This window comes from Levilactobacillus cerevisiae (genome assembly GCF_003946245.1).
GTDB lineage: Bacteria > Bacillota > Bacilli > Lactobacillales > Lactobacillaceae > Levilactobacillus > Levilactobacillus cerevisiae.
In genome coordinates this window covers 1-45,551 of record NZ_RHNN01000029.1, presented here as the reverse complement: position 1 = coordinate 45,551, position 45,551 = coordinate 1, and the positions used below count along the sequence as shown (strand labels likewise).

Annotated in this window: 46 protein-coding genes, 1 pseudogene and 1 riboswitch; of the genes and pseudogenes, 34 read left to right on the top strand and 13 right to left on the bottom strand. The window is 48.6% G+C overall.

The window, feature by feature from the left end:
- Positions 1-308: 308 nt before the first annotated feature.
- Positions 309-2,015: an NFACT RNA binding domain-containing protein gene (locus tag EKM99_RS12710; RefSeq protein WP_125583786.1), complete on the bottom strand. Its 1,707-nt coding sequence runs from the start codon at positions 2,013-2,015 to the stop codon at positions 309-311.
- A 421-nt stretch (positions 2,016-2,436) separates the two neighbouring features.
- On the opposite strand from EKM99_RS12710, the gene EKM99_RS12705 reads away from it, so the two are divergent.
- The 7 genes from EKM99_RS12705 to EKM99_RS16165 all read left to right on the top strand — a co-directional run bounded on the left by EKM99_RS12705 (position 2,437) and on the right by EKM99_RS16165 (position 8,318).
- Positions 2,437-2,865 carry a MarR family winged helix-turn-helix transcriptional regulator gene (locus EKM99_RS12705; protein ID WP_125583785.1) on the top strand — a complete coding sequence of 143 codons (429 nt, stop codon included), beginning with the start codon at positions 2,437-2,439 and terminating at the stop codon, positions 2,863-2,865.
- Between the two features lie 10 nt (positions 2,866-2,875).
- Positions 2,876-4,186 (top strand): alkaline phosphatase family protein, encoded by a 1,311-nt coding sequence (locus EKM99_RS12700; protein WP_225419870.1) that lies wholly within the window; start codon positions 2,876-2,878, stop codon positions 4,184-4,186.
- Positions 4,170-5,423 (top strand): MFS transporter, encoded by a 1,254-nt coding sequence (locus EKM99_RS12695; protein ID WP_125583784.1) that lies wholly within the window; start codon positions 4,170-4,172, stop codon positions 5,421-5,423. Before EKM99_RS12700 ends, EKM99_RS12695 begins: the two co-directional genes overlap by 17 nt.
- A gap of 221 nt (positions 5,424-5,644) precedes the next feature.
- Positions 5,645-6,511: a DegV family protein gene (locus tag EKM99_RS12690; RefSeq protein ID WP_125583783.1), complete on the top strand. Its 867-nt coding sequence runs from the start codon at positions 5,645-5,647 to the stop codon at positions 6,509-6,511.
- Between the two features lie 50 nt (positions 6,512-6,561).
- Positions 6,562-6,659: riboswitch (THF riboswitch) on the top strand.
- A 24-nt stretch (positions 6,660-6,683) separates the two neighbouring features.
- Positions 6,684-7,226, top strand: coding sequence for a folate family ECF transporter S component (locus EKM99_RS12685; protein WP_125583782.1), 543 nt, complete (start codon positions 6,684-6,686; stop codon positions 7,224-7,226).
- A gap of 276 nt (positions 7,227-7,502) precedes the next feature.
- A complete protein-coding gene (locus tag EKM99_RS12680; protein ID WP_125583781.1) occupies positions 7,503-7,943 on the top strand; it encodes a GtrA family protein in 441 nt (146 codons plus the stop codon).
- Between the two features lie 153 nt (positions 7,944-8,096).
- Positions 8,097-8,318 (top strand): AbrB/MazE/SpoVT family DNA-binding domain-containing protein, encoded by a 222-nt coding sequence (locus EKM99_RS16165; RefSeq protein ID WP_225419868.1) that lies wholly within the window; start codon positions 8,097-8,099, stop codon positions 8,316-8,318.
- Positions 8,319-8,385: 67 nt separating this feature from the next.
- On the opposite strand, the gene EKM99_RS12670 is transcribed toward EKM99_RS16165, so the two are convergent.
- From EKM99_RS12670 to EKM99_RS12660, 4 genes are all read right to left on the bottom strand, one after another.
- On the bottom strand, positions 8,386-8,898 hold the full coding sequence (locus tag EKM99_RS12670) for a VanZ family protein (protein ID WP_125583779.1): 513 nt from the start codon (positions 8,896-8,898) through the stop codon (positions 8,386-8,388).
- Between the two features lie 215 nt (positions 8,899-9,113).
- Positions 9,114-10,244 (bottom strand): DHA2 family efflux MFS transporter permease subunit, encoded by a 1,131-nt coding sequence (locus EKM99_RS12665; protein WP_263853875.1) that lies wholly within the window; start codon positions 10,242-10,244, stop codon positions 9,114-9,116.
- A complete protein-coding gene (locus EKM99_RS16015; protein ID WP_225419867.1) occupies positions 10,222-10,521 on the bottom strand; it encodes a hypothetical protein in 300 nt (99 codons plus the stop codon). Before EKM99_RS16015 ends, EKM99_RS12665 begins: the two co-directional genes overlap by 23 nt.
- Positions 10,522-10,604: 83 nt before the next feature.
- Complete coding sequence (locus EKM99_RS12660; RefSeq protein WP_125583778.1) at positions 10,605-11,057, bottom strand: MarR family winged helix-turn-helix transcriptional regulator; 453 nt, start codon at positions 11,055-11,057, stop codon at positions 10,605-10,607.
- Positions 11,058-11,260: 203 nt separating this feature from the next.
- Between EKM99_RS12660 and EKM99_RS12655 the strand changes: the two genes are divergently transcribed.
- From EKM99_RS12655 to EKM99_RS12600, 12 genes are all read left to right on the top strand, one after another.
- A complete protein-coding gene (locus EKM99_RS12655; RefSeq protein ID WP_125583777.1) occupies positions 11,261-12,481 on the top strand; it encodes an RNA-guided endonuclease TnpB family protein in 1,221 nt (406 codons plus the stop codon).
- 178 nt (positions 12,482-12,659) lie between these two features.
- Positions 12,660-13,223, top strand: a complete 564-nt coding sequence (locus EKM99_RS12650; RefSeq protein WP_125583776.1) for a TetR family transcriptional regulator — start codon at positions 12,660-12,662, stop codon at positions 13,221-13,223.
- Between the two features lie 44 nt (positions 13,224-13,267).
- Positions 13,268-13,555 carry an ArsR/SmtB family transcription factor gene (locus EKM99_RS12645; protein WP_125583775.1) on the top strand — a complete coding sequence of 96 codons (288 nt, stop codon included), beginning with the start codon at positions 13,268-13,270 and terminating at the stop codon, positions 13,553-13,555.
- 124 nt (positions 13,556-13,679) lie between these two features.
- Complete coding sequence (locus EKM99_RS12640; RefSeq protein ID WP_125583774.1) at positions 13,680-15,095, top strand: MFS transporter; 1,416 nt, start codon at positions 13,680-13,682, stop codon at positions 15,093-15,095.
- Positions 15,096-15,165: 70 nt separating this feature from the next.
- Positions 15,166-15,816 carry an endonuclease III domain-containing protein gene (locus EKM99_RS12635; protein ID WP_125583773.1) on the top strand — a complete coding sequence of 217 codons (651 nt, stop codon included), beginning with the start codon at positions 15,166-15,168 and terminating at the stop codon, positions 15,814-15,816.
- A 240-nt stretch (positions 15,817-16,056) separates the two neighbouring features.
- The gene (locus EKM99_RS12630; protein ID WP_125583772.1) at positions 16,057-16,386 is read left to right on the top strand and encodes a hypothetical protein; all 330 of its coding nucleotides are present in this window, start codon (positions 16,057-16,059) and stop codon (positions 16,384-16,386) included.
- 30 nt (positions 16,387-16,416) lie between these two features.
- Positions 16,417-17,124, top strand: a complete 708-nt coding sequence (locus EKM99_RS12625) for a response regulator transcription factor (protein ID WP_125583771.1) — start codon at positions 16,417-16,419, stop codon at positions 17,122-17,124.
- Positions 17,114-18,469, top strand: a complete 1,356-nt coding sequence (locus EKM99_RS12620; protein ID WP_125583770.1) for a sensor histidine kinase — start codon at positions 17,114-17,116, stop codon at positions 18,467-18,469. Before EKM99_RS12625 ends, EKM99_RS12620 begins: the two co-directional genes overlap by 11 nt.
- Positions 18,470-18,586: 117 nt before the next feature.
- Positions 18,587-19,429 carry a COG4705 family protein gene (locus EKM99_RS12615; protein WP_191983318.1) on the top strand — a complete coding sequence of 281 codons (843 nt, stop codon included), beginning with the start codon at positions 18,587-18,589 and terminating at the stop codon, positions 19,427-19,429.
- 796 nt (positions 19,430-20,225) lie between these two features.
- Positions 20,226-20,762, top strand: coding sequence for a MarR family winged helix-turn-helix transcriptional regulator (locus EKM99_RS12610; RefSeq protein ID WP_225419866.1), 537 nt, complete (start codon positions 20,226-20,228; stop codon positions 20,760-20,762).
- Entirely contained in the window at positions 20,752-21,114 is a 363-nt protein-coding gene (locus EKM99_RS12605; RefSeq protein ID WP_125583767.1) for a rhodanese-like domain-containing protein, read from the top strand. Before EKM99_RS12610 ends, EKM99_RS12605 begins: the two co-directional genes overlap by 11 nt.
- A 466-nt stretch (positions 21,115-21,580) precedes the next feature.
- Positions 21,581-23,101, top strand: coding sequence for an endonuclease MutS2 (locus tag EKM99_RS12600; RefSeq protein ID WP_125583766.1), 1,521 nt, complete (start codon positions 21,581-21,583; stop codon positions 23,099-23,101).
- Positions 23,102-23,230: 129 nt separating this feature from the next.
- Here the strand turns inward: EKM99_RS12600 and EKM99_RS15870 are convergent, their stop codons facing one another.
- The 3 genes from EKM99_RS15870 to EKM99_RS12590 are packed head-to-tail and all read right to left on the bottom strand — an operon-like array spanning position 23,231 to position 24,737.
- The gene (locus tag EKM99_RS15870) at positions 23,231-23,368 is read right to left on the bottom strand and encodes a hypothetical protein (protein WP_164511604.1); all 138 of its coding nucleotides are present in this window, start codon (positions 23,366-23,368) and stop codon (positions 23,231-23,233) included.
- The gene (locus tag EKM99_RS12595; RefSeq protein ID WP_125583765.1) at positions 23,368-24,303 is read right to left on the bottom strand and encodes a zinc-binding dehydrogenase; all 936 of its coding nucleotides are present in this window, start codon (positions 24,301-24,303) and stop codon (positions 23,368-23,370) included. The genes EKM99_RS15870 and EKM99_RS12595 overlap by 1 nt, the downstream gene beginning before the upstream one ends.
- Positions 24,303-24,737: an SRPBCC family protein gene (locus EKM99_RS12590; RefSeq protein ID WP_125583764.1), complete on the bottom strand. Its 435-nt coding sequence runs from the start codon at positions 24,735-24,737 to the stop codon at positions 24,303-24,305. Before EKM99_RS12590 ends, EKM99_RS12595 begins: the two co-directional genes overlap by 1 nt.
- 481 nt (positions 24,738-25,218) lie before the next feature.
- Here EKM99_RS12590 and EKM99_RS12585 point away from each other — a divergent pair, with 481 nt between their 5' ends.
- The 8 genes from EKM99_RS12585 (at position 25,219) to EKM99_RS12550 (ending at position 35,072) form a co-directional block, all read left to right on the top strand.
- Positions 25,219-25,668 (top strand): PTS sugar transporter subunit IIA, encoded by a 450-nt coding sequence (locus EKM99_RS12585; protein ID WP_164511603.1) that lies wholly within the window; start codon positions 25,219-25,221, stop codon positions 25,666-25,668.
- Positions 25,668-25,967, top strand: a complete 300-nt coding sequence (locus tag EKM99_RS12580; RefSeq protein WP_125583762.1) for a PTS sugar transporter subunit IIB — start codon at positions 25,668-25,670, stop codon at positions 25,965-25,967. The genes EKM99_RS12585 and EKM99_RS12580 overlap by 1 nt, the downstream gene beginning before the upstream one ends.
- 32 nt (positions 25,968-25,999) lie before the next feature.
- Entirely contained in the window at positions 26,000-27,373 is a 1,374-nt protein-coding gene (locus tag EKM99_RS12575; protein WP_125583761.1) for a PTS ascorbate transporter subunit IIC, read from the top strand.
- Positions 27,374-27,430: 57 nt separating this feature from the next.
- Positions 27,431-29,455: a transketolase gene (gene tkt / locus EKM99_RS12570; protein ID WP_125583760.1), complete on the top strand. Its 2,025-nt coding sequence runs from the start codon at positions 27,431-27,433 to the stop codon at positions 29,453-29,455.
- A 24-nt stretch (positions 29,456-29,479) separates the two neighbouring features.
- Positions 29,480-31,219 (top strand): phosphoenolpyruvate--protein phosphotransferase, encoded by a 1,740-nt coding sequence (gene ptsP / locus EKM99_RS12565; RefSeq protein WP_125583759.1) that lies wholly within the window; start codon positions 29,480-29,482, stop codon positions 31,217-31,219.
- Between the two features lie 195 nt (positions 31,220-31,414).
- The gene (locus EKM99_RS12560; RefSeq protein ID WP_125583758.1) at positions 31,415-33,469 is read left to right on the top strand and encodes a BglG family transcription antiterminator; all 2,055 of its coding nucleotides are present in this window, start codon (positions 31,415-31,417) and stop codon (positions 33,467-33,469) included.
- Positions 33,470-33,674: 205 nt separating this feature from the next.
- Positions 33,675-34,484 carry a metallophosphoesterase gene (locus EKM99_RS12555; protein ID WP_125583757.1) on the top strand — a complete coding sequence of 270 codons (810 nt, stop codon included), beginning with the start codon at positions 33,675-33,677 and terminating at the stop codon, positions 34,482-34,484.
- Between the two features lie 90 nt (positions 34,485-34,574).
- Positions 34,575-35,072, top strand: coding sequence for a cysteine hydrolase family protein (locus tag EKM99_RS12550; RefSeq protein ID WP_125583756.1), 498 nt, complete (start codon positions 34,575-34,577; stop codon positions 35,070-35,072).
- Positions 35,073-35,267: 195 nt separating this feature from the next.
- On the opposite strand, the gene EKM99_RS12545 is transcribed toward EKM99_RS12550, so the two are convergent.
- The gene (locus EKM99_RS12545) at positions 35,268-35,837 is read right to left on the bottom strand and encodes an MFS transporter (protein ID WP_125583755.1); all 570 of its coding nucleotides are present in this window, start codon (positions 35,835-35,837) and stop codon (positions 35,268-35,270) included.
- Between the two features lie 405 nt (positions 35,838-36,242).
- Here EKM99_RS12545 and EKM99_RS12540 point away from each other — a divergent pair, with 405 nt between their 5' ends.
- Positions 36,243-37,097: an alpha/beta hydrolase gene (locus EKM99_RS12540; RefSeq protein ID WP_125583754.1), complete on the top strand. Its 855-nt coding sequence runs from the start codon at positions 36,243-36,245 to the stop codon at positions 37,095-37,097.
- 144 nt (positions 37,098-37,241) lie between these two features.
- Here EKM99_RS12540 and EKM99_RS12535 read toward each other — a convergent pair whose 3' ends face one another.
- Positions 37,242-37,832: a TetR/AcrR family transcriptional regulator gene (locus tag EKM99_RS12535; protein WP_125583753.1), complete on the bottom strand. Its 591-nt coding sequence runs from the start codon at positions 37,830-37,832 to the stop codon at positions 37,242-37,244.
- 152 nt (positions 37,833-37,984) lie between these two features.
- Here EKM99_RS12535 and EKM99_RS16085 point away from each other — a divergent pair, with 152 nt between their 5' ends.
- Positions 37,985-38,266 (top strand): SDR family NAD(P)-dependent oxidoreductase, encoded by a 282-nt coding sequence (locus EKM99_RS16085; protein WP_263853874.1) that lies wholly within the window; start codon positions 37,985-37,987, stop codon positions 38,264-38,266.
- Complete coding sequence (locus EKM99_RS12530) at positions 38,226-38,858, top strand: SDR family NAD(P)-dependent oxidoreductase (protein ID WP_263853873.1); 633 nt, start codon at positions 38,226-38,228, stop codon at positions 38,856-38,858. Before EKM99_RS16085 ends, EKM99_RS12530 begins: the two co-directional genes overlap by 41 nt.
- A gap of 383 nt (positions 38,859-39,241) precedes the next feature.
- On the opposite strand, the gene EKM99_RS12525 is transcribed toward EKM99_RS12530, so the two are convergent.
- Both EKM99_RS12525 and EKM99_RS12520 read right to left on the bottom strand, forming a co-directional pair.
- Positions 39,242-39,460 carry an AbrB/MazE/SpoVT family DNA-binding domain-containing protein gene (locus EKM99_RS12525; protein WP_125583752.1) on the bottom strand — a complete coding sequence of 73 codons (219 nt, stop codon included), beginning with the start codon at positions 39,458-39,460 and terminating at the stop codon, positions 39,242-39,244.
- Positions 39,461-39,517: 57 nt separating this feature from the next.
- A complete protein-coding gene (locus EKM99_RS12520; protein WP_125583751.1) occupies positions 39,518-40,060 on the bottom strand; it encodes a TetR/AcrR family transcriptional regulator in 543 nt (180 codons plus the stop codon).
- Between the two features lie 94 nt (positions 40,061-40,154).
- On the opposite strand from EKM99_RS12520, the gene EKM99_RS12515 reads away from it, so the two are divergent.
- Positions 40,155-41,855, top strand: a complete 1,701-nt coding sequence (locus EKM99_RS12515) for an MFS transporter (RefSeq protein ID WP_191983319.1) — start codon at positions 40,155-40,157, stop codon at positions 41,853-41,855.
- A gap of 466 nt (positions 41,856-42,321) precedes the next feature.
- On the opposite strand, the pseudogene EKM99_RS12510 reads toward EKM99_RS12515, so the two are convergent.
- A pseudogene (locus EKM99_RS12510) lies at positions 42,322-42,970 on the bottom strand (SAP domain-containing protein).
- Between the two features lie 167 nt (positions 42,971-43,137).
- Between EKM99_RS12510 and EKM99_RS12505 the strand changes: the two are divergent.
- From EKM99_RS12505 to EKM99_RS12495, 3 genes are all read left to right on the top strand, one after another.
- The gene (locus tag EKM99_RS12505) at positions 43,138-44,007 is read left to right on the top strand and encodes a hypothetical protein (protein WP_125583749.1); all 870 of its coding nucleotides are present in this window, start codon (positions 43,138-43,140) and stop codon (positions 44,005-44,007) included.
- Positions 44,008-44,419: 412 nt separating this feature from the next.
- Complete coding sequence (locus EKM99_RS12500) at positions 44,420-44,767, top strand: MmcQ/YjbR family DNA-binding protein (RefSeq protein WP_125583748.1); 348 nt, start codon at positions 44,420-44,422, stop codon at positions 44,765-44,767.
- 197 nt (positions 44,768-44,964) lie between these two features.
- Entirely contained in the window at positions 44,965-45,417 is a 453-nt protein-coding gene (locus EKM99_RS12495; protein WP_125583747.1) for a hypothetical protein, read from the top strand.
- The last annotated feature ends 134 nt before the right edge of the window (positions 45,418-45,551 follow it).

The window sequence follows — 45,551 nt, the reverse complement described above, 5'->3', positions numbered from 1 at the left end:
TACCCATACAAAAAACTCCTCCCTAAGTAAACAAGCTTTGATTATTTGCTTGTCTACCTAAGTAGGAGTATAGCCATGACGCCTTTTTTGATGGAGAATTAGTTGGTATTAGCAATTGGTTTGTTAGCACGTCGATTCCGGCCCGAATTTCAGACTGGCTTCGGCTCGCTGTCATTCTATATTGCTGAAACGTGGGTCAAAGGGCAGCTGATTCCGCTTAACAGCGATAACCAAACAATCCAAGCCCGGGATTATTCGGTTATCACCGTTAATACTCGTCAGCTTAGCGCCCTTTGACCCACTCTTTTTTAATCCGCAAGCTTTTCAACCAGGTCGCTTTGGGGCGTGACGTAAACCGTCCGTTGCCCCGTGAAAATCACGTACCCAGGTTTGGCCCCATTGGGCTTGTGCAGGCGTTTAACGGGGAGATAGTCTACGGGCACGTTACTAGATTCACGGCCCTTAGAGAAGTAGGCAGCGAGGTTAGCCGCCTCCATAATGGTGGCATCCGTGGGGTTGTCCGCGTGGATAATCACGTGAGAGCCCGGCATGTCCTTTACGTGCAACCAGATATCCGTGCGTTTGGCCGTGTGCAGACTCAGTTGATCGTTTTGCAGGTTGTTCTTACCCACGGAAATCTTGGTGCCGTCGCTAGCTGTGAAGCGGTCTGGCTTGCTGACCTTTTGCCGTTTTTGCTTCTTGGCCTTCTTCTGGTGATCGTGGTCGCGGAGATAGCCGCCCTGTTGTAGTTCGAGGCGAATGTCGATCAGGTCTTTGGGGGCTGCCAGTTCAATCTGTGCCATGATGTTGGTGAAATAGTCCACGTCGGCCGCGGTGATCTTTAACTGTTCGTTCACGTAGATGACCGCGTTCTTAGCCTTTTGGTAGCGTTTGAAATACTTCTGGGCGTTCTGGTTCGGTGATAACTGATTGGATAACTGAATCTTCAAGTCGCGATTCTCATCGTAGAAGTTTGGCAAGGTCACTTCGGTTTCGCCACGGGTGACCTGGTTCAAGTAGGTGGTCAGGATCTCCCCCTTGATCCGGTACTCGTCGGCGTTTTCCGTTTCGGCGAGTGTTCGTTGGAGCTTCTTTAACTTGGTCCGGTTCTTCTTCAGTTCGTTACGAACGACCCGAATCAGGACACTCCCTTGTTGCTGGACGCGATCACGTTCGGCCTTGTCCTGATAATACGTGTCCAGGAGTTCACTCAGCGTTGACGCGGACTGTTGGGTCCCAGTGGTAGGGTACGGAAAGGCCGTGAAACTCGTCTTGTTCTTAGTTGAGATTTCTAGCGTCGGTTGGGGCGCATCAAAACCAGCGAAAAATTGGTGGAATTGGGCCGCGTGGTCGCCAGTCTCGTGGAGCTTGGCAGCCAGTGCAGCGGCCGTATCCTTACCCAGGCCCTGATATTGGTGTTGTAGCGTTTGGGCCAGGACTTCCTGGTTCGGGTAATCGCGGATAGTTTGGTCCAGATCGTCACGGCTACCCTTAAAGGGGTCCTCGAGGTCTTGCTTAGGTGGCATAATGTATTGCGCGCCTGGTAGGAGGAGCCGGTAACGGTTTTGGTCCGAACCCACGTGCTTAATGGCGTCTAGAATCTTCATGGAAGAACTGTCGACCAGAATCACGTTACTATGACGGGCCATGATTTCAATGATCAAAAGTAGTTCCTGCTGATCACCCAGTTCGTTACGGGAGGTGAAGTGCAGGTGAACGACGCGGTCATTTGCCGTTTGGCTGACCTCTTTTAAAATGGCCCCCTGCAGGTATTTACGAAGAATCATGGTAAAGTTTGTCGGAACAGCCGGGTTGACGTAGGGAATCTGAGTTTCTTGGATTCGGGCGTAAGTCGGGTTGGCCGACAAAAGGATGGGGTGGTTATGACTGTTTGCCCGAATCGTCAAAACGATTTCGTTGGCATAGGGTTGATTGATTTTACTGACCCGGCCGGTCGTGAGCGTCTGACTCAACTCGTGGACCATGGCGTGGGTGAATGAACCATCAAAAGACATTGCGGCACACACCTTTCTTTAACTTAATTTATTTGGGGATAATGGGTTCTGGTAAAGTTGGCAGAACCTGGATAGTTCGTGGCCCAGTTCCCATGAACCTTTCCACTGAAGCTAACTTGGGGAACCGGTGACTTTGAATCGTAAACGTATCGTTTCAAAGTGAACTGGTAGAGGACCACTTGGGTTGCTAGCGTCCTGCCCTGAACTTGGCGACCAGTTGACCGAGTAAGTTTCGGTAACATCGCAAAGCAGATTGATTGTAGGAAAAAACGGCACAATCTAAAGTATAACGGGCCGGACGCCGAAGTGCAAAGAAGATTGTCCGGAAATCAGGTTGTCCACTCATGAAAAAAGCCATGATTTATGCTTGTGGTCACCAAGCAAGCCGTTGTATAATACAACCAAAAGGAGTGAGGGCCTTATGAAATCAAGTCTGGCAGCGCTGATGGCAATCAATAAAGTACAACAAACGTTACTACAACGGATGACCAAGCAACATCACCTGACCGTTTCCGAGTGGCAATTGCTCGACCACATTGGTGGTGGCGAAAACACGCAGGAGATTTTGGCCCAGCAGACGAAGCTGGATACCTCAACACTCAGTCGCCAGCTCAAGGGGCTAGTGGCGAAAGACATGGTGACCAAGAAAGCAATTGGTCGCGACAAACGGCAATTGGTATATACAATAACTCAGCAGGGCACCGATACGGCTGAAGACATTAACAATGCATTTGAAAGTCTATCCGACCAGGTCTTTGAACATTGGTCGACGGATGAACGCAACTTATTGCAGATTTTATTGAACCGGCTCGACAAGAGTATGGATCGTCGGCGGACGGTAGAGGATTAAGGAGTGAGAGATTATTCAACAGAGACTAGTGGTTATTTCTTTGGACGCGATGGGTAGTCGCGACCTGGATGAGCATTTAGCAGAGCTACCCAATCTAAGACGGCTAGTGGTCACCGGCACCCGGGTCCGCCGCATACGCGGAATTTATCCGACGTTGACGTATCCGTCGCACACGACCATTATCACGGGACAGTATCCCAACGTCCACGGCGTCGTGAACAACACGAAGATGCAGCCGCAACGTCAGTCACCCGATTGGTACTGGTACCAGCGGGAGGTGCAAGTGCCGACCCTGTACGATTTGGTGCGGCAACATCACAAGAAGACGGCGGCCTTTCTGTGGCCAGTGACGGCTGGCAGTAAGATTACCTACAATTTGGCGGAAATTTTTCCCAACCGGATCTGGACCAATCAGGTGTTGGTCTCACTCAAGGCCAGTAGCCCAGCCTTCCTGTTGCGCATGAACCAGAAGTACGGTCATTTACGCCGTGGCATTCAGCAGCCCGAGCTCGACGACTTCATCACGGCTTGTGCGGTGGATACCTTGGAAAACAAGCGGCCGTGGCTCACCCTGATTCACTTGGTGGACATGGATAGCATGCGGCACCGCTACGGCGTACGCTCGCCGGAAGCGATGGCGGCGCTCAAACGGTTAGACGACCGGGTCGGCCAACTGATCGACGCGACGATTGCGGCGGGGACCTTTGCGGAAACCAACTTTGCCATCCTTGGCGATCACTATCAAATCAACGTGGACCACATGATTCATTTGAACCAGGCCTTTGCCCAGCGGGGGTGGTTAACCCCACTGCCTAATGGCACCGTTAAAAATGACTGGCACGTCTGGGCAAAGTCGTGTGACGGCAGTACATATGTCTATACCAGAAACTTTGCGGATACCCAGAATTTGCGGACACTCTTGAGTGCCACTGAGGGCGTGAGCGCAGTTATCGATGGGGATGCCGCTGCCAAACGGGGCGCGGATCCGCACTGTCGGTTTATGGTCGAGGCTGAGGCTGGCTACTACTTTACAGACGAAACGGGCCGTCCAGCCGTCGTCGAGGCGGTTGATCCGGCAACGTTAGGTCAACCAGACCGGTATCACGGCGTTCACGGTTACGATCCCGATAAGCCAGATTACTTCACGACGTTGGTTTTGAATGGACCTGCCGTCAAGGAGCACCAAACGATCGCTGATGCCCGGTTAATTGATGAGGCACCGACGTTTGCGCGGCTCTTAGGCGTCCAGTTCCCCGAAGACTTGCCCGGTCACGCGTTGACCGCGGCCTTTAAGGGGGAGCCGAATGGCGAAGCTAAATAAGGAACAGTGGAGCTGGGTCTTCTATGATTGGGCCAACTCCGGCTATGGCATTATCGTGACGACCGCCGTTCTGCCTATTTATTTTAAAGGAATCGCGGAGGCCAGTGGGGTTGCTGCGGCCAATGCCACGGCTTACTGGGGGTACGCCAATAGCGTGGGTACTCTGTTAGTGGCCGTGCTCGCTCCATTTCTGGGGGCGCTCGCGGATTACGAGGGATTTAAGAAACGCTTACTGACGGGATTTGCCTCGTTGGGGATGGTCATGACGGTGGGGTTGGCCCTCCTACCGGCGACGCAGTGGCAATGGTTACTGGTTGTGTACATCTTGTCCGTGCTCGGTTACTCTGGTGGGAATTTATTTTACGACAGTTTTCTGACCGATGTGAGTGATGACCGGCAAATGGACCGAATCTCCAGCGTCGGGTATGGTTTCGGCTATCTTGGTGGGGTGATTGCGTTCATCCTGTTCATGGTGTTGCAACTGACCCAAGGTTTTGGCCAGCTATCCAGTACGGCCGTTGCTCGCTGGGGGTTCGTCCTGGCCGCCGTCTGGTGGGTCATCTTCTTCATCCCGATTCAACGCAACGTGCAGCAACGTCACGCCTTGGCCGTCACGTCGGCCCCGCTGCGGCAGAGCTGGCAGCGCGTCTGGGTGACGTTGCGCCACATTCGCCAACACAAGTATCTGGCCTGGTTTCTGGTGGCCTACTTCTGCTACATCGACGGGGTTGATACGATTTTTACCATGGCGACGTCGATTGGTTTAGACATCGGTATCAGTAGCACCACGCTGATTGTCGTCTTACTGGTCGTTCAGCTGGTGGCCTTCCCGTTCTCCATCCTCTATGGGTGGTTGGCGGATAAGACCAGCACGCGCTTCGGTATTTTAGTTGCCATTATCATGTACCTGTTGATTTGTGTGGCGGCCTTGAATCTGAAGACGGTGGGGAGCTTCTGGTTGTTGGCGGTCCTGGTGGGAACCAGTCAGGGTGGCATTCAAGCCCTGTCTCGGTCCTACTTTGGCCGACTAGTCCCCAAGGACCGCTCGAGTGAATTCTTTGGCTTCTACAACATTCTCGGCAAGTTCTCGGCCGTCTTGGGGCCAGTCCTCGTTGGGGTGGTCACCCAATGGACCGGGCAATCCCGGATTGGGGCCGCGTCGTTGTCGATCCTGTTTATCTTGGGACTGATCATTTTCTTGACGATTCCCAAGTCGGCGGGACGCACTGAAAATTAAAGTTTTATGTCTTTAGACTGGTCAGAAGTGCTGTATTGGGCCTTGGCCAGTCTTTTCAAATGGCGGGGATGCCCGAACGAATCTCTGGTAAACCCGGCGTTGGCATGTTAAGGTATTTTTAAATTGGCGTATGAACGGGCTTTTTCGGAATCGCTGGTTTCCTTGGTTCCCGAAAAATGTTATTCTAGATAAACGAATGAAAAGATAAAGTAGGTGTAAAGATGAAGATTGCTGTGGTCACTGATAGTACCTGCTATTTGTCCGCAGAAGAGGTTGAGCGGTATCATCTCCACGTTGTCCCAATTCCGGTGATCATGGATGGTCGCTCCTACGACGAAGACGTTGATATTACCACAAGTGAATTCTACGAGCGGTTGCGCAATTCTAAATCATTCCCCAGCACGTCACAACCACCGCTGGGTGAAATGATCAATTTATATAATCAATTAGCCGATGAGGGATACGATGCCGTCATCAGCATTCACTTGGCCAGCACAATTTCTGGCTTCGTGAACCAACTCAAAAATATTGCGCCCACGATTGAAAATATCCGGGTGATTCCGTACGACTCCCAAATTACCGTCAAATTGATGGGTTATTTGGCCATTGAGGCGTCACGAATGGCAGACGCGGGTGCTGAGCCCGAAGACATCATCGCGCGCTTAGACGACTTGCGGTCGACGATTGGCGAATACTTCGTGGTCGATGATTTGCAAAACCTGGTGCGGGGCGGTCGGCTATCCAACGCCTCTGGCTTTATTGGCAGTGTCTTGCGGATTAAGCCCTTATTAACCTTTGACGACGAAACGCACGAGATTGTGGCCTTTGAAAAGGTCCGGTCCCGGAAAAAGGCGTTGGCACGGGTGGAAGACCTCTTCGTTGAAGCCCAAGCCCAAGTGGATTACCCGTTGCGGGCCTTGGTGATTAATGCCAACGATCCCGAGGGTGGCCAGAATTGGGCGAACAAAATTGCGACCCAGTATCCTGAAATTCCGGTGGAACAATCCTACTTTGGCCCCGTCATTGGAACCCATTTAGGGGAGAAGGCCTTGGCCTTGGCCTGGATCAAGGATTTTGAACGCGCATAAGTCGTGCAAGTCGGCAACGAGTATGGTATGCTATTTTCTGTAATTAAATTTACGGAGTAGGAAGTAAGGCGTCAAGTGCTGGTGGAACGCAATGTGAACACCGGACGAAGGGAATGTGTCCCGCGATCTTATTTCCGCATTGACCGCAGCAATGTGGCAACTCCCTTAGGAGATGTCTGAATTGAAGACGATGGCAAAAGCCCAGCAACCGAAGCTGGACACTTTGAGTTTGGTAACGATGGGACTATTGATGGCCCTGCAACTGGTGATCAGTCGCTTCTCAATTGGCAACACCTTCATCAAGGTGAGTTTCACCTTCTTGATTGTGGCGCTGTTGGCGAAGTGGTTTGGTCCCTGGTGGGGGATGATGACGGCGGCAGTAGTTGACGTCATCGGTACCCTGATGACTGGCGGCCCGTACTTTGTGGGCTTCACGTTATCAGCAATCCTCGGATCGCTGATTTACGCGTTGTTCCTGTATAAGCAGCCAGTGACGTGGGTCCGGATCATACTTGCATCCGTGATCATCGCAGTGGTGGTGAACGCCCTGCTGAACACGTTGTGGGTGACCATCATGTACCAGACGCCGTTCTGGAGTTTATTACCAGTCCGGGTGTTGAAGCAACTCATTGTGACCCCAATTCAGGTGGTCCTGGTGTACTTGTTGTTGAAGAGTCGCGTGATTCAAACGATTCAGGAGCGTTTAAATCGATAAATGAAACGAGCACCGTTCTGTCAATCCCAGGACGGTGTTTTTAAATGTCCTTTTAATAGGCGAATTAAACTAATTACTTTAACTTAGATTTATAAATCACGCGTCACGGCAACATAACACAAACCCATTTCATCAAAAGCCCAGTCACTAACGGTAAAATCAGCTCACCGACCCAACCCTTAATTTTTTCTATGAAATCGGGGTGAGTGCTTGCGTGCCCTAAGCTTTTCGACTATAACTGGGTAAGATGAGAACTGTTCAGGGAGGACGAGTAACGTGAAACAATTACGGCAACTTTATTTTAAATATCAGGACGTGTTGGCCTATTTGATCTTTGGGGGTCTGACCACGCTAGTCAACCTGGTCGTCTTCTACGTGACGGCAACACTGTGGGGCTGGAACTATCAGGTCGGCAACGTCTGGGCCTGGTTCTTATCCGTGCTCTTTGCATACGTGACCAACCGGGTGTGGGTCTTTCATTCCCATTACACCACGATGAAGGCCTTGATGAGCGAAATCATGTCGTTCTTCCTTGCGCGGGGAGCCACACTGATCATGGACATGGGGATCATGTGGATTGGGGTTTCCTTGCTACAGCAGAATGAAATGTTGACGAAACTGGTGGACCAAGTGGTCGTCGTTTTGGCGAACTACTTCTTCAGCAAGTGGTTTGTGTTCAAGAAGGGCAAGGCCTCTTCGGTGAATGAACAGGACTAATTTAATATTTGGAAAACATGGCGGCTAACAGGTGAATTAAAGATGTAAGCCGCCATTCGTGTCTTAAGAAACTGCCGGCAGGTGGCAAGACAAGAAAGGGTGGTCCAGTATGGCTAATTCTAAGGGAACTGATACGGTCACGGTGGACAAATTGTGATTCCGGCTGCTGTCCGCAAAGCGCTCAATATTTCGACAGGGGATCACTTGGGTTTTTCGGTGAATGATGGTCAGCTAGTGTTAGAGAAATTGCCAACGGCCTTAGAGTGGCGAAAACTGATGGCCAACATCCCCAGTGAAAAGGTAACCTTTGACGAGAATGGCCACTATGATCCCGAAAAGGCGCCGGAGTTTGACGAGTGGATGCGTGAAGATTGAGAGCCATTGGCCACAATGAAAACTGACTGCACACAAAAAATCACCCCGCGGGGTGATTTTTTTAGTCCTAAGCCGCCACTCTTCTCAAACGTTGGTGGCGCTTGGCTATGACGTAGTAGTACACGGCGACAACCGCGCCGCCAATCAAAACGCCCAATGCGTTGGCGAGAACGTCATTGATGTCGCTGCTCCGGTTGATCAGCCAGTGCTGCGAGAGAATGTACTGGAACGTTTCAACACTACTGCCGACGAAGAGCCCGAGGATACCAACGCCGAAGAGGGATAGCTTTGGCAGTGCCCATTTAATCAGAAATCCCAGGGGTAACATCAAGATGATATTTTCCAGGAAGCCTAAGTTGAAAACGTCTAAGTTCGTCAAGTTGACCCGGCCAATCCCGATGGGCATGATATAAACCGCTGTACCATCAAATGAGATCGGTGTGAAAAGAATCGTTGCTAAACCCGTTAAGTAGCCTAGCACTAAGAGGGCAAACCAGCGACGCTTGCCGCCAATTGTCACGATGAGTAGGCCGCTTAGTCCATCCATTAAGATAATGAGTAATAAGGGTTCCCAACGCATCGAACCACCTCCGTTGAATGTTTGTTGTCTGTCGTATCGGTTAACATGTTTATACATTACAACAGAAATGCAATCAGCGGGGATTTTTGGCGGGAGTTTTAAGGTTTCTTGGTTCCTTTAGGAAAACCATAAGGAGTTGGTCAAAGAAACATCACATTCTTTCGGGGACTCGTCGCCAGTCGCGCGTCTGAGGGTTGTCGAAGCAGTTGGGATTACTAGGCTGACGCCGCCGTCTTCGGTTTTAGTTTGAACGATAAACAGAAGCCGAGAAGCGCCATCAGAAAGGCAATTAAGAATGAGAACCAATACCCGTGATTCAGTCTGACAGCGGTCGACAGGTGTTCGCTGCTCCCTAACTGGGTGCCAAAGGAAACGACCATCATCAAAATGGCAGTTCCCAGCGACCCGGCAATCTGCCGGGCGGTTGAGGAAGCCGCGTTGCCGTGGATGGAGAGCTTGGCTGGTAAGGCATTGAGTCCTTCAGTAAAGGTTGGCATCATGACAGTTGCGACACCAACGATCCGAAAGGCATAGGCCCCAGCCACCAAAATGAGATTGGTGTGCGGTGTGAAGAAGAGCATTGACAGGGTCCCCAGGGCAATGATCCCAAAGCCAATCAACGAGATGGGCCGAATGCCAAAGCGGTCGTACAACTTACCGGAGATGGGACTAATCAATCCTTCTAGCAGTGCGCCCGGTAAGAGCATGAGGCCGGATTGAAAGGCAGAAAGGCCGTGTACCCGTTGGAGGTAGAGTGGCAAGACCAGTTCGACACCCAGGAGGGCAATATTGCTGAGGGCGCTCAAGGCAGTGGTCAGAGTGAACGTCTTATTCTTGAATACAGTCAGGTTTACCAAGGGATTGGTGAGGGACAATTGTCGTTTGCCAAAGAAGTAGAGGACGGCGATACCGAGAACCAGAGCAAGAACGCTAATCAGATCCAAACCGCCAGCGTTGCCAATGGCTGAGAAGCCGTACAGGATGGCCGCAAAACCGATAGAAGATTCTGCCAGCGATAGCCAATCCACTTGGGACTTTTGGGGAACCAGCACCGGACGTACGACGGCGATGGCAGCGAGCATTAACGCAATGACGAGTGGAATCAAGACGCCGGAAAGCCAATCTAGACCCAGATTGTCGATGATCCAGCCACCGACTGTGGGGCCAAGGGCGGGCCCAAAAGCGACGACCAACCCAATAATTCCCATCACGGTTCCCCGCTTGTTCTCGGGATAGAGCATGAGTACGACATTTTGAATCAGGGGAATCATTGATCCGGCAGCAACGGCCTGAATCAGCCGCCCCGCCAGTAGCCAGCCAAAATTAGTGGCAAAGAACCCACAGATACAGCCAATGAGAAAGATGGCCGCGAGTAGCAGGAACGTTTTTTTGCGTGTTGAAACGATGAAAGACCCAAGCTGAAATTGGAATCATGAGGCCGGCAACCAGTTGGTATCCGGTACTGACCCACTGCGCGGTCGCCTGCGTCACGTGGTAGGCTTGAATGATAGTGGGCAAAGCATTATTGAAAAATGTTTCGGTTAGTAACATGGTGAAGGCCCCAATCAATAGGACGGCCAACATGCTGTTTCGTTTTTTGCTGCTTGATTCAATGGTAATCATGGGCAAATCACTCCTTTATATAGCTAGCTACACTTTATGCTAAAAAATAAAAGCCTCGTTAAAGGCTAACGTTCTTCTGTTGGTCAATACATCGTGGTCAGTAACGTGGTTAATAGCCGCTGTAGCGTGGCTTGATCGGCTGCGGACAGCTTGCTAACCAACTTGTCTTCGGTTTGGGTCACTTGCGCCTGAATTTGGTCGGCATGATTCTTCATGAACCAGGTGCCGGCGGGGGTTAGCCGCAATTCGATTTGCCGCTGATCATCAGCGGCCGGGGTGGTTTGCAGGAGCCCGGTGGTAACCAACCGCTTGATGATACCGCGGGTCGTGGGGTGAGAGAGCTTTAGGGCAATTTCAACCTGTTTTTGGGTCAGCGGCTGATCCGTATTCAGATACAGTTGCATCAAAACGGCGACCTGTGTGCCCGTTAGTGAGATATCAAGGGCTTTTAGACCGTTGTTCATTTCCTTTTCAACGGCCAAGTTCAGCATCTTTAGTTGTTGGGCCAAGGTATCCTTGAAAAATGGTGTGGCCATGGCTAATCCCTCCTTTACGTTGTAATGTAGTATGCTACATAAAAATCGATTTGGCAAGTCTTTTCTTTATTAAAAACTAAGCAGAAAACCCGCGATTTTAATCGCCGGATGAATGCAAGAATTTAAGCCGTTCTTAAACATATGTTCCCCTATTAGACTGCCAGATATGGTATACTAAATCCAGCCTACAGGGGAGGTAGCCGATGGTTAAGCTAGGACGTACGATTAAGTTGCGACTCTATCTAGACACGATTCAAGCCGGTGAATTTCTAGCTATGACCCAAGAATACCAGCGATTAGCGAACATTGTCAGCCAGTGGGTCTTTGATCACGACTTTCCACTGAGTTGGTTGAAAATAAATAATCATCTGTATAAAAAGTTTAGACAAGAATCGGCGCTCAATAGTCAAATGGTGCAATCGGTCTTTCGCACGGTTGTCGCTCGTTACAAGACGGTTCAGGAACAAATGAAACAACATTTTTATCGCTACAAGGCAGCTGACAACAAGTGGATTCAAATCCCCCGAGGCTTGACGTGGCTGGAAAAACCGATTTATTTTCGCCGGCCTCAAGCCGATTTGGTTCGTCAGAGTAATTATTCCTTCATCAATGGCATGACCCAGATCTCCATCACCACCCTTGGAAAGCGAACGAAGCTAGCTTTTACCAACAAAGGTTTTGAGGACTACTTTCAGGGCGACTGGAAGCTAGGAACTGCCAAACTAATCCACAGTCAGGGAAAATGGTTCTTACACATTGGTATCACTAAGGATGTAGCTGACTTTGACAGAGAAGGTAGTCCCCAGATTGTCGGTATTGACCGTGGTTTACGCTTCTTGGCCACCGCCTACGACCATCTGGGAAAGACTACTTTTTTCGATGGCCAGAAGATCCTACTTCGGCGGAAAAAGTTCTTGGAGAATCGGCGTCGTCTTCAAAGCAAAGGGTCCAAGTCAGCCAAGAAGAAGCTGAAACAACTGGCCCAACGAGAGAACCGCTGGATGGCCGATGTGAATCATCGGTTGGCTAAGACACTCGTTGCGGCGTACGGCGCTCACACGCTTTTTGTGCTGGAGGATTTGACAAACGTGACCTTCAACACCGATGAATTACCGAAACCCTTGCGTAACAGTCATCGTTCTTGGGCCTTTTTCCAACTGGAAGTATTCCTAACGTATAAAGCGCAAGCGGTTCAGAGTACCGTCGTGAAGGTATCACCAGCATATACCTCACAACGCTGTCCAAAGTGTGGGCTGATTGAAAAGACTAATCGCCATCATGACACGCACGAGTATTGGTGTGCGCAGTGTCAATATCGTTGTAATGATGACCGCTTGGGAGCAATGAATATTGAGATGCTCGGAGAAGCCTGGTTGAACGGTGTCAAACGACCCAAGATTCAAAAGCTAACAATTACCGGGTAAACCTGGTAGTTAAACGGGTAGCCGTCAATTACCCGACGATGTTGCCACTATGCGTAGGAGTACCTAACAGGTATATTGGACTACTGTGTCGCAAGACACGTGAGCGACAAGCCTCTGAATTCATTCAGGGGCAATTGACAATGGGTCCAACTAAACAAACTGTTCAGGGAGGTGCACCATGGAAACGGACGCAAAGATGTTAGCAACCGAAGTCAAACTACAGCGCGCATTTGTCCAATTGATGACGACTGAGGGCTTTGACCGAATGACCGTCCAACGGCTGGGTCAGGCAGCACAAATCAATCGGGGAACGTTCTATTTGCACTACCTGGACAAGTACGATCTTCTGACGCATTTTGAAAATGAATTGGTTAGTCGCGTGCAAGATATTTTCCAACGTTATCCTAAGCCAGAGCCAACGGCAAGTGGGGTGCCGGATGCCTTCAGTCAGCTGTTCAAATATTTGTACCGACAACGCCAACTGGCCGTGGTGCTGCTAAACAGTCCGGCCTCACAACTGCGGTCACGGGTCAAAGCGTTGATCTTAACGGTCACGGGGCGGCCACAGTCGCCAGCGATTCCTGCCGAGTTGGCCCAAGAGTTGGTGGCCCAAGGCGTCCTAGATTTCATCACTGATTGGCTGGCGCAAACGCCGGTGCAGTCGCCACAAGCTGCATATGAATTGTTTACACAAACGCGGGAACTATCGCCGCAAGAATTATTACGGGGCAATCAAGGGTAAGCTGAAAACTTGCGTCTCTCAATTCTTCAGGTACAATAAAAGACATGACAACTCAAGGACAAAAAAGTGAACAGATGATGAAGGTCTTCAAGGCATTGGCAGATCCCATTCGGCTGACCATCATTCAATATCTCAATGGCCAGGATCATGAGGTCACCTGTGGCGAGGTCGATCAAGCAATCCACATTGGCAAAACCGCTGGCTCGTACCATTTCAAACTGCTGCAGGAAGCGGGACTCATTACGGCGCGCAAAGTGGCCCGCGAAAAATATGTTGCGCTAGACCGGTCAACGGTCGATCGGTATCTGGTCCATTTCTGGGACAATTTATAGTCTAGACCAATTTCAAGGGATCCCCAGGGGTCTCTTTTTTTGCTTGCCAAGAATAACTGTGGATGCTATGGTGAGATAGTTCAAAACATTTTGAACTATATTTTCAACATAGGGAGACGGGGAAATGACCAAACAAGTTAATTACAGGTGGGTGTTAACGTTGACGTCGTTAGGCTTCTTTATGTCCATGATGGACGCGATGATTGTCACCACAGCATCTACGGCTATTCGTTCGGAGTTTGAAATTTCAGTTGGGACGTTACAGTGGGCGCTCAATGCCTACAATATCACGATTGCCGCAATCCTACTGGTCGGGGTGGCCCTGGGTGAGCGGTTGGGGCGTCGGCGCATCTATCAGTGGGGGATTCTTATTTTCACGATTGGCTCAGCTCTCTGTGCACTGGCACCGAACATCAGTCTGTTGATTGGGGCACGCATCATTGCCGGCGTTGGGGCATCCGTCATGACACCCATGTCGATGGCGATTCTGACAAATGCGGTCCCAGGGAGTCAGCGCGGCCGGGCATTAGGTATTTGGAGTGGGATTGGCGGTCTGGCACTGATTGTTGGGCCTTCTTTAGGTGGTTTCATTGTCGCTAAGATTGCCTGGCAGTGGATATTTTGGATTAACGTGCCGGTGGGGATAGCGGGGATTGGCTTGGCACAACGGTACTTGCCCGAAAGTCGGGGTGCGCAGGAACCGATTCGCTTCGGTGACGCCAGTCTGATTGTGATTGCCATGGCGGGCCTCATTTGGACGCTATCGGCCACAACTGGGGGCACACTTGCAACTGATTGGTGGCCAATTTTACTGATAGGTCTGATTAGCGTTAGGTGTGGCCTCTGGTTTATTCGGCGACAAACAGTTGAAACCGCTCCCCTAATGCCAGTACGCTTTTTTAAGATCAGGGCATTTACGGGTGGCAATATCGCAACCGCTCTGCTCTACGCTTCCATGTACGGCGTTGTCTTTTTCCTGCCGCAATACTTACAAGTGAGTCAACGGGCGACCGCTCTGAGTGCGGGACTTGGCCTGTTGCCGTGGACCGGAACGTTGGTGATTGTCGCCCCGTTTGCCGGCCAGGCCGTGGACCGTTTTGGTGAGAAACGGGTGGCTACCTGGGGACTCTTTCTTCAGGGTACGGGATATGGTGCGATTGCTTGGTTTGTTCATTGGCAACGGCCTTATATCTGGTTAGTGATTCCATTAGGCTTAGCTGGTGTGGGGCTTTCGATGGCGGGACCTGCGTTGCAAAAAGCTGTGTTGGGTGCCGTGAATCGGACGGCAATCGGTAAGGCCGCGGGGGTATACAATGTTTTTCGCTTATTTGGGGGCGCAATTGGTACCACTGTGGCCGTCATCATTTTTTACAGCTGGGGTGGCAACACGGCCAGTGGCGCATTCGGCCGCGGGTTTCAGGCGGTGATGCTTGGTGCTGGGTTTATTTCATGGCTGGGCTTGCTGTGGTCTAGCCAATTGGGCGTACCCGTCAGTCGCATGCCTGATAAGCCGTCAGCTGACCCTTCGTCGGTAAAATAGGCAAAGCTATCGCTCACAAGCGCGGATTGCTGTATGATTGGTGATAGCAAACGATGAGGGGTTGAGAGTCATGTTAAAGGACGAACAGATTGTCTGGGCAATTCAGCAAATGGAAACGGACATTGGACCGGTGGAGCAGTCGCTGGATGCCAGAACGCCGTTTCAGTTCCTGGTGTCGGTGATCTTAAGTGCGCAGGCGACGGATGTGTCGGTGAACAAGGTGACACCAATTCTGTTTGAAAAGTATCCGACACCGAAAGACCTGATGATGGCAGACGTGGGGGACGTTGAGCAAATCATTAGGAGCGTTGGTTTATTTCACAACAAGGCCAGCAACATTATCAAGACGGCCAGAATCGTCCATGAAGAGATGAACGATAGAGTCCCCAATTATCGGAAGGGCATCATGGCGCTGCCCGGGGCTGGTCGTAAAACGGCCAACGTGGTGTTGAGCGACGCGTTTGGACTGCCGACATTTGCCGTGGATACCCACGTTTCTGCCATTTCAAAGCGCTTGCACTTCGTCCCACAAACCGCGACACCCCTGCAGGTGGAAAAGAAAATTGTCGGCGTGTTGGCACGAGAAGACTTACATCAGGCCCACCACACCATGATTGCGTACGGACGGAAATATTCGATGAAATTAGCGCCCGACAAGGAAGTTTGCCCGCTAATTAAGGCTTGCGACCGGCTCGAGGAAGAAAATGAAGCGGGCGTTTGAAGAAGTGCTGAAAAATTAGTCGAAAATTGCCACCTGCGGCTGCCAGAGATTCCGGCTGCTGTGGGGGAGCGCCTGCGGCATGAGGTGCGGTCCTCCGGCTCGGTTTGAAGCCTGTCTAAAACCGACAGTCTCCAAACGCGTCCCCCGCTGTAAGCTGGTTCCCAGCTAACTCCATTTCTGTCCTCCTCCGGTTACGATTGTTTTAGTCACGACATCGGCGTAAATCACCGATGCAATGTTATGCAACGCTTAGTCAATGATTTGCTCAATGTAGGTGTTCGTGTGTTAAATTTAGTTTTCCAGTTTAATGTGAATAACTTGAGCAATATTCTAGGGGTTCATTCGCCTATGCGCAAGGTTATGTCCATGCTTTGGCTTTCTGTAATCACCGTTCAAAGAAGCTCAAATAGACGATTTCATCCAATTGGTGAGGCCATCTGTCTGGGCTTTTTTGACATCCACCAGTTCCACCTATTAATTTTGAGCAAAGAAAGTTGTCAGCCGCGCCAGATACTAGTAATATCGCAGGTAAAGAAATGGCAGGTTGGCGGTAAAATTGGCCGGGCCTGACGTCAGCCTTAGTGAAGGAAGGGCATTGCTGTGACAGAAACGATATTGGTGGTTGAAGATGAGCTGGCCATTCAGACGTTATTGAAGCGTGAATTAGGCTTTGAAAATTATCAAGTCTACGTGGCAAGTACGGGGACGGAAGCGTTGGCTTTGTACGAGCAGTTGCAAGGCACGTTGGATTTGATTTTACTAGATTGGATGATTCCTGAAATTGATGGTTTGGGCGTTCTCCGGCGGATTCGGCGAACGGATTCACTGTTGCCAGTAATTTTCTTGACGGCGCATGATTTTTCTGGCGATAAAGTTGCGGGGCTGAATAGCGGTGCGGATGATTACATTACGAAACCGTTTGATATGGAAGAATTGCTGGCGCGGATTCGGGTCATCTTCCGTCATCAGGCGCAGTTGCATCAGACAACGCCCAGTTATCAGGTCAGCGGGCTCGTTCTGGACACCAAGGCCCATCAGGCCGCTTACAACGGACAACAGATTCAACTGACCCAACGAGAATATAGTCTGTTGCTGACCTTCATGCAGCACGTCGGCCAGCCGCTGACGCGTGATGAAATTCTCGATGATGTTTGGGGGACAGATTTTGTGGGCCAAATGAATATCGTCGACGTGTACGTGCGGCAGTTGCGGCAAAAATTACATGATATCCAGGAGTCCACGATTGTGATTGAAACGATCCGCGGCATCGGGTACGTCTTAAAGGAAGTCTCCGCAGATGAAAACTAAACCAACGACCAACCGGCGCTTGATTGTGCGGACGTATTTGCAGACGATCCTGATCACCACGGTGTTGAGTCTATTACTCACAACCGGCGTCATGTCCGCGTTATTGTTTAGCAACAGCACCACTTCAGCAAATAAAATGGTCCAGTCGCTAGAAAAAACGTTCGTTCACGTCACGCCCAACACGGATGCCTGGCAAGCGTCAAGTCAGCAGGGAGCCTCAACCACCTACGTTAAAATTCGGATCCTGCCAACGACGTCTACCAGTGCGCAAACATTTTATTCAACGGGGTCTAAAAACTTTACGCAACAGACCGTCCATCATCTCAGTTCAAATTTTCTGTGGGTGAAGGGCAAGGGCCTGTTCGTGTACCGTCAACAGGCAACGACTAAGGCTGTTTATCACGTTTGGCTGAGTCTGGACGAAACGTTACGGGAGTTGGGAACGGTTCTGATTGCCATCCTGTTGGTTTCACTGCTCAGTACGTCGTTGGGAATCATCCTGATTAATCTGTTGAGCCGGCGAATTACGAAACCACTGACGGACTTAACGGCGGCGGTGACGGCACAGACCAAACAATCGACCGCGCCGCAAACCCCGTTGCCCATCCCGGAATCGCCCGTGGAAGTCCAACAGCTGGCAACGCAATTCAACCACTTACTGGACCAGCTAAACGCCCAGATGCTGCGGGAACAACAATTTGTTTCGGACGCCTCCCACGAGCTGCGCACACCCTTAACCGCGATTCGCGGGTACGTCAGCCTCTTGCAACACCACGGCAAGGACCACCCAGAAGTTTTCGATGAATCGCTCCAATTCCTGGACAGTGAGTCGTTACGGCTTCAAGAGCTGGTGGAATCGTTACTCAGAGTGACGCGCAACGAGCGCTTGCAGGTGACGCTAAAACCAGTAAATATTTCTGAGCTGGTCACGCAACTCGTTCAGGACTATCAGGAACAGGTGCCGACCATTCAGTTGACGTGTCAACCGGGGGTCATGGCAAATGCGGATGAAAATAGTCTCAAGCAAATGATTCTGGCGCTGCTGGATAACGCGCGCAAATATTCTCCTGAGGCAGCGTTACTAACGGTCAACGTTAAGGCCACGGACCAACAGGCCACCATTCAGATCGGTGATCAAGGAATTGGCATCCCCGATGATCAGAAGGCCAAGATTTTCAATCGTTTTTACCGGGTCGACGCAGCTCGTTCAAGTAAAATTGCCGGGACGGGTCTGGGCCTCGCCATCGTGTCACAGTTGGCAGTCCTGAATCAGGCGACGGTGACCGTCACGGATAAAGTGCCACAAGGTAGTGTCTTCACAATTGCACTTCAACCGGCTGGATGACGCGTTTCTAAAGAACCTTCATTTTTCCTTCAGCAAACTTAGCTAGTGCCTCCGCGATAAACTCGGTATTCTAGGTTTATCGAATGACACAGATAAGTGTTGGATGGAGGAATGAACATGACAAAGAAAGACATGTTAAATAAAGTGCCGGCCATTACGCTCCTGTTTTGGCTGACCAAGTTGATTAGTACGGGCTTAGGTGAATCCGTATCGGATTATTCCAGTCAAATTTTTGGGCAACAGAATTCCGGGTTAGGTGAACTGTTTACCGTCGGCTGGTCGTTAGGACTCTTCGCAATTTTCCTGACCTTGCAGTTTCGTTCCGAACGTTACCGGCCAACGTTTTACTGGCTGTCGGTGGCACTCTTAGCCGTATTTGGGACGTTCTCAGCAGATACATTTAAGAGCCTGACGGGCCTCCATTACATGGAAACGACTGCCATCTTTGGGGCACTGATGTTGGTGAGCTTCGGGCTCTGGTACCGTGCGACCCATGACCTGTCGATTCACCACATCACGACACACACGAAGGAAGCTTACTACTGGTTAACCGTGGCGTTCTCCTTCATGCTGGGGACCGCGGCGGGGGATTGGCTCGCAACTGCCCGTTCTGGCGGGTACAACGTTGATCCTACTGGGCTGAACTTGGGCTTCCTGAATACCGGCCTGATCTTAGGTGCCGTCTTCTTGGGGCTGTTAGCTTACCGGGCTATCCGGCGGCCGGCAATGAATAGCGTGGGTGAAATCGTGACCTTCTGGTTGGCCTATATCTTAACCCGGCCGGTCGGTGCCAGCTTTGCGGATTACTTCGGTTACGATTTCCACAACGGGTTCCTGGGTAACCAGGGTATGTCACTGATTTGGTTGGCACTCTTCGCCGTTTGCCTGGGCGTCACGTTGGTGCACCAGTCCACGCCGACCATTCGGCAAGATGCCGTGAAGAAGGTTTCGACGAAGTAAGGCGTGAGGAGTCGTTCTGAGCGTTGATCAGGAAAATGTGTGCGGGTGACTTGGCAGCGATTGGTCGTTGCTGGGTCATCCGTTTTTTATTTGGGTGACTAAAGGTTGAAAGTCCCAAAGAACCTAAACGCCCCAACTAACGGAGACTCAATCCGCAAAATTAGTCGGAAATTGCCACCTGCGGCTGCCAGAGACTTCGGCTGCTATGGGGACCGCCTACGGCCTGAGGGACGGTCCTCCGGCTCGGTTTGAAGCCCGGTAAAACACCGGTCTCCAAACACGTCCCACGACGTAACCTGAGAAAATCACTCAGCTAACGTCGTCGACACAGCTACCTACGTCTCTGTCCTCCTCCGGTTATGACTGTTCTTCAACATGACATTGCCGTGACTATCGCTAGGCTGGCAACGTTTGTCTACCGTAATTGGTCACAGCCTAAGTAGGCGTGAGTGAGCCAAATTTAGGCTCAGCTGACAGACCGTTTTTCAGGCGTCAATTTTTACCCGCAACGGTCCAGCCTAAATTTGGCGAACAGTAAGCCGGCGGGCGTAGTCTGTGTTGCCAATATTTAGCGTTATAGCCCTTGTGTTTAGCGGATTACGCGGAAACTTTAAGTTTTAACCTTTAGTGGTGAAATTAAATGGTAGGTTACGGTAAGAAGCCACGCAGACTGGCGTTCTTCGTTGATGGTGTCGGTAAAACGAAAAATAAAAGGGGATTTCCCTTGCTTTCACCGGGGACACCTGCTATATTAGTCATTGTAGTTAGCCGGCTAACTACAAAAGGAGTGAGCCATTTGACAACGAATTATGATTTCAATGACCGGCCAGACGCGGCCCGTATTTCGCTGGTCGCTGGTTCGACCGGTGAGGCGGAAGTCGCCGAACTATTTTTGAACTTTCAATGGGCCTACCGGGAGATGCAACGCCAGTATGATCAGGTGTTGGCAAATTCTGGCTTGTCCGAATCGAAGTTTATTATTTTAATGTTTCTCGCACAGGCGCCGCAGCAACAGTTGGCTCCCTCAGTGATTGCGGATAAATTGGGGGCAACTCGGGCGACCGTCAGTAAGCTTCTCAAGGGTATGGTTGCCCAGGCCTGGGTCGCCCGCGTTGCTTCACCCACAGACAAGCGATCGACCCTGATTCAGCTAACCGCAGCGGGCCAGCAAACCGTCACGGCATTCTTACCCCACAACTTTGCGGCCGTCCAGACAATCATGGCCCCTTTATCGCCAGCAGAAATTGACCAACTCAACGGCTTATTGCAAAAAATCAATCAAGGCACCCACAACTTAAACTTAGAATTGGAGCGAAATCAACATGCAAAATGAAAAAATTAATTTCTTAAAGACTTACTTGAGCTTATACATCGACCACAACACGGTCCTGGCTGGCTTACAAGCGGCAGAACCGGCATACACGATTCTGGATGTCCGCAACGCACCAGCCGCCATTAAGAAAGACCAAATCAAAGGGGCAATCGCGTTACCAGCTAAGGACTTGAGCGACCGCCTGGATGAGTTGGATAAGACCAAGACCTACGTGGTGTACGACTGGACCGCCGGCACGACGTTGGGCAAGGTGGCGTTGTTAACGTTACTGTCCGCCGGTTTTCAGGCGTTTGAATTATCCTGCGCGTTGGAAGGCTGGAAGGGCATGCACTTGCCGATTGAAACGATTTAGGCGATTGGTGGTCATGTGATATGCGATTAGCTTTTGAATGAGAGATTGAATAAGAACATGCTGAAAGGTTCTTGGCTCGTTACTGAGTTGGGGGCCTTTTGGCTTCTTTGCGCTAATCTCAACATTGTCGCCATAGTAAGTTCTACCGCTGGATTCTCCCGGTTAAATTTGTTCTTTACTATGAAATTGATGTGACCATCGCTGACTTGGTAACGTTTGTTCACGAAAATTGGCCACTGTCTATGTAGGCGTGAGCGAGCTGGAAGACCGTTTCTCAGGCTTCCGGCGTCCTACCCACAGCGTTCCCGCTTAAATTTGGCGAAGGTAAGCCGGCAGGTATAGACAGACGCGAATTTGCTCCCGAGCCAAGCCTGTGGTACGGTTAAAGACAGTGAAAATAAGGCGATAACCCAACCATTTCAGACCTTAAGCGGTTGGCTAGGCGATTTGCGACAAGGAGAGAAACGTGAATTTAAAAGAAATTACCCAATTAGATCAAATTTTGGCGACGGTGGCGACCTACACCCACAGCACACGAGCGGCGGAGGCTTTACAAGGTGCGACTAATCAAACCGACCTGGCAACCGTGCGTAAGCAACTGACGTTAACGGCGGAGGCTCACCGATTATTGGCGAACAACGTCACCTTTACTTACTTTGACTTGGATCAGATGACAGCATTACAAACGAAACTCGACCAGGGCCTGATGTTAAACGCCCAACAGTTAGATCTCGTCAATCATTTTTTGATGAATCTACGCCGGTTAAAGTCGACGCTTCAGACGCACCAACAGCTGGCACCGCAACTGACTGCGTTAATGGTCGACACGTCACCATTGAGCGGCCTGCAACAACGGCTGGAACAGATCATTGTTCATGGCCAGGTTGCGGACAACGCCACTCCTGAGTTGGCTGAGATTCGGCAGAAGATTGTCAAACAGCGCCAACAGGTTCAGACGGCACTGACCCAGTTCGTCCAGAAGCATCCCCATTCCGTGCAGAGTAAGCGGCTAATTACCCGTAACGACCGGGTCTGTGTCCAATTGAAGGCCGGCGAGAAGAACAAGTTTAAAGGCCAAATTATTGATCAGTCATCTACCGGTTCGACCGTCTTCTTTGAGCCCGCAACGGTGGCGAAGAAGGGTGCCGTGCTCGCTGGCGTGATTGCTGACGAGAGCGCGGAAGTTTACCAGTTGCTGGTCACCTTAACGGGTGATGTGTTAGACAACTGGGACGCTTTGACTGAAAACCAGGCGCTACTCAGTCGGTTTGACCAAATCATGGCCCGGGGTCAGTATGGCTTGGAAACGGCTAGCCAACTGCCTGAACTCAACACGGAACAGCACATTAAAATCGTTGGTGGGCGACACCCGTTACTGACGGACGCCGTGCCACTCAACATTGAGCTCACACCGCAACAGGGCTTGATGATCACCGGGGCCAACTCTGGTGGGAAGACGGTGGTCTTAAAGACGATTGCCCTGTTTGCCCTGATGATTCAGTTTGGTCTGGAATTACCCGTTGAAGCCGGCACTCAGATGGCCGTCTTTAGCCAATTCTGGGTCGATATTGGGGATAACCAGAGTATTACCGCCCAGTTGAGTACCTTCGCTGCCGAAATGACGACGTTGGTGGATATGACTGATCATATCAGTGCCAACGCCTTGGTCCTGCTGGATGAAATTGGGAGCGGAACTGATCCTGAGGAAGGGTCGGCACTCAGCATTGCCATTATTGAATATCTCCGGCAACAGCACGCCACCATCATTGCCACGACCCACTTTAGCGCCATCAAGGAGTACGCTGTCGATTGTCCCACCTTCATGACGGCGACGATGGCTTTTGACCCCAAGACGCTGGAACCAACGTACCGGTTGTTGCTCAATCAGGTCGGGGCTAGTGAAGCTATTTGGTTAGCGGAACGGCTCGGCTTGGCGGATCCAATCATTGCGGCGGCCCGTCAACGACTAAGTGATGTGTCTGAATAGTCAATCACTGAATTGGAAAATAAATAAAACCCCGCAGAATTTTCTGCGGGGTTTCTGTTCGTCATCTTATCTAATTAGGTGGGAAAATTTGAATGGTACCCACAAGCGTCATGGTTAAGAGTCGTAAAATTACCGCGTGCGTTTGTAAAACCACAACAGGCCGCCGACAATCAAGCCAATCAGTAGTGCCCGAATGCCCCAGCCGACCAGCCACAGGGTCACGAGCTGAGGGAGCAGTTGGTTCCAATCAGTCGTTAAAAGTATCATTATGCAGTCACCTCCTGGTTGTAAGTCAGTAGAATCCGACCCGCTGCATGCGCCGTGGTCAAGCGGTGCTGGGCACGTTTGACGTCCGTAAATGGGTATTGTTCTTGGATCACCGCGGTGAGTTTTTTCGTGGCCAACTGTTGTAATAGCCACCGGTAATCAGCCGGCATAATGGCGCCGCTGGCAAAGGTGAAGCGTTGTTGTGGGTCTTGCGGGTGGTAATCGGTCAAGGCCAGGGAAAGAAGGCTAACGGGACCCAGCATGGCTGTGAGTTGATCCAGCAACGAGGCCGCACCAGCTAAGTCAATGACTTGCGTGACGGCTGATAAATCGGCGGTTTGCTCAGCCAACGGGCGGTCGTAAGCCAAAATCTGGTCGGCGCCCAACGCCTGCAGCAAGTCATGCCGGCTGGAATGGGCAATGGCAACGGTGTGGATGCCAAACAAGTGGAGAAGCTGTAACAAATACGTGCCGACACTGCCGCTGGCACCCGTGACCAGAACAGTTGCGCCGGCCTGAACGTGACTCTTCTTCAAGGCAAAGTAAGCGGCGTCCGCACCACCGATAACAGTTGTCGCGGCGGCTAAGGAGACGCCGTGAGGTACTGGAAGTAACAGTGGCGGCAGGGTGGAGAGAATTTGTTCCTGATGACTGCCGCTGAACTGCGCGCCAATTACGGGTTGGTTAACTAATTTTGACTGGCGCAGTCGCCCAACCTCACGCACGATGCCACCAAAGCCGTAACCGACGACCATGGGCAAGGTGACGGGCCGCAACTGCTGGAGTTGGCCGCTTTCCGTTAACAGGTCGTAGGGCATGACCGGCGTGTAGCGAGTCTCAATCCGAACGGCCAGTGGCGTTAATCGGGGAACGGGTCGCGTCCGCACGGTGAGCGCGTCAATCCCCTGGTACGAGTCTTGCACAATGGCTTGCATTAGGGGGTCACCTCCAGTGGTGATTCGGCGAGCGTGACCAGTGCCTGGAGATTTTGGGCAAAGGCTTGCTTGGCAATGGGCGCCAGCAAGCTAAGTGGTAAGGGTAAGCTATTGGCGGGAGGGACGATTAAGGTTTCGGTGATGGTCGTTTGTTTCGCCGCCGAGCTGAGGGTAAAGCTGAGCTGATAGGCTAACCGGCCACCCTGACTCTGATAGATGACCTGGTCCGCGGTCGTGGTCACCGTCACGTGTTCTTCGGTGTTGAGTGCCGGTGAATGTCGGAGGATGTGGAAACCACCGGCTTCAGGGACCACCTCGGCGATTTCGGCGTCCCACAGGGGAAGATTTTCCGGGTGGGAAAGGATGGCGCGGACTAGTTCACCGGGAACCCGGGCAAGCGCGACGTTTTGAAATAAGGGTGCTGCTTCTGACATGATAAAGACCTCCTTCGTTTGAATGGCCTTAGATTAGTCTAAATTTGGTGATTTTAGAAATCAGAATACTGATATTTCAAGAAATTTCGGAGGTGCTGGTTTGCGGAAGCAAGCTGACAAAAATCAAATTTTTGAGTGAGCCGGTGATCGATTTTTAAGGGAGTTAGTATAAGGCCTTCAAAGACTTCATTCGCAGTCACTAGGGTCGTAGCTTTAGTCCATTACTGTGAATGAAGTAGTAAAATCAACACTAATTAAAACCCACGACAATGTATCGTGCACTAGTAAACAAAAAATAAAGTAATCGCCTAATGACGAGCCTTCTCTTGCACAGAAGACTCGTCATTTGCTATATTTAATAATTGTGTTCAAGTGAAAGAGTGCACTTTTTGCACGTAAGGGGTGTGCACGAGTTGCACTTGGAAACGCTTACTTTACGGTTTAAAGTATGAGTTGTCTTAAGAAGCGGAGGTTAATTAGAATGTTAGAAAATTTATTGACACCCCGGACTGTCCAACTGAGACAAGCCGGAAATCTGAAATGGAACGAGGCGATTCAAGAGGCAGCGACTCCCTTGTTAACTGAAGGGAAGATTGAGCAGTCCTACATTGACGCGATGATCAGTGTCGTTGAGAAAAATGGTCCTTTTATTAATATTGGTCCCCACATTGCCTTAGCACATGCGCGGCCGGAAAATGGCGTGAATGAAATGGGAATGGCACTAATGAAGGTCGATCCTGCCATTGACTTGGTAAGCGAGGAGCATCCGATTACATTGTTTTTCGTCCTAGCTGCCAGTGATAATACCAAGCACTTGGAAGCTTTACAAGAATTAGCAACGAAGTTACAAGACGAAGACAGCTTTGCCAGAATAGAAAATGCGAGAACAGTTGAAGAATTGGTCAACGAATTCAAAGGAGTAAAAGAATAATGAAAATTGCAGCGGTTTGCCAATCAGGTTTAGGTTCAAGCTTCATGATTCAAATGAATATTGACAGCGTTTTCAAAGAAGAAAACGTTGATGCAGATAATATTGAAGTTACCCATTTCGATACTGGAAGTATGAATATCACCGCGGCTGACTACTTTTTCCTTGGTAGTGATTTAGCTGAACAAGCATCAGATATGCCACAAGATAAGGTGTTTGTTTTAAAGAGCATCATTGATAAGAACGAGTTAAAGGAAAAGATCAACGTTTTATTGGATAAGGAAGGCATCAAGCACGATTAGCTTTACAACGTTTGATTGGAGGAATAGCAATTATGCAAGCCACGATTAACTTTATTGTCTCTGTTGTTAGTACGCCTGCCATCCTAGTTGGTTTAATCGCGATGTTAGGATTGGCGCTTCAGAAAAAGCCAGGGACGAAGGTGCTAGAGGGAACCATCAAAACCTTCGTCGGATTCTTAGTTTTGACCGGGGGTGCAGGTATTCTACAAGCTTCCCTGACACCGTTCGCATCCATGTTCAAATTTGCACTGCACGTTCAAGGGGTCGTGCCTTCTAACGAAGCAGTTGTTGCCATTGCCTTACAACAATATGGGACGACAACAGCCTTGATTATGTTCGTCGGCATGATCGTCAACGTTCTCTTGGCCCGGTTCACAAAGTTTAAGTACATCTTCTTAACGGGTCAAGCGATGCTCTACGTTTCTTGCTTAACAGCCGTTATCCTAATCTCCACTGGGATGAAATCTGGCGTCACGACGATTCTTTTAGGCGGTTTGTTTGAAGGGACCTTATTAACGGTTACACCTGCGCTTTGCCAACCGTTCATGCGGAGAATCACTGGTGGCGATGAGGTCGCAATGGGGCATACAGGAAACATTGGTTATGCCACAGCAGGTTTAATGGGTAAGTGGTTCGGTAATGCTAAGAAGTCTACCGAAGACATTAACTTCCCTAAAGGCTTAAGTTTCTTACGTGACTCAACGGTTTCCATTACCTTGGTTATGGCCATTGTTTACTTAGTTTTGGCCATTGTATCCGGGCCACAATTCATTGAAACAAAATTAAGTTCTGGTACGAATTTCTTGGTTTACGCAATTACCCAAGCAGGGACTTTCGCTGCTGGATTCTACGTTGTCTTAGCTGGTGTTCGGATGATTTTAGGTGAAATTGTTCCTGCTTTCCAAGGAATCGCAACCAAGTTAGTTCCAAATGCCAAACCAGCTTTGGATGTGCCAATCATTTTCCCATATGCACAAAATGCTTTATTGATCGGCTTCTTCGTAAGCTTCATCGTTGGGACTTTAAGTATGTTTGCCATGATTGGCATGGGAACAACGGTTATTATTCCCGGTGTGGTTGGACACTTCTTCTGTGGTGGTGCCGCTGGAATCTACGGTAACTCAACTGGTGGGCGTCGCGGCGCAATCATTGGTTCAGCTGTCAATAGTTTGTTGATCAGTTGGTTGCCATTACTGATTCTACCCGTTCTAGGTGGGTTGAAGTTAGCCTCATCAACTTTTGCTGATACTGATTACTTGATTCCAGGAATCTTATTAGGAAATCTAGGTAACTACGGTCAAATGGCTGTGACGGTTGGTATTATTGCCTTTACTGTGATTGTTATTATCTGGTCCCTCTTCTTAAAAGGAGACAAGAAGGATAACACTGTCGAGGCCGAAGGATAAGTTACTTGTAAGCTAGTCGTTTTAAAATGTTGATTTGTGGATAAGGAGTAATCATTAATGATAAATGCAGGCACACGTGAGGTTCAAGTGACCTTCACAGAAAAAGATGAATTAGCCGTTAATGCTTTAAGAATGTTGAGCATAGATATGATTGAAAAGGCTAAGTCGGGTCATCCAGGTCTGTGCTTGGATGCGGCACCTATGGCCTACGTTTTATGGAACTATCATATGAAAACGGATCCAAAGCGGCCTAATTGGATTAATCGTGATCGTTTCGTTCTTTCAGCTGGTCATGGTTCTGCCTTGCTTTACAGCTTGCTTCATATGAGTGGCTACGCTGTCAAGATGGATGACTTAAAGCAATTTCGGCAAATGGGGTCATTGACGCCAGGACACCCTGAATTTGGTCACACGCCTGGCGTTGATGCCACAACTGGGCCACTGGGTCAGGGAATTGGAATGGCCGTGGGAATGGCTTTAGCTGAAAAGCATTTGGCAGCCAAGTATAACACTGAAGATTACGATTTAATTGATCACCGGACCTATTCACTGGTTGGTGATGGGGACTTGATGGAAGGCATTAGTCAAGAGGCCATTAACATTGCCGGCAAGGAAAAGCTGAATAAATTAATCGTGCTCTATGATTCGAATGACATTACGTTAGATGGGCCATTGGCTAATGGATCCGTTGAGACCCAGAGCTATCGCTTTAAGGGTGCTGGTTGGAACTATCTATTTGTTGAAGATGGTGAGGACTTGGCTGCCATTGATAACGCGATTAACGAGGCTAAGCAGGCAACACAACCAACAATCATTGAAATCAAAACGCAAATTGGTCATGGTTCACCCCAAGCTGGTACTAATAAGGTTCATGGTGCGGCTTTAGGAACTGAGAATATGAAACAGACCAAGGCGTTCTATCACTGGAGTCAAACACCTTTCTCTGTTTCTGAAGATGCTTACGCGCAGTTTAAGCAGGGCATTGAAGAACGGGGAATCGCCGCTCATCATAATTGGACACAACTCTACACGAATTATCAGCGGAATGAACCTAAGCTAGCCGCCGAATTCACGCCTGAGATTGGTCCCAAATTAGACATGAGTCAAGTTAAATTACCGGACGAAACGGTTGGCAAAGCCGTTGCAACTCGTGTGACCAATTCAGAAATTTTACAGCAAATTGCTAAGTTTAACCCGAACTTCTGGGGTGGTGCTGCCGATTTGTCTTCTAGTAATAAAACACAACTAAAAGATGAAGGGCGGTTTAATCCTTTAGATCCTGCTAATGACAATGTCTGGTTTGGCGTTCGTGAATTTGGTGAAGCAGCAGCCTTAAATGGCATGACGTTGCACGGTGGATCGCGTGTATTTGGAAGTACCTTCTTCACTTTCTCAGACTACATGAAGGCAGCGATTCGGTTAGCTGCCTTACAAGGGCTGCCAGTTACCTTTATTTTCACACATGACACAATCGCTGTTGGTGAAGATGGGCCGACCCATGAACCAGTTGAACAATTAGCAGGCTTAAGGGCCATTCCTAACCTGAATGTTATTCGACCAGCTGATGCTCATGAAACCTTAGGTGCCTGGAAAGCAATCGCCCAAATGACTGACAAGCCAACTGTATTGGTCCTTTCTCGTCAAGGCCTGCCACTCCTGGAACAAACCAATCCGGCAGACGTTGCTCGTGGGGGATATGTCGTGTCACCTGCAAAGAGTGAAGCCTCCGATGGGATCTTAATTGCGACTGGCTCCGAAGTGCAATTGGCCTTGAATGCGCAAGCCAAGTTACGAGAAAAGCAATACGATGTTTCCGTGGTGTCCATGCCTAGTTTTGAGCTTTTTGAGCAGCAAAGTGAGGCATACCAGAATTCTGTTTTACCACCACAAGTTGATAAGCGAATTTCCATTGAAATGGACAGTACATTTGGCTGGGGGAAATACACCGGTTTGAATGGGGAAACCATTGGCGTTGATACATTTGGCCTGAGTGGTAAGGGTCCTGAAATTGTTGCGAAATTTGGATTCAATACGGAAACAATCGTTAAGAAATACGAAGAACTATGGAAAAAGTCTGAATAAGCAGTTGATGAGGTGAATGAAAACATGTCAAAGAGAATTAGTGGTATTGCCGCTAGTGACGGTATTGGTATTGCCAAGGCTTACCGCTTAGTGAATCCAGATTTAAGCTTTGATAAGAAGTCAATTACGGACGTGAATGCCGAAATCCAGCGTCTTGGTCAAGCTATGAGTGATTCTAAAGCCGACTTGCAAGTTATTCGGGACAAGGCCGCCGAAACGCTTGGGGAAAGTGAAGCCGAAGTCTTTGACGCCCACATGGCGATTCTAGCCGATCCCGAAATGATTTCACAAATCGATGAGCTTATCAAGTCACAGAAGATTAACGCGGAAGAGGCATTGACAGAAATCACTGACCAATTCATTACGATTTTCGAGGGAATGACGGATAACAAGTACATGCAAGAGCGTGCGGCAGACGTCAAGGACGTTACCAAGAGAGTCTTGAGTCATTTGTTGGGGAAGTTACTTCCTAATCCAGCGCTGATCAATGAACCCGTTATTGTTATTGCTCATGACCTCACCCCTTCAGATACTGCCCAGATGGACACGAACTACGTCCAAGGGTTCTTAACGGACTTGGGCGGACGGACTAGCCACTCGGCGATTATGTCGCGAACCTTGGAAATTCCAGCCGTTGTTGGGTCGGAACAAGCAACGCAAGCGGTTAAAAATGGTGATTCGGTCGTCTTGAATGGCTTAGATGGTTTCGCAGTAGTATCACCTAGTGCAAATGAAGTTAAGCAATTTCAGGAACAAGCGGTACAATACGCTGCCGAAAAAGCTGAATGGCGAAAACTAAGGGATGCTGAATCAATCTCGAAAGACGGTAAGCATTTCGAAGTAGCTGCGAACATCGGCACACCTGACGATATTAAAGCAGTTACTGACGCTGGCGCAGAAGCGGTTGGCCTGTTTCGAACGGAATTCCTTTACATGAATAGTGACAAGCTGCCATCCGAAGATGAACAATTCAATGCCTATAAGCAGGTTGCTGAGGCCATGAAGGGGAAGCCAGTTGTTATTCGGACGATGGATATTGGTGGGGATAAGCACTTATCTTATTTACCACTGCCTGAAGAAATGAACCCGTTCTTGGGCTACCGTGCTATCCGGATTTCGTTAGATCGACAAGCAATCTTCAGGACACAGTTGCGGGCCCTGATTCGGGCTTCCAAGTACGGCGAGATTCGAATCATGTTCCCAATGATTGCGACGCTGGTAGAATTTCGGGCGGCGAAGAAAGTCTTTACTGAGGAAAAGAACAAGTTAGCCGCAGAGGGTGTTCCATTTGCCGATGATATTAAATTGGGCATGATGGTTGAGATTCCCGCTTCAGCAGTCTTTGCCGATCAATTTGCTAAGGAAGTCGACTTTTTCAGCATTGGGACGAATGACTTGATTCAATATACATTTGCTGCCGATAGAGGTAATGAACATGTTTCTTATCTCTACCAACCGTATAACCCAGCCTTACTCCGGCTGATTAAGAATGTTGTGACAGCTGCTCATCGTGAAGGCAAAATAGCCGCTATGTGTGGCGAAATGGCTGGTGACAAAATTGCCGTGCCATTGTTGATGGGCATGGGATTAGATGAATATTCCATGAGTGCCACCTCTATTTTGCGGGTGCGAAGTCAAATGAAAAAGATTGACACAACTGATTGGACAAAGGTGGTTGATGAAGCCATTAACACCTGTCAGACCCATGAAGAGGTTAAAGAATTGGTGGAAAAACATCTGCAACCTAGTCAGACAATAGAATAATGATTTGCTAAACAGCATGGTTGTCAGGTAGAACTGACGTCATGCATTTAGTATTTTCGGGCTACAGTCGGCTAAGTTTGTTTTTTTGAGAAAAAGTCTAATTATTGGCGTTGAATCCTGGTGGTTAGCTAATTTTAAAGGTAGTTTGCAAAGTGAATCAAGGGTGAGAAATAACGAGATTGTTGAGGTAATATTATGCTGACGATTAGCAATAAAAAACAGGTGAACCTACTGATTTCTATCTTGGCCGAGGGCAAGAAGTATGAGACTGTGGCTGATTTAGAGGAGAAGATGGGTCTCTCTCGCCGCAGTGTATTCTATTGGTTAAAACAAGTAAATACGACACTGAAAGCCTTGAACCTTGACGATGTTCAACGGTTATCACAGGGTGGTTATTTTTTAACACAGTCGACATTGGATGAGCTAAAGCACCATTCGCAGTCAGATAAGCAACCAATTTTAAACGTGGCTGAGCGACGGCAAATGATTATTTGGTATCTCATCCAGCAAGATTCACATCTATCACTTGTGAATCTGGCGGAACGCTTGAACGTGTCTAAAAATACCATTATCAAAGACTTTCGGGAAATAGAAGACAGTCTACCGGCGGACACTGAGGTGATTAATACCAAGCACGGGAAAGCAATGGTTGGAAGTGAAATTACGCAACGGCAGTGGGTATACCAACAATTGACCCAACAGAATGCGTTTATTATCCAACTTATACAGAAATTCCCAAGTATTCAAGAGATTTCTGAACAACTAACGCAACTGCAAGCGGAATCTGGAAATTATTACAGTGGTGATGCAGTTCAAGCTTTGGTCTGGTATATCGCGTGGCTATTAAAAAGAACGCGCGATCCGGAACGCCTGCTAACAAATATTCAAAATTATCCAGTTGATATTTTTAGCCAGTGGTGTGACCAACTCTTAGCAAAATACGGGCAATCAACCCCCGCTGAAATAGGAAGCTTACGCGAATTGGTTCTGGCTGGGCAGCTACAGCAAGTCAATAATACTGATCGATTTGTGAAAGAATTGCTACGAACAACTGACAAGGTTGCCCGGCGATTTAGCTCGGTTTCGGGAATTGATATGGTCTCAAATGCCTTCCTAGAGGCATTGGCCACCCATCTTTATTCCACGTACTTCAGAATAAAGTATAGCGTTCATTATCAACATGCAAACCTGACTGATGTTAAATTAAAGTATAGCTACTTAATGAACTTAACGAAGTATGCGTTAAAACCCTTTGAAGAATTGCTACATGCGCCTGTCTCTAGTGACGAGTTAGCCTTAATCGCTGTTTACTTTGGTGGTGAGGTCCAACGAATATCTCCAGATTGGCTGGCATCTGAGAAACAGCCGGATGTATTACTAGTTTGCACGAGTGGCATTGGGACTAGCCTGTTACTCTATCAACAATTGTCGGCCCGTTATCCAGACATCAATTTCTCGCAACCATTTAGTTTGGAAGAATTTCAAAAGATTGATTTGGAAAAGCGTGCAACGCGACTGGTACTAACAACGGCCAAATTGCATACGTCAGCGAACGTACCAATTCTGCGGGTACAGGCGATTCCGTCATCAGCTGATTTTCAACAGTTGAGTCAAGAGTTTCGGCGACTGGACCTCCTCGATAATTCTCGAGAAACGAAGCTGGCACACGCAGTTCTGGATATTATTACCGATTACGCCCGCGTTGATGATTTCGACGGCCTAACAACGAGTCTCCGTGATTATTTTCAAGATACACCTGTCAAATCTTCGCTACCCAACAGTCGACCGTCTTTAACGGATCTGATTACTCCGGCTCACATTCAAATTGCAACTGCACCTTTAGACTGGCAAGATGCCATTCATGAGTCGTTAGTGCCGTTGCAGATAGATAATGCGGTCCAACCCAAGTACGCAAAGAGGATTATCGACATTACCTTAGAGAAAGGACCTTACATGATCATTAAGGACGGGGTCATGTTGGCACACGCGAAGCCAGAAGATGATGTCAATCACTTAGGTATGTCATTACTTTTGTTGAAGCAACCAGTAACGTTGGCGGCCCATGGTGAAGAACGAAAGTTACAAGTAATTTTTAGTCTGGCGCCAATTGATCGTGATGCGCACATGCACGCCTTGAGTCAACTGCTAGCATTATTACAGAATGAAAGCTTGTATCAAGAATTGCTGGCAGCCAGTGATGCCACTGCAATTCATCGGGTACTGGAGCAGGCAAAGGACTTATCCTCGTAAAATTGGCAGATAGGAATCAGTGGCAAATCAGCGTATTCATTTAAAACATACGTTCGCTTTTGCTGTGGTGTGAACGTGCTATACTAAATCAAACCGACATGTGCGTGTGCGTTTGGCTAAGGCGGAACGCTGATTTTTTGCCAAAAAACGGCTTACTGAGATTGCCGGTCAAGGCTTACAGCCAGGAGGAGAGGGGCAAAATTTCATGAAGTATACATTTATTGGGGATATTCACTCTGCCGCCGACGATTTGGCCGTGCTGTTACGGGCTCCGAGTCTGCAGGGGAGCCGCTTGATTTTTCTGGGCGACTATATTGATGGACGGTCGTCACGAAAGGGCACCGAGCAGACCGCTGCCATCGATCCGCTGGCGGTCTTAGATATCATCATGGCGCGCGTCAACCAGCATGGCGACGTGGCACTATTGGGGAATCACGATGATTTTTGGTTACAGACGGCCAACGGTGATGATCTAAGCTATCAGACCTGGCGCCTGAATGGTGGCGCGAACACCTGGCGTCACTTGGGCATCCACTCCAGTCATCCAATCGTTGTCGCCGATGCTTTGCGGCAAGCGCCGTTGGCTCGTTACACCAAATTTTTAGCCCAGTTGCCCCTGACTTGGTCGACTGATGATTTACTTGCTGTTCACGCGGGCCTCAATTGGGCTTATCCGCTTAACCAGCAGGTTCGCGATGATTTACTCTGGATTCGTGATGACTACTATTACGGTCCTGGTAAAACGTGGCACCGTAACCTGGCCAATAAAATCATTGTGACGGGTCATACGCCGGTTCAAACCATCAGCGACGACGGCTATGGTTTCATTAAAATGCAGGCGGATGCCGCTGACTTACCCCGCTATTTGATTGACGCAGGCAGTCGCTCTGGTGCAGAAAACGGTGGCATCTTTGCTCTAACGCTTGCCGAAACGGGTGAAGAGCTTGCCAAAAGTTGGGTGGTTAACCAACAGCTATTTGACGGCAGTAAGCCACTGCGAAATCAGACCGACTAATCCGAAATTACCTTAAGTTTAGTTTGAACCCTGCCGCAAAAGGCGTATCATAAAAACTAAACAGTAAGTTTCCTGAAGGAGGCCATCAACATGGCAGATGTCTTATTAGTCATTGATCTTCAAAACGGTGTATGCTACGGCGAACAGACCGCCGCACACCTACCGCAAGTGATTGCCGGCGTTAACGCCCGGATTGCTGCGTACCGGAAAGCCAAAAAGCCCATTGTATTTGTGCAGCAGGCGGACGACGACCTGGTTAAGGGGTCGCACGCGTGGGAGTTGATTCCCGAACTGGACTATCGCGCAACGGACTCAGTGGTGTCCAAGACGCACGCCAACGCATTTTATCATACGAACTTGCGGCGGGTGCTGACGAGCTTTGCGGCCGAATCCCTGGAAATTTGTGGCGCGCAGGTTGAATACTGTGTGGACACCACGACTAAGGTGGCCCACGGTATCGGCTACGACCTTGAAATGACACGGGGGCTAACGACCACCGTTGACAATAAATTCATGACGGCCGATCAGACCATCGCGTTTTACGAGGGTATTTGGGATCACCGGTTTGTCACCATGTTAGAAGCCTAGCTTAGGAAGCTCACCGTCAGTTATTTGGTGAGCTTTTTTGATTGGTAAATTTGAGTGACCCATGACCAAAGCGATGGGTCTTGGTCAAGCCCCGTTACATCGGGTTGACCTACGCAGATATTTATCGACGGCAAGGGACCTATCATTTATTCGCCCGTGTCGTCGGTTTCAACAGCATAGCCAGTATGAACCGAATCAGACCAAGCACGATAATCCCGCTGAAAAATGCACGGGTACCAGCAAATGCTGAATGTACGCCGAAAAATGACTGGACCGTAGTAGTCCAGTACCTATCGAGCCGCCCACTTGACGAAATGTGTTCACCATCGCACTCCCGTGATTCAGCAATTTATCTGGCAGTACGTTCAGTGCCTCGGTTGTTAGTGGTGTCATCACGAGGGAATTACCTATCATTTTGAATATTAAGCATGCAGACATCATAATCAGTGAGCTATGAACATTCAAGAACAAGAACGGTAGCATCGAGATTGAAACGATCAGGCTACCGATGATTCCTAAAATTTTTCCACCAACATGATCGTAAAGATGACCAGCAATTAGAGAAGTTAAACCGCTGGCAAGTGCTCCGGGCAATAAAACTAAGGCAGACGTTAGCGCTGTATGATGCATTGAGGACTGAATTAAAGTTGGGATAATTGCTTGAGGCCCAATCAAAGTGATAAAGGAAAGGACCACCAAGATTAATGAAAGAGAAAACTGTCGATTTTTAAAAACATGAAAGTCTAGCATGGGTACATTGAGCATGTAATCGTCCTCCCCATCATTAGTTGTTGTGCGCTTTAACTAATTCTATTGTTGGTTATTGGTGGGGTTGCAAACAAGCAATTCATGGCAATCATTTCGCAAATAGCAAGGTAAATGCGCGCAACTTGGGGTTTCGCAAGGGAACGAGATGCGTGCTGTGACGGTGTTTTAGCTGGTTGCATTGTGGCAGGCACTAAATTAACAAGAAATGGGGCACTTAACTGGTTGAGCCAGCATTAGCTAAACCAGACCGGTTAAATCAGCGAGGCGGCAATTAGCAATCACGATTTTAGCCCAAAGGTTACCCGGTTATTCAGGGTGTTGTAATTGTTGGTGTGGAGGGGTAAAGTTACCCTTGCAATAGTAGCAAACAATATTTTCAAAGAGTTTAGAGGGGAAAAGACTATGTGGAAAAAAATTGTTTTATTTTTGGGGATTGGACTAGTTGGCTTGGGGTTATCTGCTTGTACGAAGTCAAACAAGCAGTCGGCCACGGTGAACACGGCTAATAATTATCAGCCAACCTTATTTTTTCACGGTTGGGGAAGCAGCTATCATGCTGAAAACCAGATGGCACGCTCTTTGGTGAATGCAGGGCTGACGAATACCGTGATTCGCGCAATGGTGTCGAAGCAAGGCAAGGTCACCCTATCTGGCCAGTTCCATCAGGATGACCACCGACCAATTGTGGAGGTTGGTTTTGAAGATAACCACAATGGCAGTGCGCAACAGTGGGGACGCTGGGCCACGGCGGTCGTGGTGAAGCTCCAGCAGACGTATCACATTAAAAAGTTTAATATGGTGGGTCATTCAATGGGCAATATGGCCATCATGTTTTACCTGAAGCAGCAAACGACCAATTTGCCTAAGCTACAGAAACAGGTCGATATTGCGGGACATTTCAACGGCATCTTAGGCATGAACGATGAGCCTAACCGCATGAAGTTAAATCGTGCGGGGAAGCCTGCGAAAATGCAGGCGGACTATAAGGCGTTGCTCAGTCTGCGCAAGACTTATCCTAAAAATCAAATTGCTGTGCTGAACATTTACGGCGACAAGAATGATGGGTCCCACTCGGACGGCTCCGTCAGCAATGCGTCTTCAAAATCGCTACGCTATCTGGTCGCTGACCGGGCGAAGTCCTACCAGGAACACAAAATCGTCGGGACCAATGCGCAACATAGTAAATTGCATGACAATTTACAAGTCGACCGGTTACTCATCAGCTTTTTGAAAGCTAATACCCAACGTCAATCATAAGCAGTACAGGTGATTGCGGTGGTCTAACCCTAAGCAAAATACCGCGATGTTGTCTTGCAGACGACAAATAAAGTCTAGGTGATGTGAATTCACCTGGGCTTTATTTTTTTGCCTAAAATTTACGAGTAACCTATCGTGGCCGAATTAGGCTTGGTCAGGTTTCCGCCACATGGCCTCCAGCATATCCAAAATTGCTTCAAACGGCACCTGAATGGGATCGACTGTTTGTTCACTCACGGACTGAACATAATTAATAATGGTCGTATACCCAATCGACAGCAACACGCCGGGATCCGTGGCGCGAATTTCACCGTTTGCCATGCCTTGTCTGACCAGCAGCGTAATCTGGTCAAAGTCGAGGGCTGCCTCCTCTGCTGAAATATTAACCTGCTGCATGATTGGTGAGCTTTCGTATTGGATCATGACGTTGATTGCGTCCGGGTAATCCAGGGCAAACTGATAAATGATGCGCGCGTACAAGCGCATGGATGCCGTCACGGTCGGTTGCTCAGTGAAGTGGGTCAACAGGTAGTCGTTGATCAAATGTTTTTGCGTTAAAAAGGTTTGCTTGAGTAAGTCATCCTTGTTCTGAAAGTACAAGTAAATATTTGATTGCGAAATGCCGACACGGCGGGCAACTTGCGGCATGGTAATGCTGACGATGCCACTTTCGATGATCATCTTGGTAACCGTTTCAATAATTTCTTGTGGTCTTTGTTCATTTCTTTTTTTCATACAGCTCAGTATAAAAGAATATCGATTCTTAGTCAAATGGTAAATTAATTAAACATTTGTAGTTGGCAAAGAAAGGTCTTTCTTTTATAGTGAATACACGCTCAACGATAAAAACAAGCCAAATAACAAAACAATCAAGGAGATTGATGACAATGACGAAACAAGTTGCTTTAATTACGGGAGCTTCCTCGGGAATGGGTAAGGCGGCCGCGTTACGTTTTCACAACGCCGGTTACAAGGTGTATGCTGGGGCCCGCCACGTGGACCAGATGACCGATCTGGCAGCGCAGGGAATTCATATTTTTAAGCTGGACGTGACGGATCAGGCGTCGAATCAAGCTTTTGTCCAGGCCGTGCTGACGCATGAGGGCCGGATTGATGTTTTGATTAATAATGCTGGCTACGGCTCAATGGGGGGCCATCGAGGACGTTGACCCAGCCGAGGCGAAACGCCAATTTGACGTGAACGTCTTTGGTGCGGCCAACCTGATCCAACTGGTCTTACCAACCATGCGCCACCAACATGCTGGAAAAATTCTGAACAATTCTTCAGTCGGTGGTCAACTGTACTCGCGATTGGGCGGTTGGTACTATGCTTCCAAGCACGCTTTGGAGGCGTTGAGTGATTCCCTCCGTTTAGAAGTTAAGGACTTTGGTATCGACGTCATTATAATCGAACCGGGTGGCACGGCAACGAACTGGCAACAGACAGCGGCTGATCACATGGTGGCAACGACACCTAAAAATTCTGCTTACCGGCGGATGGTTGAGGCGTATGCCTTGGGTAGTTGGAACTTTCAGGCGACGGGGGACGACATTGCCCGCTTAATGCTCAAGGCGGTTAACGCGCAGCGGCCTAAGACCCGTTATCAATTGACATTGCTGGATACCCTGGCAGTGGTGGCAGCGCGAAAGTTATCTTACAAAATGTTCGATCGGATTATCCACCTTGAGATGCGCGCAGCCGACCGTGGCTTGGCTAGACGGGAGAAGGCACAAGCGGGGCGAACGCCACACAGAGCTTAACGATCAACCAGTGTTTGGTGTTTGTCAAATCTTGGTGGCAGGATTCAATCTTCAAAAACAGCATCACAAACAACCGGAGTCCTTGTTGAGAGGGACTCCGGTTATTTGTCGTGTTTAGCTAGCAGCATGGTGGTCAATTTACGGAAAAGTTTTTACTTACTTTCGGTTTCCCTCGAACATCTTCTGTTAGTCAACTGGGGAGGTTGTCCTAAAGGTCAGCTTCACGGAGAAAGTCTGTGATTTTGTTTGCAACATCATCGCCTCTGGACTTCAACATGAGCGCTCTAATTCTTTTTAGACCTTAGACCAATCGTTAGCTACGAACGTCGCTTTTTAATCTCATGACCAACAGAAACAGAGTCCTCTTTGGACAGGAGCAGATGCTAGTCTTCAGCCTCGTCCCATTCGTGGTCTTCCTTGGAGATACTGTTGCGAAAGCCAGTCCAGTCAGCCTCATTTCTAAATAGGTCCTCACGCTGAGATGTCATGATCAATGTGTCTCCAATTTTGGTAACCTTATATTTGTCACCGACCTTGGCCTTAAGTTCACGAGGAATAATAACCCAAAGTGAATGACCAATTTTTTGGACAGTTGTTTTCAAGTGCATCACTCCTTAAGAATTTTAAGTTACAGGCGGTGGGAACATACCTTTGTCGCACTACATCAGATTACTTGAGCGAACGTAACTGGCTACCGTTTGGCCTAAATATGCTGGTGATTCAACAAAGCCATGCTTGACCCAGTTGACCGTGACGTTAATGACAGCACCAGAGAAAAATTCCAAGTAATAAGGCGCCGTTAAACGTGACGTGTGATTTGCAATCCGCTCTTGCTTAATGAGTAGTTGAAAAACAGTCTGAAATGTTTCCAACAGAATATCTAATTTGCCATTTTTAATCAAGAGTTGATAGGTTTCAGCCTCTAGTTTGGTATTCTCAAAATAGTGTGTCATTAACCGCGTTAAATCAACCTTAGATGTCTGCGGTAATCGCCGCAGATAGTGTAGCATGTTCTGCGTCTGATAGGCCAGAATGATCTGATTAAAATTCTGATAGTGGCGGTAGAAATAAGTCCGTGAGACTTGAGCCTGCTGACAAAGTTCGGTGATGGAAATATTCATCACTGGTTTTTGCGCCATCAACTCCAGTAAGGCACCGTAGATGGCCGTCAGATTTTGCTGTTTCCGGTCTTGTGGGTCCATTAGGTAACAACCTCTCCCTTATCTGTAACCTAAACCTAGTTTATCATCATCGGGGCTCGTAAACTAGCGATACACACATTAGGAGGGGACCTCAATCTTGAAAAAAACAACGAAGTTAGTTGGGACAATGTCCATTGGTATTTTTCTCTGCATGTTGGACACAACGGTCATGAATATTGCGTTACCCGCAATTCAGACAGGTCTATCCGTCAGTTTAGAACAGCTTTCATGGGCACTAAATCTGTACACGATTCTATTTGCTACCTTGACGATTCCATTAGGGCGACTAGCCGATATTCACGGTCGTAGTCGCTTCTACATTTTGGGCTTAGGGCTATTTCTGGTTGGGTCGCTATTTTCTGGATTGGCGGGCAACGTGGCATGGCTGATTGTTGGCCGAGGGATTCAAAGCGTGGGTGCAGCGATTGTTTTCCCCGCTAGTATGACGATTGGCATTCAGAGTGCACCCATGGAAAAGCGGACCAGTGCGATTGCCATTCTGGGGGTTACTCAGGGGTTAGCAGCTGCCATGGGGCCAACAATTGGGGGAATCGTGACGCAGTTTTTTAGCTGGCGCGGCATCTTTTTAATTAATGTGCCATTTACCCTGCTCGCACTGGTTCTTTGCTGGCGGCTGCTTGATCGACACGAAAGAAAGCAAACAGCAGAACACTTAGATATTTGGGGATCGGTGCTTTCAATGATGATGCTATTTAGCCTGACTCTATTGCTGGTGAAAGGCAGCGACTGGGGGTGGCTGAGTTATCGGTGTCTCGGACTGGGACTGCTGAGTCTTGTTGCTTTGGCGACCTTTGTGGTGGTCGAGTCTCGGGTCAAGCAACCCATGGTGCCACTGGCGCTATTCAAGGACAAACAGTTTGTCGGGGCAGCAATCGTGACCGTGATGTCAGGAATCTTCCTGGTTGCCTTACTCGTCTTGATGCCGAGCTTCTTTACGAAGGTGCAAGGTAAAGGCGAATTACTAGCGGCCTTGATGATTACGCCAGCGTCGCTCATGATTTTTATGTGGTCTCCGCTGAGTGGCTTGTTGTTGGCCAAGGTTGGCCCACGTGCCGTCATCTTGATGGGCAGTCTTGCCATGATTGGTGGCTACGTCGTCCTTAGTCAAATGAATCCAAATGCGTATTGGCAGGTCTGCATGGCGGCGGTTCTGGTGGGTGCCGGTTATGGAATTGTCATCGGCCCCATCACAGTCTTGGCAGCAGGTGACTTTACTGGCAGTCTATTGACAGCATCGCAGAGCGTCATCGGGGTCTTCCGACAGATTGGCACATCCCTAGCTGTGGCCATCTTTGTGTCGGCGCTATCGACGAATTTAGTGACAGCCAAAACAAATATCTGGACTTTCGCGCAAAATCGGGTTGAGGCATTAACGGTGACGGCTAAGGTAAAGAGTGACACACTGATTCAGGTAAAGCATCAACTGAAGACAGAGACAACGCCGCACCAGCAAACTACTTTTATCAATAAAGCAAAAGCCCAGCGACTCATCCGTCAAAACTATCAGCAAGCATTGCGGCAGCCTCGGCTGGCCCAAGCATCAGTAACCACCAAACGGACTGTTTACCAGCAAGTCAGCCGAACTGTCACGCAACAGGTTGCCCAGGACAATCGCGTCTTGACGACGGCGGTTGCGACGATCAAGCGTGAAACCAAGGACCAATTGACCTTAGCTTTTATCCGGCCATATCGACTGGCGTTGCCATTTACATTCTTGATGCCACTCACGGTCTTTCTGTTTAGAAAACGCCGTGACTATCTCAGTCGGAAATAACTGATTAGGCAAGTGAATATGACTGGTGGTAGAAGAGCGTTTAGACAAAGTAACTTGCTGGTTACCTAAAAATGCTACTCAAAGAGACAGGGTTGAACTGAAATTCCGGTTCAGGCCTGTCTCTTTAGGTCTTTCTGGCAACTGTCGGTTGACCATTCTTTAGAAAGAGAGTGGGACAAAAGGCGGTTAGCTGGTGAGCATTAAGGCTGCTAGCCGGATAATCCCGGGTTTGGATTATTTGGCTAGCAGTTTTAAGCGGAGCCAGTTGCCTTTTGTCGCACGTTTCAGCAATATGGAGTTGGAGAACCAAAAAGAGTCTGGGGTTTTGTCCCAAACTCATTCTTTAGAAAGGGGGGCATTAGTAAAAAAACTAGTTAATACATTGGACTGAGGGTTGAAATACGCAGATTATATTGGTCGGATTGCGGTTGGCATTCATGGAAGTCAGCTGCAGCACACAGTATTCCTAGGACGACTTCAAGAAACGACTTAACTCGCTAGTGTGCCTGACTACCAGTGCATGTCGATACGTCTTGGGTTGGTCAGAGTCCCGTACTTTTTGCCATAAAATTGCGGCCACCTTCAGGGGTTCAGTGTAGCGCTTTGAGATGGGGTCGTTGCAGAAATCCTTAATAAAATTATTCCCACTGATAGGTGCCCTCTTCGGCGTTCTTTGTGGTGGCAGGTGCGGGAGCTTCTAGCACTGCAATTAAATCCGCCACTGTAGCACTGGTGTCCGCCGTTTGTTCAACAGTTCTCATCTTGATGGCCATGGCTTTACGAAATGAAAATTTTTGGACCCCAAAATAGTGAGCAAAGAAGCTTCTAGCCTCGTTATTGAGTGCAAAACCAGAATTCAAGAGCTTCGTGTCTAACGTTATTTGCCCAGCCGTTAGCTTGGCGGATGACCTTCTCCGCAGCTTTCTGATAGGGTGGATGTCTTGGGGAGCCTGACCATTGAGTAGTGTCAAGATGTAAGTAGTCAGCTCGGCCTTGGTGCCAGTTGTGGGTAGGCCTTGTTGACGACAAATTTGCCGTAACTCCGTTTGATACCAATAAAAGCGTTTAAATACCATAGGATTCATGTTTGGTGTGAAGTCAGGTCGCTTAGTCATGGTGAGAACTCCTTCCGGAAATTGGGTACGTTGGTTGCGTCACGAGTACAATCATGTCACGATACAAGGAGAATTCATCTTCATCTCCAATATACAACATTCTGGATTGTATATGGCCTGAAAAGATTGGAAGTATGGTAAGATAAGCTAAAAGGGGAATGGACGTTATGAAATTTAGAGCGACATTAGGGGTAGTCTTGGGACTCATCTTGAGTATCGCATTGGGCCTGGTTTTTTCGCAAACGGCGCAAGCTTCTCAGAAATATACGGTGGTCTCAGAAAAGTGGCCAACTGAGCGGCCGACTTATCGTGCGAAGTATCCCAATAAGAAAGTGGCATTGTGGAATAAAAAACATACGAAACGGCACGGTTATTTGACGGATAGACCTAATACGACTTTTACACGTGCTTCAACTGTCGTCCTGCAGCATGGTGGAACCAAATCGGTCTACTACTACATTAATGCTGGTGGGACCAAGGCACATCCTAAGAGCACGGTTGGTTATGTTTGGCGGGGGTATTTAACGCATGGGTTAGCGATGGACCTGCTGAAGAGCCGCTTTGTACCCATGGGCATGTTTACGAATAGTCAGGATTTCCAAAATTACATTAAGTATTCACCAACTCAAGGGATTACCCGGTCGATAGTGAAGTCATTGCCCAACATGAAGTTAGCCTATGATTTAACGAATATCGCTGCGTATGAATTTGGCTTGAAACTTGGTAACGAAGATCCAGCAGCGCCAACGGTTAAGAAGAGCGTGCTGAAGACGAGTCGTTATCAAAACGTGACCTATTTTCCTAAGGTTACTGAATATTTAGCTACGAGTAACGCCGTTAGCACGAAGAAACGGGTTAAAAAGGTTAAGCAGATTTTAGCAAATGATTACGGTTACACGGCTGCCAAATTAGGTAAGCTTAAGGGGTATGAAATCGGCTTAAATATTGAAGAAAATGTCAAAGGGAAGAAGTCGATTGATAATGGTCCAAATGCAGAGAAGTTCTACGCATTTGCTATTGGTCAACGGATTAATTAGTGAGTCAAGACAGGCTTAATGGCAGAAATTAATTTGGTGAGGACTGTTGCTAGTTGGCGGTCCTTTTTGTTTGGCCCAATCACCTATGACGTGTATCGTTATCGCTGTAGAACAATTGTTTAGCCTGAGGTTGTGGTCGTCACGTAGAAGTGTGCCATTTTCGCTCATTAAGAGTGAGCCACCCGTGAGTATCCATCCTATGGCATGGTTATTCATTTTTTTTGATGCCAATTTACAACTTGGATTACGAACTTTCAGAACGATTGACTGTCCAGCCCTGGTTAATAGGATCCTGTCGCCGGTATTCCTGCTCTTGATGGGAACTAACTGTCAATACAATTTTCTGTGGCGCAGATACGATTGCGCTTAATTACCATTGGTGTCACTACATCATTAAGGAGGGAGCGTAATAATGGAAATGACAAAAGAAGCCCTCATTAACTTCAGTAGCGAGGGTAAACGCGTTATCGTTGATGAGCCATTTAATGCTCCGGACCATCGCAACCGGATTGTCTTCGACGCGCTGCGGCATGAAGCCAGCAAGAAAATATTTGGTCTCGTTTATGAAAAAAACGAGGTCTTGTACATTGATCTGAAATGCCATCCTGCGAGGATTGATGAGCTAGTTGGTACATTTCCCTATATCTTGCCCGGACAACATTTCACGAAGCAACACTGGATCACATTAGATATTAGTCAGTTGGTCTCGAAGAAGGAATTAGCTAATCTAATAGATGAAAGCTACCAATTGACTGAATGATGGCAAAGGGTCTTGGATGCTAAAGATGCCACTCAAAAAGACAGGTTTGAACTGGTATGTCCGGTTTAGGCTTGTTTTTTGGGGGTCTGGCCAATAATATTTTTTTAAAGAAGTGCCAAGTTGTGTCGCCTACATTTCGTATACTTAATGCGTAAGTTTTTAGCAGCGTACATATCAGTTAGAAGGAGCGGGTTCACATGAATTTGAAAAGACTTGGCGTGGGATTACTGCTGGGGTTCACGCTGGTACTGATGCCAGGATTACCTGCGCAAGCGGCCAAAACATTACCCGGCATTGCGTATACGCATACGACGTCACCGAAGACGCGGGGAACGTGGTATACCCACATCAAAAACCATGGCTATGCCAAAACTGTGGTCAAAAAACACGGCGTGACCTGGTACCGCAAGGTGAAGCGTGCGGGCGCTTGGAATCGGGTACGTCAGTTAAATAATCAGCATCTGTACGTTTATCGTTACAATTTGAAGGTCGGTACGGTGACTCTTAAAATGTTTGGGTTCTATGCGGCTGGTGAGACGGGAAATGCTTTCCATTTTATGTCGACTAGAAATAAGAATGGAAAAGTAGTTTCAGTCATGGTGGATGCTAATGGAAGCGAGAACTATCATGCCTGGAAGTATGTAAAGTAAGCCGGCAACTACAGTCTAACCTGATCCCCAATTGGCGGTGTCATGCGAGTTACATTTAAAAAACAGACTAACCTTAGTGGTGAGAAATGATTCGACGGAATCTTTCCTCACCACTTTCGTTTTGGCGTAAAGTG

Bases quoted from the DNA above. Each gene is read 5' to 3' on its own strand.
- EKM99_RS12710 (WP_125583786.1), bottom strand. From the start codon at position 2,015: ATGTCTTTTGATGGTTCATTCACCCACGCCATGGTCCACGAGTTGAGT.
- EKM99_RS12705 (WP_125583785.1), top strand. From the start codon at position 2,437: ATGAAATCAAGTCTGGCAGCGCTGATGGCAATCAATAAAGTACAACAA.
- EKM99_RS12695 (WP_125583784.1), top strand. From the start codon at position 4,170: ATGGCGAAGCTAAATAAGGAACAGTGGAGCTGGGTCTTCTATGATTGG.
- EKM99_RS12690 (WP_125583783.1), top strand. From the start codon at position 5,645: ATGAAGATTGCTGTGGTCACTGATAGTACCTGCTATTTGTCCGCAGAA.
- EKM99_RS12685 (WP_125583782.1), top strand. From the start codon at position 6,684: ATGTCTGAATTGAAGACGATGGCAAAAGCCCAGCAACCGAAGCTGGAC.
- EKM99_RS12670 (WP_125583779.1), bottom strand. From the start codon at position 8,898: ATGCGTTGGGAACCCTTATTACTCATTATCTTAATGGATGGACTAAGC.
- EKM99_RS16015 (WP_225419867.1), bottom strand. From the start codon at position 10,521: ATGATTACCATTGAATCAAGCAGCAAAAAACGAAACAGCATGTTGGCC.
- EKM99_RS12660 (WP_125583778.1), bottom strand. From the start codon at position 11,057: ATGGCCACACCATTTTTCAAGGATACCTTGGCCCAACAACTAAAGATG.
- EKM99_RS12655 (WP_125583777.1), top strand. From the start codon at position 11,261: ATGGTTAAGCTAGGACGTACGATTAAGTTGCGACTCTATCTAGACACG.
- EKM99_RS12650 (WP_125583776.1), top strand. From the start codon at position 12,660: ATGGAAACGGACGCAAAGATGTTAGCAACCGAAGTCAAACTACAGCGC.
- EKM99_RS12645 (WP_125583775.1), top strand. From the start codon at position 13,268: ATGACAACTCAAGGACAAAAAAGTGAACAGATGATGAAGGTCTTCAAG.
- EKM99_RS12640 (WP_125583774.1), top strand. From the start codon at position 13,680: ATGACCAAACAAGTTAATTACAGGTGGGTGTTAACGTTGACGTCGTTA.
- EKM99_RS12635 (WP_125583773.1), top strand. From the start codon at position 15,166: ATGTTAAAGGACGAACAGATTGTCTGGGCAATTCAGCAAATGGAAACG.
- EKM99_RS12630 (WP_125583772.1), top strand. From the start codon at position 16,057: ATGCAACGCTTAGTCAATGATTTGCTCAATGTAGGTGTTCGTGTGTTA.
- EKM99_RS12620 (WP_125583770.1), top strand. From the start codon at position 17,114: ATGAAAACTAAACCAACGACCAACCGGCGCTTGATTGTGCGGACGTAT.
- EKM99_RS12615 (WP_191983318.1), top strand. From the start codon at position 18,587: ATGACAAAGAAAGACATGTTAAATAAAGTGCCGGCCATTACGCTCCTG.
- EKM99_RS12605 (WP_125583767.1), top strand. From the start codon at position 20,752: ATGCAAAATGAAAAAATTAATTTCTTAAAGACTTACTTGAGCTTATAC.
- EKM99_RS15870 (WP_164511604.1), bottom strand. From the start codon at position 23,368: ATGATACTTTTAACGACTGATTGGAACCAACTGCTCCCTCAGCTCGTG.
- EKM99_RS12595 (WP_125583765.1), bottom strand. From the start codon at position 24,303: ATGCAAGCCATTGTGCAAGACTCGTACCAGGGGATTGACGCGCTCACC.
- EKM99_RS12590 (WP_125583764.1), bottom strand. From the start codon at position 24,737: ATGTCAGAAGCAGCACCCTTATTTCAAAACGTCGCGCTTGCCCGGGTT.
- EKM99_RS12585 (WP_164511603.1), top strand. From the start codon at position 25,219: ATGTTAGAAAATTTATTGACACCCCGGACTGTCCAACTGAGACAAGCC.
- EKM99_RS12580 (WP_125583762.1), top strand. From the start codon at position 25,668: ATGAAAATTGCAGCGGTTTGCCAATCAGGTTTAGGTTCAAGCTTCATG.
- EKM99_RS12575 (WP_125583761.1), top strand. From the start codon at position 26,000: ATGCAAGCCACGATTAACTTTATTGTCTCTGTTGTTAGTACGCCTGCC.
- tkt (WP_125583760.1), top strand. From the start codon at position 27,431: ATGATAAATGCAGGCACACGTGAGGTTCAAGTGACCTTCACAGAAAAA.
- ptsP (WP_125583759.1), top strand. From the start codon at position 29,480: ATGTCAAAGAGAATTAGTGGTATTGCCGCTAGTGACGGTATTGGTATT.
- EKM99_RS12560 (WP_125583758.1), top strand. From the start codon at position 31,415: ATGCTGACGATTAGCAATAAAAAACAGGTGAACCTACTGATTTCTATC.
- EKM99_RS12555 (WP_125583757.1), top strand. From the start codon at position 33,675: ATGAAGTATACATTTATTGGGGATATTCACTCTGCCGCCGACGATTTG.
- EKM99_RS12550 (WP_125583756.1), top strand. From the start codon at position 34,575: ATGGCAGATGTCTTATTAGTCATTGATCTTCAAAACGGTGTATGCTAC.
- EKM99_RS12545 (WP_125583755.1), bottom strand. From the start codon at position 35,837: ATGCTCAATGTACCCATGCTAGACTTTCATGTTTTTAAAAATCGACAG.
- EKM99_RS12540 (WP_125583754.1), top strand. From the start codon at position 36,243: ATGTGGAAAAAAATTGTTTTATTTTTGGGGATTGGACTAGTTGGCTTG.
- EKM99_RS12535 (WP_125583753.1), bottom strand. From the start codon at position 37,832: ATGAAAAAAAGAAATGAACAAAGACCACAAGAAATTATTGAAACGGTT.
- EKM99_RS16085 (WP_263853874.1), top strand. From the start codon at position 37,985: ATGACGAAACAAGTTGCTTTAATTACGGGAGCTTCCTCGGGAATGGGT.
- EKM99_RS12530 (WP_263853873.1), top strand. From the start codon at position 38,226: ATGCTGGCTACGGCTCAATGGGGGGCCATCGAGGACGTTGACCCAGCC.
- EKM99_RS12520 (WP_125583751.1), bottom strand. From the start codon at position 40,060: ATGGACCCACAAGACCGGAAACAGCAAAATCTGACGGCCATCTACGGT.
- EKM99_RS12505 (WP_125583749.1), top strand. From the start codon at position 43,138: ATGAAATTTAGAGCGACATTAGGGGTAGTCTTGGGACTCATCTTGAGT.
- EKM99_RS12500 (WP_125583748.1), top strand. From the start codon at position 44,420: ATGGAAATGACAAAAGAAGCCCTCATTAACTTCAGTAGCGAGGGTAAA.
- EKM99_RS12495 (WP_125583747.1), top strand. From the start codon at position 44,965: ATGAATTTGAAAAGACTTGGCGTGGGATTACTGCTGGGGTTCACGCTG.